Raw genomic sequence first — 56,664 nt, 5'->3', positions numbered from 1 at the left:
AGCAGGGGCTCACCGGCTTTTACCCGGTCGCCTTCCTGTACCAACAGCTCATCGACCCGTCCGCCCTGCGGCATTGACAGGCGTGAGCGACGGCAGGCCTTGATGGTGCCGGCGCGGCTATTGGCAGCGATCTGCTCAACGGGGCCGGGAGACAGTTCGGTCAGTCGGACGCTGACAGGGTCGGGGCGGTTGAGGAAAAAGAGGGCTGCGGCCACGAGGGCCAGTATCAGCAGGCTTGTGAACAGCGTCTTCATGCGGCTTCGCTCCTTGCTCTACCGGTGCAGTATAGGAGAGTGTGCTGGCCGCTGAGTTGATAAGGCTCAACCGCGCTGGCGCATATCCGTGCGATGCAGCTCAATGCCGCGATCACGGCAGCGGGCATAGTTGTCGCGGGTGGCGGCCAGTACCTCGGGGGTCTGGACCACAATTTCCACGATACGCTCGAAATCGAAGGCGGCGTCCGGCAGCTTGGCCGACAGATTCACGAACACCTGGCGGTGATCGGGCAGTTGCTCGCCCCAGCCGATTTCGATGGGGGATTCAGGAGTATTGCCCAGCAGGACATGGGGCACAAAGCTCTCGGGTCGTGCGCTCCAGAGTTGCTGGTCGAGGCGGCGGGCATCAGTTTCATGCTCGGTACTGATAAAGACCCTGAGGCCAAGCCCCAGGATCTTGTCACACAGCCGGCACAGAAAAGCGGCCCGGCTGTCCGGGTCGCTGTCTGGCAGGATGTAGTAGTCGGCGCGGGACACTTGGATCAGTGCTCGTGATCGTGTTCGTCCACTTCGACCTGCTCGGCCAGGTCCAGCAGGTACTGGCTCAGCAGAGGTACGCAGCGACCGGTTGCGCCTTTTTCCTTGCCACCGCTGTTCCAGGCAACGCCGGCAATGTCCAGATGTGCCCAACGGTACTCTTCGGTAAAGCGGGACAGGAAGCAGGCAGCGGTAATGGTACCGGCCGGACGACCCCCAATGTTGGCGATATCGGCGAAGTTGGAATCCAGCTGTTCCTGGAACTCGTCCCACAGCGGCAGCGGCCAGCCACGGTCAGATGCATAGTCACCGGAATCCATCAGCGCGCCGGCCAGTTCCTTGTCGTTGGACAGGATGCCGGTGGCATGGTGACCCAGTGCGATGATGCAGGCACCGGTCAGGGTGGCGATATCAACCATGGTTTCCGGCTCGTAGTTGCGGCCGGCATAGGTCAGCGCATCGCACAGCACTAGACGGCCTTCGGCGTCGGTGTTGAGGATTTCCACGGTCTTGCCGGACATGGTGGTGACCACGTCACCCGGCTTGGTGGCCTGGCTGCCCGGCATGTTCTCGGCGGCGGCAACGACACCGACCACGTTCAGCGGCAGCTGCATTTCAGCCACGGCTTCCATGGCACCAAAGACGCTGGCAGCACCGCACATGTCGAATTTCATTTCGTCCATGCCAGCGCCCGGCTTGAGGCTGATACCGCCGGTGTCGAAGGTGATGCCCTTGCCAACCAGTACATGCGGTTTTTCGCCGGTTTCACCACCGTTGTATTCCATCACGATCAGGCGTGAGGGCTGAGCACTGCCACGGCCCACGGCCAGCAGGCTGTTCATGCCCAGCTCGGCCATTTCGTCTTCGTCGAGAATCTTGGTGTGAATGTCGTCAAACTCTTCTGCCAGTGCTTCTGCGCGCTCGGCCAGGTAGGTCGGGGTGCAGATATTGCCCGGCAGGTTACCCAGTTCACGGGCGGTGCTGACCCCGTTGGCAATGGCAACACCATCCAGCAAGGCGCCTTCACCCAGCTCGGTGTCATCTTCGCTGAGCAGGATCTGGACATTTTCCAGCTTGATCGGGTCAGATTTTTTGCTCTTGGTTTCGTCGTACTGGTAAAACTCGGCAGAGACCCATTCCACCAGCTGGCGGGTAGCGCGGTACACATCGTCACGGTAGCTGGCGCAACCATCGAAGGCGAAAGCCACTGAACTGATGCCGGATTTTTTCAGGCTGGCGGTGATGCCCTTGAGCATTTTGCGGTAGTGACGGTCCTTGCGCTCCTTGGCGGTACCCAGACCAACCAGCAGTACACGGCGTGCCTGGACACCCGGTACCTTGAACAGCATCAGCTGCTCACCGGCCTTGCCGGAGATATCGCCGCTATTGACCAGTTCGGTCAGATAGCCGTTGGCAGCCTGGTCGACGGCAGCGGCAGAGGGGCAAAGCACACCCTCGGCTTCCAGAGCTACTACGAGGCATTCGGTTTCCAGTGCGGTAACACTGCCGTTAATAATCTCAAAATCCATGACGACTCCGTACAAGACCAAGACATTGCAAACTGATTGCGCGATAATGCGCCGACTCGAGGTCGACCCGCCACTGAGGGAGTGGTGGGGTGACGGCCGGGCGCGTCCTATCACGATTTGTACCGCGCACTATAAACCATTTCTCCGATTGGAAACCATGGCGGCGAAAGGGAATCTGTTTTGATCATCTTCCGATATCTGGCCCGTGAGGTGCTGGTCTCAACTACCGCGGTGACTGCGGTTCTGCTGCTGATTATCAGCAGTGCTCGCCTGATCAAGTATCTGGCGGAGGCGGCGACGGGCAAACTGGACGCCAGCTTTGTATTTCTGGTCATGTTCTGGCGTATACCGGGCTTTCTGGAGTTGCTGCTGCCGCTGGGCCTGTTTCTTGGCATCCTGCTGGCACTGGGGCGCCTGTATCTCGACAGCGAGATGGTTGTATTAAGAGCCTGCGGCATTAGCCAGCGGCGCTTGGTGTTGTATACCCTGGGGCCTGCATCGCTGGTGGCGGGGCTGGTGGCCCTGTTGTCGCTCTGGATAGCACCCATGGGCGCAGCCAAAACAGAAGCCATTCTGCAGGTGCAGGAGTCCCGCAGTGAGCTGGAAATGCTCACGCCGGGCCGTTTCCTGTCGCAGACCCGCGGGCGTCAGGTGACCTATGCCGAATCCTATGATGCCGAAGCCGACGAGCTGCGCGACGTATTTATTGCCCAGCGTGATGAGAACGGTCAGCCGGTTGTACTCATGGCCAGCCGTGCCCAGCGCCAGGATATTGCCAACTACGACGGCCGTTTTCTGGTACTGGAAGACGGTTACCGTTATGACGGTGAACCCGGATTGTCGGATTACAGCCGCACCGGCTATGACCGCTACGGTATTCGTTTGCCGGAAGCGGAGCTGGTAACCGAGATTACGGAGCTGGATGCACTCTCCACCCCGACTCTGATGCAGGCAGAAGACCCCTCCCATCAGGCCCGTCTGCACTGGCGCCTGTCCCTGCCCGTGTTGGCGTTCATTGTGACCCTGATTGCGGTGCCCATGAGCAAGACCAACCCGCGCCAGGGCCGTTTCGCCAAGTTGATCCCGTCGATTGTGGTGTACCTGCTGTATCTGTCGCTGCTGACCAGTACCCGTTCGGCAGTGGAAGAGGGCGAGCAGTCGGTCTGGCTGCTGTGGGTGATTCATGGTGGCTTCCTGCTGTTTGCCGCCAACCTGATTCTGGCAGAGCATTTCTGGATGCGGGTGCGTAACCGCCTGCCGTCACTGCCACGACTGCGCAGGAAGGAGGCGTGATGATGTTGCGACTGGATATGTATATCGGCCGCCACATTCTCGGCGCCATTCTCGCTGTGCTGCTGATCGTGGTCGGTCTGGACCTGGTTTCGGCCCTGCTGGATCAGCTCGAAGATGTGGATGACTATTATAGCTTTACCGACGTGCTGCAATTTCTGGGGCTGACGGTCCCGCGCCGACTCTATGAATACATTCCCCTGAGCAGCCTGGTGGGCTGCCTGATCGGTTTGGGTGTGCTGGCCAGTCACAGCGAATTGACCGTTATGCGTGCGGCAGGCTTTTCAACCGCACGTATTCTGCTGGCGGTGTTCAAGCCCGTGATGCTGCTGGCAGTGCTGGCACTGGTGCTGGGGCAGTATGTGGCCCCTTATGCCGAGCAGAAGGCCCAAAGCTTCCGTGCCCTGGCACAGTCCGGTGGCGGGGCTCTCAGCTCAAAGTACGGTATCTGGCATCGGGAAGGCCCGCTGTTTATTCATATCAACGCGGTGGAGCCGGGTGGCGTCGTCCACGGCGTAACGCGCTATCGCTTCAGTGAGGATAACCAGCTGGAGTCATCCAGTTTTGCCCGCATGGGCTGGTTTGAAAACGAACAGTGGCAGTTGCAGGATGTGCGGCTGACCCGTTTTACCGATGCCGGTACGCAGGCTGAAACGCTGCCCATCGAAAGCTGGGAAAGTGGCCTGACGCCGGAGCTGTTGTCGGTGATTGTGGTCGATCCGGTGGATCTGTCGATCAGCGGACTCTGGTCCTACTCGCAGTATCTGCAGGAGCAGGGCGTAAAGGCGGACAGCTATCTGCTGGCGTTCTGGGGCAAGGTACTGCAACCCTTCGCCATTCTGGCGCTGGTGCTGATCGGGGTGTCCTTCATTTTCGGGCCCTTGCGCAGTGTCACCGTGGGTCAGCGTATTATCGCCGGGGTGATATTTGGCCTGATCTTCAAGTTTGCCCAGGACCTGCTGGGGCCAGCCAGTACCGTATTCGGCTTCCCACCGTTTATAGCGGCATCGGTGCCAATTCTGATTTGCGGTCTGGCTGGTGTCTGGTTGTTGCGGCGGGCCGGCTGACCCGCTACATCAGAGCCCTTATTTGCCGGCTGTCTTGCCTTTGGCTGGCTTCTCTTTCTGCTCTTTCTTTGCCTTCTCCGGTTTCGGCAGTTGCACCATGCAGCTGCCGGACCAGCGGTCGTGCAGGCTCAGGCGTTCGTCCGTCAACAGCATCCACAAAAAGCCGATTCCGAAGAACCCCACCGAAGGGATGGCCAGCATGAAGCGGAGCAAGGCCTGGGTCCAGGTGATGCGATCACCCGTGAGGCTTTGTACGCGCAGGCGCCAGGCCAGCATGCCCAGGGTCTGACCGTTACGGGTCCAGAAAAAGCCGAAGAAGAGGAAGGTGGCGCAGAACAGAGCGGTTCTGAATAAAGCAACAGCTAGTGCAGGACTTGTCTCTCGATTGAGTGCCTCACCATCGTTCAGTGCAACGCTGATAGCGGCGATAACCATCAACAGTGCAACAATTAACAGGCCGTCGTAGACCATGGCCATCAAGCGCTTGATAAAAGACGCGGGCGTGGTGTTGGTGAATTCCTGTTTGAACGGGCGCTGCATGCTGTCGATTCCTCGATCCGGTAGGGATAGATGTTGGAGCCGGATTGTAGCACCTTGCGCTGGCCGGGCTAAGGCCCGGACAGCAGGGATGGCGAGAATCAGGTACGGGGCAGGCGGAACAGCGGGCGCAGCCAGGTGCCGACGAAGCTGCCAGCGAAGGCTGCTACCAGCCAGAGCCAGCCGTGCAGGCTGCCGGATGCGATGCCACCGAAGAAGGCGCCGATGTTACAGCCGAAAGCGATGGTGGCGCCATAGCCCAGCATCAGGCCGCCAATGATGGTGGCCAGCCACTGCATGACGGGCATCTTCCAGCTCAGGGACAAACGGCCGGCCAAAGCGGCCGCTACCACGGCGCCAAAGATTACGCCGATGTTCATCAGGCTGGCGCTGTCTTCAAGTACGCCACCCATCAAGGCGGTATCGCGACCGGGCATCATCCAGTAGCCCCAGAAGTCCACATCCAGTCCCAGATTCAGTGCCTCGGCAGCCTTCGCACCCCAGAGCGGGTAGGCCAGTGCAACAGCCCAGGGGCGGCCGATCAGTGCCAGGGTGGCAAAATTGAGTACTGCCAGTGCGATAGCACCCCAGATAAATGGCCAGGGGCCGCTTAGCAGACGTTTGCTCAGGGGCTGGTCTTTACCGGCGTCATCGGCTTCAACACTGCCGAACTTGCGCTTTTCGATCACACGGGTGAGCTGGGCAATGGCTGCAAATACCAGCAGGTTCAGGGCGATGGCGGGCACCACACCCAGGCTGCCGATCAGGTCTACCGGCGCCAGTGACGGTTGCGTAGTCCACCATTCATAGTCACGGGTGGCCCAGAGCGCACCTGCGGCAAAGCCGATCATACTGGGGATGGCACGAATCTGGCCGCCACCGGCATGGTAGAGGTTACCCGAGGCGCAGCCATTAGCGATCTGCATGCCAATGCCGAAGATAAAGGCACCAAAAATAACGGAGACACTCAGGGGGCGCACGAAGCCGAACACCTGTTGACCAAAGAGTTCACCGGCCGCCAGAGCCGGGAAAAACAGGCATACCGCAATGGCAAGCATCAGCATCTGGGCACGTACGGCGCGCCCTCGCCCCGTGGTTACCAGCGTGCGCCAGGCAGTCGTGAAACCAAAGGAGGCATGGTACAGGCTGATACCCAACGCAGCACCCAGCAGCATGACCAATCCATTGTGCGTGCTATAGCTGTCCATCAGGTAGATGAAAAATGCGGCCAGGGAGGCAGCGGCTACCGACAACGCCAGAGGCTGTCGAGCAAGCGGTGAAGAGGGGGTGGCTGTAAGCGTGGAAGCAGGCATGAGGTATCGCCGTAAAACTGGTTAAAGGATGCGCATTTTAACGCCTGCTAATATGCGCATCCAAGAATATAATCGAACCAGTTATATGTTTTGGTTATATGCCCTGAGACTTCAGGGCGCAGTTTTTACTGCTTGAAGGGGTCTACATATTCCTGCTTGTAACGCTCTGCCAGAGATTCAGCCGCCTGCATCTGGTCGGCGTTCAGCTTCAGCTTGAGGCGCGTTTCGATGGTGGCTGCGGTGGTGTTACCCAGCAGGGCTGCGTTGTGCATCCAGGCATAAGCCGCCACATCTGTATCCACGCTATCGTCCTGGCCATGGGCATTTGAGTAGAGGGTACCCATGAAGAACATGGCTTCCATGTGGCCTTTCTCGGCGGCTTTGCGGTACCAGGTTTCTGCTTCCGCGTAGTCCTGTTCCACGCCGGTGCCAAAGTTGTAACAGCGGCCGATATTATGCCAGGCTGCTACCACATTCTGATCAGCCGCCTTGCGGTACCATTCAATGGCCTTATCGCTGTCACGCTCAGCGCCATAACCGAATTCAAACATTTCACCGATACGGTTCTGTGCGTCGCCATCGCCGTTCTCGGCCAGCGGCATCAATTTATCGAATTCGATTTTGTAGGCACGGTTTTTCAGGGCGCGCAGGCTGTTCACGCTTTCCAGATGGCCTTGGCGAGCCCCCTGTTCATACAGGCGCTGTGCCTGTTCCAGGTCCTTGTCGACGCCCCAGCCGTTTTCATAAAGCTGACCCATCAGGTTCATGGCAGCCGGGTCCTGGGATTTCACCAGTGATTCCAGTTCAGAGCGCGCCTGGGAGTAGTCGCCATTGTCGATAGCGCGCTGTGCAGCATCGGTGCTGGCTGCGGCAGCTGTAGTGGTGTGCAGGGAAAACAGCAGCCCGGCCGCTGCAAGTAGTGCAGATTTGTTCATTGAAGCCATGCCTTCATCATCAGATTTGATGCGTTCAGGAAGTCGTAGTGAACGGCTTCCGCCGAGAAAACGTATTAAGATAGAAACAATAGTTGTACTGCTGGTTCAGGGAGAGCCATAATAGACCAATCCTCTAACCCCTATACAGGATCACCCTAACGTATAAGGTGATTCTAATGTTTTACATTGTACCCTAAAATGCCCCCCCAACGCATCCGGTGCCGGATGCTTCGATCCGCCTGTACGGGAACAAAACCATGCTGAATCGAATGACTATTCGCAACAAGCTCATTCTGGGATCAGTGCTGCCGTTGGTAGTTTTACTGTTGGTAGTCGTGACGGCAATGATGGCTTTGGATAAGGCCAACCAAAGCGCTGATAGCCTATACAGGGATCGTATAGTTCCGCTGGAACAACTGAAGAAGGTGGCCGACCTCTACGCTGTGAGTGTGATTGACGCTGTCAACAAGGTCGACCATGCCATGGTCAGTGCCGAAGACGCCCTTGCGGGGGTGCGCCAGGCCAAAATCGATATTAAACAGAACTGGGACAGTTACACCGCAACAAAATTGACTCAGGAGGAGGCACAGCTGGTCAAGGAAGCACAGCAGCTGTTTATACCGGCCGACAAGGCTGTGGATGATCTTATTAACGCTCTGTCGGGCATGTCGGGCCTCTCCAGTGGTGAGATGTATGCTTTCAATGGCCCCCTGTACGCCTCTATTGACCCGATTGGTGACAAGATTGGTGAACTGGTCAGCCTGCAGCTTTCGGAAGCCGATAGCATGGTTGCAGAGATGGCTCGTATTAATGCCCGCCAGCACAACCTGCAGCTGATAGCGTCATCTGTCACCATCATCCTGTTGGGGCTTCTGGGCTGGCGCATTTACCTGTCCATTCGGCGACCGCTGCATGAACTTCAGGAGTGCATGTCACAGGTGGCGGAGCATTCCGATCTGCGTGTGCGTGCCAATATCGAGGGCAAGCATGAGCTGGCGCAGATTGCCGGCGGTTTTAACCACATGCTTAACCAGATGCAGTTGCTGGTGGGCGAGATCTCCAATGCCACCTCGCAGTTGGCCGCTGCGGCTGAGGAGATGAGCAGTATCAGCAGTCACTCCAGCCAGGTTATCAATCGTCAGCGTGCTGAAGTTGAGCAGGTGGCAGCCGCCATGAATGAAATGGTTGCCACGGTGCGTGATGTGGCCGGTAGTGCCGAAAATGCGGATCTGGAAGCCAAGAATACTCTGGATGCCTCGGACCGTGGTGGTCAGGTGGTCAATCAGGCGGTTGCGGCTACCGGTGATCTGGTCGGTCAGGTGAGCCGTGTGGCTGAAGAAGTAGCCATCGTTGAAAAGGACAGCGAAGCCATTGGCAGTGTTATTGATGTGATCAACGGCATCGCCGAGCAAACCAACCTGCTGGCATTGAACGCGGCGATTGAAGCGGCACGTGCCGGAGAGCAAGGACGTGGGTTTGCCGTGGTCGCTGATGAGGTGCGCTCGCTGGCCCAGCGAACTCAGGAATCAACTGCCGAAATCCAGCAGGTAATTGGCCGTTTGCAGGGCGGGACTTCCAACACGGTTGTAGCCATGCAGGTCAGTCAGGAACAGGCGGTGAAAACCGGTTCCCAGGCGGAAGAGGCAGGTGTTGCCTTGCAGGAAATTGCCGAAGCCGTGCGTCGTATCAGTGATCTCAATACCCAGATCGCCAGTGCGTCTGAAGAGCAGAGCAGTGTGGCGGAGGAGATTAACCGTTCGCTGGTGGCAATCAATGATGGAGCTCAGGAATCTGCAACGGGTGCAACTCAGGCTGAAGAAGCCAGTCATGAGCTGTCGCGTCTGGCGAGCAGCCTGCAGGATATGGCAGCCCGGTTCCGGGTCTGATACTCGGAACCGGGGAGTTGCTCAGTCCTTGCGGTTGGGGCTGAGCAGCTCGATCATGTAACCGTCCGGGTCTTTGACAAAGGCCAGGATGGTGCCCGAGTTGCTGTTTTTCATCGGGCCGGCTTCACGAACAACTTCACCGCCACGGGCCTTGATGTCGTCACAGGCCTGGTAGACATCGTCCACCTCGATGGCAATATGGCCGTAACCGTTGCCCAGATCATACTCACCGGAATCCCAGTTGTGGGTCAGCTCCAGCACGGTGTTCTCGTTTTCATCCCCGTAACCCACGAAGGCCAGGGTGAACTTGCCTTCCGGATAATCCTTGCGGCGCAGCAGGCGCATACCCAATACATCGGTATAAAACGCCAGCGATTTTTCCAGGTCGGCAACCCGGTACATGGTGTGCAGCATGCGCATGATGAAAACCTCTAGTTTGAGTTCTGACAGATCCAGAGCAGTTAACAACCACTCTTAGGCTTTAGTTTAACGAAATCCGCTTGCGGCTTTTAGCCTACAATGGTTAATTGAGAGCATGAATAACAACAGCCAAGGGGGCTAGACAATGTTTCAGGACATGACCAAGCAGATGACTGAATCGATGGGACCCTTCCGTGAGTTGGTCAATATTCAGACCAAAATGCTGGAAGAACTGACCCGTCAGCAGATGGAGTGCACCAAGGCCTGCATCGATGCGACCATGCAGCAGACCAGCGAACTGCAGAAGTGCAAGACCCCCAACGACTTGCTCGAGCTGCAGCAGGCTTACGCCAAAGAGCTGGAGCAGACGCTTCGAGCGGCCAACGAACAGAACCTCAAGGCATTGACTGCTGCCCAGCAGGCTATGCAGCAGCTGACCCAGGAGTCGGTTGAGGCAATGACCGGCAAAAAGTAAAGTACACACCTGATGTTCATGATCGAAAAGCAGCCCTGGTGGCTGCTTTTTGTTTGTCGGAAGAGGAAACCCCATGCCGGGCAAAATCGGGCTGTTTTACGCCAGCACCACAGGTAATACGGAAAGCGTTGCGCAGCAGATAGAAAACCTTGCGGCCGAGCAGGTTCAGCTGCATGACATTGCGGCTCAGGGCGTAGCTGCAATGCAGGAATATGATGCCCTGATTATCGGTATCCCGACCTGGGACTTTGGTGAGCTGCAGGAAGACTGGGATGAGTACTGGCAGGTGTTCTGCGGTATCGATTTCAGTGGCAAGAAAGTGGCGTTGTTCGGGCTGGGTGATCAGCTGGGATACGGCGAATGGTTTCTGGATGCCATGGGCGCCGTCAATGACCAAGTGCTGGCAGCCGGTGGCGAAGTGCTGGTGCCCTGGCCGGTTGAGGGCTATGACTTTGAAGCGTCCAAGGCACTGACTGCCGATGGCAGCCATTTTGTTGGTCTGGCCCTGGACGAAGATTGTCAGCGCAGTGAAACCGAAGCCCGCCTGCAGCAGTGGGTACCTCAGGTGCTGGCTGCCTTGCTGGACTGACGATAGCGGCACAGCAGGAACCAGCACAGCCCCAGTGCCTGCACAGCGGTTCCTGCGGCCAAAGCAAAGCGGTAGGCTTCAGGCGGGTAGTGACCATTCGTATCTGCCTGCCAGAACCCCGCCAGCGCACCCATTCCCCACTGCAGCAGGAAAGCGGCCAGAAAAATCCCCAAATTCAGGCTGGTACTGATGCGGCCGCTGAGTGTGGCAGGAAACGCCTGACTCAAGCCGGCAAACATCAGCGTGCCAGAGGTGCCAAAGCAGCCGAACAGCACCCAGGCAGCCCAGGGCGCCTGATCGGGCTGTAGCTGAATCCAGAGCAGCGACCCCAGAAAAACCAGCATCCCGCAAAAACTCACCTGCATGGCTGTAATGCCGAATCTGGCCAGCTGGCTGGCAAGGCTGCCCAGCAACAGAAAGCCGGCAGCCATACTGGCGGCTGACAGCATCAGCATGTCGGCGCTGTCAGTGGCGGGTAGGCCGCTGACCTGGCGTAACCATTCTCCGGCCCATAATGACTGCACGGCCACAAACAGGGCCTGTGACAGCATGCTGGCGGGTGCCAGTTGATAAAAGGCAGGGGTGCGAATGACCTGCAAGACCTGGTGCAGGTCCTGACCAAAGGTTTGCGACGACCGTTGAAGCTGGCTGGCCGGGACCAGTTGCCGGGTCAGCAGAGCGACGGCAATACACAGGCCGGCGAGACCCATAAACAGGGTGCGCCAGTCGGTAAGTGCCAGTGCCCATTCCACAGGCACCGTTGCCGACAGGGCTCCCAGTCCTCCGAACATCAGTTGCAGCCCGTTGGTCATGGGTAACTGTTCAGGTTTCAGCCACAGCGTGTAGGTTTTGAAGGCCGCCATCAGGCAGGCCGACACCCCGATACCGATCAAGCCGCGCCCGATCCACAGCATCGTGGTTGATTCGGCCAGGCCAAAGATCAAACTGCCGGCGGCGGCGACGCATAGCAATGCACTGGCGATGGTTCGCGTCTGGTAGCGGTCCAGCAGAATGCCAAGGGGGAGCTGGCAAGCGGCAAACGTCAAAAAGTACGCGCTGGACACCAGTCCCAGTGTGGCTGCATCCAGCTGCAGGCTGGTCATGATATCGGGGGCAACAACCGCATTGATGACGCGGAACACATAAGAGAGCCAGTACCCCAGGGCAAAGGGCAACATCAGGCGCAGCAGTAGAGGCATTGAACTTTTTGTCCGAACAGGTGACTGAGGATCTTGGGTCGTTAGGATACTATACCGATGCAGGGTATTTTCGCCCTTAAAGGCTCAGTAACGATTGAATTTGTAGATTAGTTTTGCCTAATATTGGCGTTCTCAAACCATTACAAGGGACACTGTCATGAAAAAAATTGCAGCAATGGGACTGGCCGGTGCACTGGCCATGGCAAGCACGGTCGCGGTTGCCGTGAAACCGGAAGATGCGATTGACTACCGTCAGGGCGTATTCCAGGCGATCAAATGGCACTTCGGCACCATGGGTGCGATGGTCAAAGGGAAGATGGATTACGACGCTGATGACTTTACTCGTCGCGCCGAGATCGTTTCTCAGCTGAGCCATCTGCCCTGGGAAGGCTTTGTTGAGGGCTCCTACAGCGGTGATACCGATGCGCTGCCGGCCATTGCCGACAACTGGGACAAGTTTGAAGGCGGCTCCAACATGCTGATGGAAAAAACCGCTGCACTGGCTACAGCCGCCAAGACCGGTGATATGGACCAGATCCGCCCGGCTTTTGGTGAAGTGGGCAAAACCTGCAAGGGCTGCCACGACAACTTCAAGGACTGATGCTTTCAGCCTCGAATGTTTGCAGAGGGCGCCGGATGGCGCCCTTTTTTGTGGCCTCAGGTCAGGTTGAGCAGGCTCCAGATCGCTGCAGCAGCGATAGCGGCCAGTATCAGGCCACGTACCCAGGGGGTATTGCCCGCTTCGGTTGTGCCAGCAGGCAGCGGCTTGCGGCCGTGTAACATGCCCTGAATCAGCTTTTCACCGCGGACTCGCTGATGCCAGACAACGCCCAGCAAATGCAGCCCGATAGCGATCAGCAGGCCATCAAAGATCAGCTTGTGCCAGCGGGTGATCTCCACACTCAGATCGTAGCTGACCAGGTGAACCAGAGGGCCTTCGGTAAAGATTTCATCATTGGCGAACAGGCCGGTACCGGCCTGGGCCGCGCTCAGCAGCAATAAAGCCACGACCATCCAGCCGCCCAGCGGGTTGTGCCCTGCATAGTGGGGCTCTTCTCGGCGTGCCGCCTTAAGGCCATAGTTAACGGTATGTCCGGGGCTGCGGATAAACTCGGCAAAGCGCGCGTAATGGGTACCGGCGAAGCCCCAAAACAGGCGGAAGAGCACCAGGGTGAGAACGGTATAGCCGGCGTACATATGCCAGCTCATCCAGTTGCCGCCCTGTTCGCCGCTCCACCAGGCAAACAGGATACTGGCAGCCAGCAGCCAGTGAAAAATCCGGACATAGGGGTCCCAGACACGGGTTGAAAGGGTTGAATCGGGTTGTTGTGTCATGCGTATGTTCCGTTGCTTAAGTTCCATTTAACCAGAGGTGGCAGAAAATGCTGGCGCTATAGCCCAATAAAATGGCCCAGCTCCATTTGAGATGGCTCAAAAAGGTATAGGTTCCCTTGGCTTGTCCCATCAGGGCAACGCCTGCGGCGGAGCCGATGGATAACAGTGAGCCGCCAGTGCCAACGGCCAGGGTTGCCAGTAGCCACTGTTCCAGACTCATGCCCGGGTCCATATTCAATACGGCAAACATGATGGGAATATTATCGACCAGCGCCGAGAGCAGGCCGACCAGGCTGTTGGCCAAATTGGTTCCCATGCTGCCGTACAGCAGTTCAGACAGGTGCGTCAGGTAGCCCAGCGTTGCCAGTCCACCGACACAGAGTACGACACCGTAAAAGAACATCAGCGTATCCCAGGACTCGCGTTCCACGACCTTGAAAATATCGAAGCGGCGCACGACGCCGGTGTGATCACCGCGCAACATGCTGTGGCGGCTGCTGTTCTCGGCATGGTGATGGGTGATATGGCCCTGTTCACGATAGATTGGGTCGTGCAGGCTGAGAAAATAGCCATAGATCTTGAGGACGCCCAACCCGGTCATCATGCCCAGAACCGGTGGCAGGTGCAGCAGGCTGTGAACCAGTATGGACAGGATAATGGTGGCCAGGAACAACATCATAATGGTGACCCCGCCTTTCTTCATGCGCTGGTGGCGCTGCTCCCCGCCAGGGCGGGCGCGTTCAATCACGCTGGACATGATCAATGCCGGGATCAGCCAGTTCACCAGAGAAGGCAGGAACAGCTGCACAAATTCGACAAAGCGAACGTTACCCTGCTGCCACACCATCAGGGTCGTAATGTCGCCGAACGGGCTGAACGCGCCACCGGCGTTGGCGGCCACAACCACATTGATACAGCCGACCGAAATGAAATGCAGGTGATGCTGACCCACTGCCAGCACCACGGCCCCCATCAACAGTGCGGTTGAAAGATTGTCGGCAATGGGCGAGAGCAGAAAGGTCAGTGTGCCGGTGATCCAGTAGATTTGCCGAAGCGTGAATGATCGCGCCACCAGCCAGGTGCGCAGGGCTACGAACACACGCCGCTCTTCCAGCATATTCACGAAGGTCATGGCGGCGAGCAGAAACAGGAATAGCTCGGCATAGTCGAGAATGTAACGGCGCAGCTCAACCCCGGCAGTATAAGGCTCATCCGACTGATGATAGGCCAGGGCAACCAGAATCCAGATCAGACCGGCTGCCACAATCACCGGTTTGGATTTGCGCAATTCAAGGCGCTCTTCCAGCACAACGCAGATATACCCGAGCAGGAAGATCATCAAGGCCAGGTAACCATAGGCGCTGCCGGTCAGGTCCAGCAGTTGTGTTGCTTCCAGAGTGGAGGCCTGGGCCCGGGGAGTAGCCAACAGCAGAGGGAATAAAAGCAGCGCGGGCATCCAGTTCATGAGTATCTCCTGATATAGGGCCGCATTTTACCCCCTGAGGTTGACAAGTCGAGTGCTCAGAGCGGGACAATCATTCAAACAAGGCGCCTGATCAGTTAAGATACTCCTCTTTTTTATAGCCAACGAGTGTCCAAGTACCACGATGGAAATCAACCCGATTCTCAACAGTCTGAAAGAGTTCAGCGAGCGTACCCTGGCGCTGCGCACCTACCTGGATTACGACGGCAAGCGTGAGCGCCTGGAAGAGGTGGAGCGCGAGCTGGAAGATCCCAATGTCTGGAATGATCCGGACAATGCCCAGCAGCTGGGTAAGGAACGCGCCGGACTGGAGAATGTGGTCAAGACCATCGACGAGCTGGAAACCGGTATCAGCGATGCGGGCGACCTGCTGGACATGGCTGTCGAAGAAGATGACGAAGACACCGTTGCTGAAGTGGAGGCTGACGTCGAGCGTCTGCGTACCATGCTGGAGCAGCTGGAATTCCGTCGCATGTTCTCCGGTGAAGCCGACGCCAACAATGCCTTCCTGGATATCCAGGCCGGTTCGGGTGGCACCGAAGCTCAGGACTGGGCTGACATGATGCTGCGCATGTACCTGCGCTGGGGCGAAAGCAAGGGCTTCAAGACAGAGCTGCTGGAAGTCTCCGCGGGTGAAGTGGCCGGTATCAAATCCGCTACCATCCGTTTTGAGGGCGAGTACGCCTTCGGCTGGCTGCGGACCGAGACCGGTGTTCACCGTCTGGTACGTAAGTCGCCGTTCGACTCCGGTGGCCGTCGTCACACGTCCTTCTCTTCCGTCTTCGTGTCACCGGAGATTGATGACAATGTTGACATCGAAATCAATCCGGCCGATCTGCGTGTCGACGTATACCGCGCCTCCGGTGCCGGTGGTCAGCACGTTAACCGTACCGAATCTGCCGTGCGTATCACCCACGAGCCTTCCGGAATCGTGGTGCAGAGTCAGGCGGCGCGTTCGCAGCACCAGAACCGCGACACCTGTATGAAGCAGCTGCGTGCGAAGTTGTACGAAATGGAAATGCTCAAGCGTCGTGAAGCCGCTCAGGAAGTTGAAGACACCAAAGCCGATATCGGCTGGGGCAGCCAGATCCGCTCCTACGTGCTGGATGACCAGCGCATCAAGGACCTGCGTACCAACGTGCAGACGTCCAACTGTGATCGCGTTCTGGATGGCGATCTCGACCAGTTTATCGAAGCCAGCCTCAAGGCCGGTCTGTAAGTATTTGTTTTAAGGTAACCCCGATGTCAGACAACACAGTTCAGCAAGATGAAAACCGCCTGATTGCCGAGCGCCGCGAGAAGCTCGCCGCTCTGCGTCAGGACGGGAATGCCTTCCCCAATACGTTCCGCCGTGACAGCTACGCGGAAGACTTGCAGCAGGCCCATGGCGAGAAAACCAAGGAAGAGCTGGAAGAAGCCGGAATCCGTGTATCCGTTGCTGGCCGCGTGATGCTCAACCGTGGCGCTTTCATGGTGCTGCAGGATATGAGTGGCCGCATTCAGCTGTACGTGAACAAGCCTGCGCGCCCGTTCGCCAAATCTGTGGATCTGGGCGACATCATCGGTGTCAGCGGTGTGCTGCATAAATCCGGCAAGGGCGACCTCTACGTCGACATGGCCGAGTGTGAAATGCTGACCAAGAGCCTGCGTCCGCTCCCGGACAAGTTCAAGGGTCTGCAGGACATGGAGATGCGTTACCGTCAGCGTTACGTTGACCTGATCATGAACGATCAGTCACGTAAGGTGTTCGAGATGCGCTCCAAAATCGTTGCCGGCATCCGCAAATACCTGATCGACCGTCGTTTCATCGAAGCGGAAACGCCGATGCTGCACCCGATCCCCGGTGGCGCCACCGCACGCCCATTCGTGACGCACCACAACGCACTGGACCTGGACATGTACCTGCGTATCGCGCCGGAGCTGTACCTGAAGCGTCTCGTCGTGGGTGGCTTCGAGCGCGTCTTCGAGATCAACCGCAACTTCCGTAATGAGGGGCTTTCCACCCGTCATAACCCGGAATTCACCATGATCGAGTTCTACCAGGCCTATGCGGATTACAAGGATCTGATGGACCTGACCGAAGACATGCTGCGCACTGTCGCTGAAGACGTGTTGGGTACCACGCTGGTGACCAATACCGTTCGCAACGAAGAGGGCGAAGTGCTGGAAACCTTCGAATACGACATGGGTAAGCCGTTTACCCGCATGAGCGTGTTCGACTCCATCCTGCACTACAACCCGGATATCACCGCTGAAGCCCTGGCCGATGAAACCGCTGCGCGTCAGATCGCCCAGCGCATGGACATCGACGTCAAGGACGGCTGGGGTCTGGGCAAGGTACAGATCGAAATCTTCGAGAAGACCGTTGAACACCGCCTGCAGCAGCCGACCTTCATCACTGAATACCCGACTGAAGTCAGCCCGCTGGCGCGTCGCAGCGACCACAACCCGCATGTGACCGACCGCTTCGAGTTCTTCGTGGGCGGCCGCGAGCTGGCCAACGGCTTCTCGGAGCTGAATGACGCTGAAGACCAGGCTGAGCGCTTCCGCAAGCAGGTGGAAGAGAAGGATGCCGGTGATGATGAAGCCATGCACTTCGACGACGACTACGTTCAGGCACTGGAATACGGCCTGCCGCCGACGGCCGGTGAAGGTATCGGTATCGACCGTCTGGTGATGCTGTTCACCGACTCACCGTCGATCCGTGATGTGCTGCTGTTCCCGGCCATGCGCCCGCGCGGCTGATCGCGACTCGTCAATCGGAGTTATCCACAAGGGCCACTTAACGTGGCCCTTTTGCTATGCAAGATATCGGAGAGAAGCCAATGGCACTGGATAAGGCACCCACCTGGCAACCCTGGTTGCAGCCTGAATTTGATCAGCCCTACATGCAGTCACTCAAGGCATTTCTACAGGCCGAGAAAGACGCGCACAAGGTGATTTTCCCGCACTCTTCCAACTGGTTTCATGCCCTGGAGGCAACGCCGCTGGATCAGGTGAAAGTGGTGATTATCGGGCAAGACCCTTACCACCAGCCGGGGCAGGCACATGGTCTCTGTTTCTCGGTAAAACCGGGCGTGCGCGTACCGCCGTCACTGGTGAATATCTACAAGGAACTGAATACGGACCTGGGCATTACACCCGCCAGTCATGGCTTTCTGGAAAGCTGGGCGCAGCAGGGAGTGCTTCTTCTCAATGCCGTGCTGACAGTGGAACAAAGCAACGCCAATGCGCATCAGGGCAAGGGCTGGGAGCAGTTCACCGATCGTGTTATTCAGCTGGTAAACGAACAGTGTGAGCACGTGGTATTCATGCTCTGGGGCAGTTATGCACAGAAGAAGGGGGCGCGTATCGACCAGAGCCGTCACCTGGTGCTGAAATCACCGCATCCTTCCCCTCTGTCGGCACACCGAGGCTTCTTCGGTTGTCGCCATTTCAGCCAGGCTAACCAGTGGTTGCAGGAACAGGGACGTGAAGCGATCAATTGGCAGTTGCCGGAAGAGGTTTAACGCGGCGAGCAGAGCGAGGCCGGCGTGAAACCGGCCTCTACTGGATCAACGACGGCGCGGCAGCATCGCCTTGATGTCACGGTTCAGCGGCAGGCTGAAGTCGTGAGCGGCCAGAATGATATTGTCTTCGGTGCGTACCAGGCGAACGGTCAGGTAGACGTTGTTGCCACCCAGTGCGTAAGTACCCAGCAGTACGGCCTGGGCATCATGTGATTGTACCAGGCTGTGCAGCTTGCGAGACAGGATCAGTTCGCCTGTCTGTTCCTTTACAAACAGGCTTTCACGCATCTTCACTTCAATCACAGGCACCTTGTTGCTCGCCAATGAGCTGGTGAACTGTTCAGACAAAATGCGTCCGAGCGTGGATGACTGCTGCAGATTATCAATATCGGCAAAGGTTGCCACCAGCAGCGGCGCATCACCATGCAGGCCCGTTGCGTTGTCCATCAGCGCTTCAGCCGCTTCCTGAACTTCTGCAATCAAATCAACTTCCGGGTCTGTTGAGCTGGAGGTCGGCTTGAGTGAGCAGCCGGAGCTGACCAGTACCATCAGGGCCATCAGTCCGGTTGCGAACCATTTGTATGTCATGTTGAGCATGTTTCCTCCCTGATTACCACTCGCTGGTAACGTTGACCGGCTTGGCTTTCTTCTCAGCCTTCACTTTGTAGTGGTCGTTGTCACCGGGGTTGATGTAGTAAATGCTGGAGTTCGAGTACGTCACCTGAGTACCTTCGATGACCTGAGTGGTGATAACCACTTCCTCGCTGGTTTCGCTGGTGATGTTACCGCTGAACAGGTCAGCCGCGCCTGCTGCCGGCAACAGTGCCAGGGCCGGTTCCGTCCAGTTATTGAAAGGTACTGTGGCGACCGCAATGCCGGCAGCCAGAGCTGTATAAGTGCCCATAGGCGCGCGAATGCCTTCGCGATCCTTGTGTTCGACGACCTGGACCTTGTAGCTGATCGTCGCTGCCATGGACGATGTTGTCTTGACGGTTGCGCCAGCGGTAACCAGCTGGCTGGTCAGCAGAGTGTCGAACGCTGTATTGAACGGCGTTGTTTCATCAGACGGCTTGATATATAGAGGCTTGTTGCCCAGTTTGTTGACCAGCATTTCGGCCTGGTGCTGAGCGAGAACATCCCAGTGATGAGCAGCCTGCATTTTCTGCTGTTCACTGATCGGATAAGTAGTGGCGATAGGCGCTTGCGAAGTGTTGGTAGTAAAGCAGCCTGCAAGTAGGGTGCTTCCAACACCCAGGAGACAAAGCTTGCGAAGCATGGCAGATTCCTTTGTGTTTGTTTGTTCCGTGGCAGTTTGGGTGCGAGAGCACACCTTTCCATCATCCTGCGGCCTGATGACATGTCTCAGTCAAGCGGCCGCAGGGAGAGAATACCAGAATTAAACACAAGGGTAGGGGGCCTGAGTCAAAAAGGAAGCAGGCCCAATGACTTAGCGCTTGCTTTCGAACAGGCGAGGGTCAAGTTCGTAGGGAAGCTGAGACAGTTTCAGGGAGGGGCCCTCGGTGGACTCCAGATGAATCGTCTGCTGTTCAGCCTGGTCCTTGATGATCACTGCCAGAACTCGGTAGAGGTTGTCTCCGGCTTTGGCTGCACGCACAATTTTGCCCACGCTGGGCTTGGCTTCGCTGGCCAGTTCAGTGCCGGGCAGGATAGGCTGGCTGGATTCCACTTCGGCCAGATACATGGGACGTTTGAGCTGGCCGCGATGCTGCAGGCGAGTAACAATCTCCTGGCCGGTATAGCAGCCCTTGGTGAAGCTGACCCCTTCAAATACCTGCAGGTTCACCATCTGCGGTATAAAGGCTTCGCGGGTGGCCGGGAACAGCTCGGGAATTGCGGCTTCGACGCCTGCCAGCTCCCAGTCGTTGCGAGTGGCCAGTGGTGCTTCTGACTGCAGGGCGTCCAGGGTGGCTTCCAGCTGGTCAGCCGGCAGCCAGATCTCACTGATGCTCTGGCTCAGGTTGCAGCTGGCGCCTGTCTGCGGTGTGTATGTCTGGCTCAAGCGCTGGCTGTCAGGCCCGATCAGGCCGATACCCAAAAGCTCGGTTTCCAGCTCTGCTTCTGCCTTGGAAAAAATGATGTATTTTTTCAGCAGGGTAAGCGCGTCCTCAGCCATATCGGTACGAATACGCAGCCAGTAACGCTCTTCACCGGCGGCAATTACTTCATACAGGCTGTGCATATGGCCTTTAATGTTGCAGTGGGCACCGGGTAGCTGGCCTTCACGGTCAACCCCGGCAAGGTCGCAGCTGAGCTGACCCTGCAGGAATTTGTGTGCATCGGGGCCGGTAATGCTGATAATGCTGTAATCGGTCAATGCGACACTGCGGTTGGGGCTATCACTGGCCGGAACTGCCGTGACCAGGTCTGTGCTCATTTCCACACCGGGGCGGTTAAGCCATTGTTGCCAGCTTGCATGCATAACTGCGTGATCTCCTTTGCCACTGATGCTCTCAGTGTAAACCAGAAGCGGGGCCTGATCAGCCCGTACTTAAAAGGGTTATTCCGGGATGTTGGCGTGTCCGAGGGTGCGACCCATGGTAACGCTGCTGCCTGCCGTAAGGGATTCTTGCCAGCTGACAGCATCGGCGCCGAATAACAGAATAACGGTTGAGCCCAATTTGAAGCGGCCCATTTCCGCACCCTTTTCCAGCGTGACAGGCGTTTGTTCGAAGTTGCGATCAAGGACGACTGGGCGTTTGCTGGCGGGTGCGACCTGACCATTCCAGACCGTTTCAATACCGGCCACAATCATGGCGCCGACCAGCACCATGGCCATGGGGCCGTATTCGGTATCAAAAATGGCGACCAGGCGTTCGTTGCGGGCAAACAGGTTATCCACACCCGCTGCCGTTACCTGATTCACTGAATAGAGGTCTCCTGGCACATAGATGGTTTCGCGCAAGGTGCCTGTCACCGGCATATGCACCCGATGATAATCCCGAGGCGACAGGTATACGGTGGCAAAGCTGCCGTTGATGAAAGGTGCTGCGCGTTCAGGGCTGCCGCCCAGCAGGGTGCTGAGCCCGTAACTGCGTCCCTTGGCCTGGAAAATACGGCCATGTTCAATGGGGCCGAGCTGGCTGATGGCGCCATCGGCGGGTGAGAGTATGGCGTCGGTTTCGCTGTCCAGCGGTCGGGCGTCGGGCTTGAGCGCACGGGTGAAGAAGGCGTTGAAGTGTTCATAGGCTTCAGGGTTTGGCTCCTGAGCCTGGCTCATATCGACGCGGTAGCGTTTACGGAACCAGTTGATAAACAGGTTCTTGACCCAGGTCGTGCGGCATTCGGCCAGGCGACCAACCAGTCGCGACAGCAGGTGTTGAGGCAGCAGGTGTTGCAGCAGAATAAACAAGGCGTCTTTCAAGGTGTTACTCGCTTTATCAGTTGAATCAGTCGGCTTCTACGGGCAGATCGGGTCGGTTGCCCCACTCAAACCAGGAGCCGTCATAGCAGGTCAGGTTTTTGCAGCCTGCCCAGGTACCTGCCAGCCAGGTCAGGCCTGAGCGGCGGTGGGTCTGGCAGTGCGTCACCATGGCCTGGTCAGGATTTAGCCCACGTGCATTCAATAACTGCAGGATTTCATCCTGTGACTTCAGCAGGGGAATATCGCCATCCTGCAGCAGATCGGTCCATTCCAGGTGACGTGCCCCGGGAATGTGCCCTCCGTGCTGGGCATTGACCACTTTCTCGCCCGAATATTCGGCTGCTGTACGTGCATCCCAGACCTGTAATTTGCCCTCGTTAATGCCCGCCAGTACCTTTTGAGCATCCAGACGCAAGGGTATTTGCATCCGGGCTGTAAAATTCGAGGGTGTTGCCTGCCGGGCCTGCTGCTCAAGAGGGAGGCCTGCGGCTTGCCAGGCTGCCAGCTGGCCGTCGAGCACGCTGACACTGCGGTGACCGATGCAGTGTAAGGTCCAGGCCAGACGTCCTGCCCAGGGGCCTTTCTGGTCATCGTAGGCTACGACCTGAGTATCAGCGGTCAAACCCAACTCAGAGAACAGCTGGCTCAACTGTTCGGGTGTTGGAATGAGGTTGGGGACAGGGCCTTCGCCGCGCAGCAGGCGTTTTGCATCCATGTGCACAGCCCCCGGAACATGACCGGCAGCGAAGGTATCAGCACTGGACAGATCCAGTATCAGCAGGTTGTCGGCGTTCAAATGGGACTGCAGCTCGGCAGCTGAAATGACCAATGGCAGCATGGCGGGTTCCGTTTCAATGTTTGGCATGATCTTATCTGAGCGGGCGCCTGAGGCAAAGTTATCCCGGCAGATGTTTCAGGCGCAGCGTAGCGGCGGCACAGAGCTGGCGGAACTGCTCATACTGGAACGCTGATAAGGTTGCATGTGCCGGCAGATCGTCGGCATAGATCAGTGCCAGCGGTTTGTCGTCCCGAAAAACGGACATCAGCAGGCAATCGTGGTCGCCCAGTGCCGTGGTAAAACTCTCCGGCAGCATGGGGGCCAGGGTGCTGCGCTTTTGTGTGTCCAGCCAGATGCCTGCTGGCTTTTCACTCAGGCGCTTGAACAGGCTGGGGACTTCAAGGCTGAGGCTAAGCTCCGCCATCGGGTGTCCTTTGGGCAGGCCCAGATTGCGCAGGCTTTCTGCCTGGGTGCCCTTGATCACCATCAGGTTGAGTCGGGCCAGGCCAAGACCCTGGTGTAACCCCTGAATAAGGGCCTGCAGAATCTGGGCTGGCTTGGTGTAGCCGTCAAAGCCGTTCTGGAAGCGTTCCAGCACCTGTTGGTAGATATGCGGATGCAGGTGTTCGGTGACCGGAGGTGCCGGCTTATCGACTTGATCCTGCTCTGGCTTGGGCGGCTTGGGCTTGACCGGTCTGGGCGCTGTTTTCGCGAGGCGGGCAATCTCTTTTTCGCTCAGTACGCCCAGGTGATGGGGCGATGAAGGAATAAAAAGCATCTCGGTAGCCGGGCTCAGGGTACCGGGTACATGAAACTGGCGTGAGGCTTCAGCGCAGTTGGTGTGCAGCAGCCCCAGTATCTGGTTGGCATCACTGCTCAGGTAGTCGGCCATCACATCGAACAGGCGCGCCGCCTTTTTACTGTGCCAGCCACGCGTGGTGGTGAGTGCCAGCCAATTGCCCAGCTTGACCGGGAAGAAGCGCTGCTGTGCCAGCTGGTTTATATCGCGTTGCTCCAGTTGGCCCAGACGCGGGTCCTTGACGGCGCGTCGGTGCAGCTGATTCAGGTCATGATGGCTGGGGGAGGTGCCGTGATCCAGCGCTTCACAGGTCAGTTCCGGCAGGTCCCAGCGCTGTGCGAGTTCGGCGCCCAATTCCTGTGCGGTACAGCCAAACAGATCCTGCTCGGCGAGGACAACATCAATGCCATCTTCCAGTACACGTTTCTGATACAGGTGCTTGTGCAGCGGGGCATGCAACCAGAGCATCCAGTGCACAAAGCCATACAGCAGGGCGGCCAGACGTACCTCTTCTACAAAGGGAAGGCCGCGCTGACGGCACAGTTCCGCGGCCTGCAGGGAGGCGTGCTGGCTGTCGGCAATGGCGCGGAAGTACATTTTCTGCTGCACGCTGGTCGGGTTGACCTTGAGGGTTTCCAGCTGACGGCACAGTTGCTCCAGTGGCTCCAGCCCCAGTGAACCAACCGCATGCTCGATGCCGGTAACGGTCGAGCCCTTGGCGCGGTGTTTCTGCTGAGCCAGACGCGTGACGTGCAGGCACAAGACCGGGTCCTGGCGTACCAGTTGGGTCAGTTGTTGCAGAGTCGTATTGTCGTTATTGAGCAAGCGGCGCAGGCGCGCCTGTACACTGACCCTGACCGGAAGAGACCGGGGTTCCAGATAATCAGCCCAGGCTTCCAGGCCAAACAGGTCGGCACTGGCATCAGCGGGCTGTTGTGCCGGGTCCGAGGGTGTGCTGCTCATTCGTTAACGACTGTCCTGCATGGAGTTCAGAATCTGTTGGAAACTGGCGAAACGCTGTTCACTGATGCTGCCATCTTCCAGTGCGGACAGGAAGGCACAACCCGGCTCCTGATCATGACGGCAGTCACGGAAACGGCAATGACCCTGGAGTTCGGCCAGTTCACGGAAACCGTGCAGCACCTGCTCTTCAGTCATGTGCCAGAGCGCAAATTCGCGGATTCCCGGCGAGTCGATCAGGTCGCCCCCGTCCGGGAAATGGAACAGTCGTGCGGTCGTGGTGGTATGACGGCCCTTGCGGCTCTGCTCGGACAGGGCGCCTGTTTTGAGATCGGCGCCAGGCAGCAGGCTGTTGATCAACGAGGACTTGCCGACACCGGACTGGCCCACGAAGACACTGATATGGCCGGCCAGCATCGCCTTGAGCTCATCAAGCCCGTGGCTGCTGGAGGTGGAGGCGGTCAGGGTGCGATAGCCCAGCTCCTGGTACTGTGACAGCAGGGGCTGCAGGCGTTCACGGTTGTCGTCGTTGAGCAGATCGGCCTTGTTCAAAAGCAGGACAGGCTCAATGCCACTGGCCTCGGCTGCGACCAGGTAGCGGTCGATCAGGTTGGCGTGGGCATAGGGCTCAACCGCGATCACGATGACAATGTAATCGATGTTGGCGGCGACCGGCTTGAGTTCACCCTGATTGTTGGGGCGCAGCAGTTCGCTGTGGCGATCCAGTGCCGCTACCACTACGCCACTGTCGGGCGAGCGGCGCCAGATGACGCGGTCGCCGGTGACCAGTTGGCCCAAATGCGTTCGCATATGGCAGCGCTGGATTTCACCGCGCTGTTCGCCTTCCAGCACTTCGACATCTACCTGGCGGCCGAAATGAGAGATGATCAGACCCTGCTGTTCCGGGCCAAGGTCACTGCCTTCAAGCTGGTCCTCGATAAGGGCGTCACGTTTTTCGGCGCGGGCGGCCCGCTCCTGCTGAATTTTGTTGATGCGCCAGGCCTGGCGTCGATTTACCTTGCGTTTTCCCATTCCGGAGGCTTTGCTCATTCACTGCTGGGGTAGTTGACGTGCTAAGGTATTCCAAACCGAACCAAATTGACAGTTTTGCCGACGGAGAAGCGTGGATGGCGATCAAGGACAACCTGATCTGGGTCGATCTCGAAATGACAGGTCTCAACCCGGATACAGACCGGATTATCGAAATGGCGGCCATTGTAACGGACAGCGATCTTAATCTGATTGCTGAAGGGCCGGTCATTGCGGTACATCAGGCCGATACAGTGCTGTCGCACATGGGCGAATGGTGTACGCGACAGCACGGTCAGTCCGGTCTGACGGATCGGGTCCGTGCCAGCAAAATCTCTGAAACTGAAGCAGAACAGCAGATGCTGGCGTTCCTGCGTCAGCACAGTGAGAAGGGTGTGTCACCCATGTGTGGCAACAGCATCGGTCAGGACCGCCGTTTCCTCTGGCGCTACATGCCGGAACTGGAAGCCTTTTTCCACTATCGCAATCTGGATGTGAGCAGCATCAAGGAGCTGGCCAAGCGCTGGAAGCCTGAGGTGATGGATGGTTTCCGCAAGCAGGGTACCCATCTGGCACTGGATGATATCCGCGAGTCCATCGAGGAGCTGCGACACTACCGCCGTCACTTCTTCCGCCTCTGATTTACTTTGGCATCCGGCGTGCGCCGGGATGGGCCAGTATGGGCAAGGCAGCAGACGGCTCCTTGTCACTACTGGCCTCCTGTCTTTCAGCCAGTTGCGCCAGCGCCCAGTCGATATGCTCCCTTACCAGTTCACTGGCGTCAGTGCGCCTGGCGCGCAGAGCGTCGATGATCGCTTTGCCACCTCGGCTGTTTCCCAATGCGACGGCCAGGTTGCGCTGCAAGCCTTCATAGCCGGTACGGCGAATCGCCGACCCTTCGGTTCGCTTCAGAAAGGTCGGCTCATCCCATAGAAACAGCTCCAGCAGATCGGCCTGCTCAAGGCCATGGCGAGGCTGGAAATCCGTTTCATCGCTGCGTTTGGCAAAGCGGTTCCAGGGGCAGATCAGCTGACAGTCATCACAGCCGAAAATGCGATTGCCCATCAGGGGGCGAAGCTCCGGCGGAATCGCGGCCTTGCTCTCAATGGTCAGGTAGGAAATACAGCGGCGCGCATCAAGCACGCCCGGCTCGGGAAAGGCTTTGGTGGGGCAAATATCGATACAGGCACTGCAGCGGCCACAGTGTGATTCGGTTTCGGGTGGGTCGATCGGCAGCGGCAGATCGATAAACAGCTCTCCCAGCAGGAACCAGGAGCCCGCACTGCGATTGAGCAGCAGGGTGTGCTTGCCGATCCAGCCAAGCCCAGCATTTCGCGCCAGCGGTCGTTCCAGTACCGGTGCACTGTCCACGAAAGGACGGAAGCGTACTTCCCGGTCGCCCAGCTGTTTCTCCAGCCATTGTCCCAGCTGCTTGAGGCGCTTGCGCATGGTCTTGTGATAGTCACGCCCCAGGGTATAGCGCGCGATGTAAGCCTTGTCGGGATTGCGCAACACGCCCGTAACCGGTGCGCCTTCTGGCAGGCAGTTCATGCGCAGCATGATGATGCGCTGGGTGCCGGGAACCAGCAGTGTCGGATCCAGGCGTTTGTCGATATTCTGGTTCAGGTAATCCATGCTGCCCTGGTAACCCTGTTCCAGCCAGTGCTGCAGGTGTTCGGCTTCCGCACTGGCATCGGGCAGGGTGACGGCACAATCGGCAAAGCCAAGTCGCAGAGCCTCCTGCTTCAGCTCGGCTTTTAGATGCTCCAGTTGTGTTGCACTGAATTCGGGCATAGTGTCCAGAGGCGTTAGATGTCCGGGTGTTGAAAGTCTCGGGAACCGGATGTGTATTGGCCAGTCCATCTTCTATAATGAACTGATAACAAAGGAGAAAGCCATGACGAGCAGAGCCGATCTACCCGCTGCATTATACACGGCAGAGCAGTGCCGTGCGCTTGATCGCACCGCAATAGAGCAGTTTGGCGTACCTGGCTTTCGCCTGATGCAGCGTGCCGGGCATGCGGCATTTGTGGAACTGCAAAGCCGCTGGCCGCATGTGAAAAGGCTCACGATTGCCTGTGGTGCAGGCAATAACGGCGGTGACGGTCTGATCATAGCAGGGCTGGCGCGCCAGCAGGGCCTGGAAGTGCAGGTGCTGGTGGTACAGGACGATTATGCTGCTCGTCTGCAGGGAGAGGCCCTGGCGGCCTGGCAATGGGCCGAGGCCGTTGGTATTGAGCTGGAGCGCTGGCAGCCTGAGCAGGAGCTGACAGGTGAGGTTCTGGTGGATGCGCTGCTGGGTACGGGGCTGAACGGCCCTGTGCGCGGAGACTGTGCCAAGTTGATTCGCCAGTTCAATCGCAGCCCGCGGCCCGTCATGGCTGTGGATATTCCCTCAGGCCTCTGCAGTGATACCGGGCAGGTATTGGGCATTGCGGTTAAGGCCGAGCGCACGGTGACGTTTATCGGCCTCAAGCAGGGGCTGATGACCCATGAGGGCGTGGATCATTGTGGCGAGCTGCTGTTTGATGCCTTGATGGTGCCAGAAGAAGTGTACGAAGAGGTGCCCATGAGTGCCTTTCGTACCGATCGTGATGATCTGGCAAAGCTGCTGCCGCCCCGCAAGCGCTCCTCACACAAGGGGCTGTTCGGCCATGTCATGATTATCGGTGGTGACTATGGCATGGGCGGTGCGGCCCTGATGGCGGCTGAGGCGGCTGCCCGCAGTGGTGCGGGGCTGGTGTCCCTGGCAACGCGCCCCGAGCATGTGGCCGCAGCCCTGACCCGTGCGCCTGAGGTGATGGCGGCCGGGGTCAACTCGGGGCAGGATGTACAGCCGCTGCTGCAGAAACCCGATGTGCTGGTGGTGGGTCCAGGGCTTGGGCAAAGTGCCTGGGCGGACCAGTTGTTGCAGCAGGCGTTGAATACCGGACTGCCGCTGGTGCTGGATGCGGATGCGCTCAATCTGCTGCGCACGCGTCTTGGGAGCCATGCCGGCAAGCATGACTGGGTGTTGACGCCTCACCCCGGGGAGGCAGCGCGCTTGCTGGGTTGCCAGACCGAGGATGTTCAGGCTGACCGCTTTGCGGCTGTACGTGAACTTCAGGCCATGTTGGGAGGCACCGTCGTGCTCAAGGGAGCCGGCAGCCTCACCTTCGACGGCGATATGGTGCATCTGTGCAGTGCCGGTAATCCCGGTATGGCCTGCGGTGGCATGGGGGATGTGCTCTCCGGTATCATAGGTGCCTTGCGGGCACAGCGCCTGAGTACGGTCGATGCCGCCCGAGCGGGGGTGTTTGCCCATGCCAATGCTGCCGATCTCTGTGCAGCAGAGCAGGGGGAAAGGGGCTTGCTGGCGACCGATCTGGTCGCGCGCGTGCGACGGGTTCTTAACGGGATTGGATGACGAAAGGGTAGTCTGAATGAAACAGGTGCTCGCTGATGAGCAGGCCATGGCTGCGTTTGGTGCCGCACTGGCGGCCAGTGTAACCGAGGGTGGTGTGATCTTTCTGCGCGGTGATCTTGGCATGGGGAAAACAACCCTGAGCCGGGGTGTGCTGCGGGGTTGTGGTCATACAGGTTCGGTTAAAAGTCCTACCTATACGCTGGTCGAACCCTATGACACCCCGTCTGGCCCGGTATTTCATTTCGACCTTTACCGTCTGTCCGACCCGGAAGAGCTGGAGTATCTGGGCATACGCGATTATTTTACTGAACAGGCGCTATGTCTGATTGAGTGGCCCGACAAGGGGGATGGTGTGTTGCCGAGCCCGGATCTGGAGATTCAGATCGAACTGTCGGGCACCGGCCGCTCGCTGTTATTGACGCCGGTCACTCAAAAAGGACAGGCCATGGTCGATAACCTTAGTAATACAACCACTGAATTGGCGGGTGATGACTAAACTGCTGCGTGCTTTCACAGTATTGATGCTGCTCTGCGTGCCGGTGTTGAGCCTGGCAGGCCAGGAGGTGCGCAACGTGCGTGCCTGGCTGGCGCCGGACAATACTCGGCTGGTATTTGATTTGAGTGGCCCGGTGGAGCACAAGCTGTTCACTCTCAATGGTCCGGATCGCGTGGTTATCGATATCGATGACACCCGGCTCAAGGCCTCATTGAAGGGGCTGGGGCTTGAGAAAAGCCCTATTGGCGACATTCGCTACAGCCATCGTGATGAGGGTCTCAGGGTTGTACTGGACCTCAAGGATAAGGTACGTCCCAAGAGCTTTGACCTGGCGCCCAATGACCAGTACGGCCATCGTCTGGTGGTGGATCTGGCGATGCAGGCCAAGGCGACCGTCACCAAAACCGTGGTGCCCGTGCCGGGCGAAGGCGGCAAGCGGGACATTGTTGTCATGATCGATGCCGGTCATGGAGGTGAAGATCCGGGGGCAATAGGGCCTGGTGGTGTGCGGGAAAAAGATGTGGTGATGGCCATCGCCCGCAAGCTCAAATCGATGGTCGATGCCAAAAAGGGTTATCGTGCTGTCTTGACCCGTACCGGGGATTACTACATCAGTTTGCGCGGCCGTACCAGTAAGGCACGCAAAAGTAACGCTGACCTGTTTGTTTCCATCCACGCGGACGCCTTCAAGGATGCCCGAGCCCGTGGCGCATCCGTGTGGGTGCTTTCCGGCCGGGGTGCAACCTCTGAAATGGGCCGTTGGCTGGCACGCCGGGAAAACAGTACCGACCTGATCGGTGGTGTGGGCAGTTTGAGCCTGGATGACAAGGACGATGTGCTGGCCAGTGTGCTGCTGGATATGTCGATGAATGCCAGTCGCAAGGACAGTCATCAAGTGGCGTCTCGCATCCATGGCAATATGGCCAGCTTCGCCCGCATGCACAAGAAACACGTAGAGCAAGCCGGCTTTGTGGTACTCAAATCGCCGGATATTCCCTCGATTCTGGTGGAGACCGGATTTATCTCCAACCCGGGCGAGGCGCGCAAGCTGAAAACCTCGTCCTACCAGAAGCAGATGGCAGAAGCGATCTTTCGCGGTATTACCGACCACTTCTGGAGCAAGCCGCCGGCTGCAACCTATGTCGCCTGGCAAAAGCAGAATGGTAAGCGTGATGCCGGGCCGCGGCTGTATAAGGTTGTGTCCGGTGATACCCTGTCCGTCATTGCCCAGCGTAACGGTGTCTCTCTCAAGCAGTTGCGCCGGGCCAACAAACTCAGCAATGACCGCATTCGAGTCGGTCAGGTGCTGCGCATCCCCGCAGGCTAACGTTTAATCAGGATTTTATGGCTGCAATTCACCTGCTTTCGCCGCAACTGGCTAACCAGATTGCGGCGGGCGAAGTTGTTGAACGTCCCGCATCAGTGGTCAAGGAGTTGCTTGAGAACAGCCTCGATTCGGGTGCGGATCGAATCGAGCTGGATATCGAGCAGGGCGGCGTCAAGCTGATCCGTCTGCGTGATAATGGTTCAGGTATCGAAAAAGACGACCTGCCGCTGGCGCTGAGTCGCCACGCCACTTCCAAAATTCTCCAGCTGGAGGATCTTGAGGCGGTGGGCAGTCTGGGATTTCGCGGTGAAGCCCTGGCCAGTATCAGCTCCGTGTCCCGTTTTACGCTGACATCACGTACCTCAACCCAGGATGCGGCCTGGTCCGTCTCGGCCCAGGGACGTGACATGTCCACGGAAGTGGTGCCGGCGGCCCATCCGGCGGGCACAACGGTGGAGATGCGTGATCTCTTCTTCAATACACCGGCACGGCGCAAATTCCTGAAGACGGAGAAAACCGAGTTTCGTCATCTTGAAGAAGTGGTGAAGCGGCTGGCGCTGAGCCGCTATGATGTAGGCTTTGGTTTGCGCCATAACGCCAAGGTGGTGCATCAGCTGCGTCCGGCGGATACCGAGATCGCTCGTGAGCAGCGCCTGGGGCAGTTGCTGGGCAAGGCATTTGTGGAGCAGTCCGTGGCGCTGGATGTAGTAGCCGAGGCTTCGGGGCTGAGGCTCTGGGGCTGGATGGGGCTACCGACGTTTTCCCGTTCCTTGCCGGACCAGCAGTATTTCTTTGTAAACGGTCGCGTGATCCGTGACAAGGTCGTCACCCATGCGGTGCGTCAGGCCTATCAGGATGTGCTCTTCCATGGTCGTCATCCGGCCTATGTGCTCTATCTGGAGCTGGACCCGGCGCTGGTGGATGTGAACGTTCACCCGACCAAGCACGAGGTCCGCTTCCGCGAAAGTCGTCTGGTGCATGACTTTATCTTCCGCACTCTGTTCCGTGTGATTGCCGACCTGCGCCCTCAGGATCAGGCGCCGGCTCAGGCTGAGCCCGCTGGTTCTGATACAGGGATGGCGCAGGAGACGTTGCAGCCACCGCAGGCGGGAGCGGATCTCTCATCCCTGCGCCAGCGCCCCATGGGGTTCGATTATGGTGGTGGTCAGCGCGGAGCTGGTAATGCTCCGGATACTGCATCCCAGGTAAACGATCAGATCCGGGCCTATGGTGCCCTGCATCAGCCTGCCGGGACGGCGCCGTCTTCGGCCATGCCGGCTGTGGGAGCTATTGCCATGCCGGCGGAACAGGAAGGCGAGGCTCCGCCGCTTGGTTATGCGCTGGCACAGCTGCACGGGATCTACATTCTGGCGCAGAATGCCGAGGGGCTGGTACTGGTCGATATGCATGCGGCGCACGAGCGCATTGTCTACGAACGCATGAAGCAGTCCTTTGAGCAGGATCGAATTCGCAGCCAGCCATTGCTGGTACCGGTTAACCTCTCGGTCAGTGCCCGCGAAGCGGATATCGCCGAGGAGCTTCCGCAGGAGTTTCATCGCCTCGGGTTCCGGCTGGAGCGCATGGCGGAAGAATCCCTGGTGATCCGGGAAGTGCCGGTGGCACTGGCAAAAGCCAATGTGGAACAGCTGGTGCGAGATGTGCTGGGCGATATGCTGCAATTCGGTACCAGTGATCGCATTGAAGCACACCTGAACGAGCTGTTGGCGACCATGGCCTGCCATGGTGCAGTTCGGGCCAATCGGCAGCTGACCGTACCTGAAATGAATGGCCTGCTGCGCGATATGGAGCAGACCGAGCGAAGCGGTCAATGTAACCATGGCCGACCCACCTGGACCCAGCTCAACCTGGCCCAGCTGGATAAACTGTTTTTACGAGGACAATAATGCTGACAAGCAAGGGGCAAAAGCCGAAGGTGATCTTTGTGATGGGGCCGACGGCCTCGGGCAAGACCGATCTGGCCATGCAGCTGTGCGACCGACTGCCCTGTGAATTGATCAGTGTGGACTCGGCTATGGTTTTCAAGGAGATGGATATAGGCACGGCCAAGCCTTCTGCGGAAGAATTGGCGGCCTATCCGCACCGTCTGGTAGATTTTCTTGATCCGGCTGAAGCCTATTCGGCCGCCCAGTTCCGTGAAGATGCCCTGGCTGCAATTGATGAGATTCAGGCTGCTGATCACATTCCGGTACTGGTCGGCGGAACCATGTTGTATTTCAACGCTCTTAAGCAGGGGCTGGCCAAACTGCCGGAAGCTGACCCGGAGCTGCGTCAGCGTATTGAAGCGGAAGCGGCTGAAAAGGGCTGGCCCGCGATTCATGCGCGCCTGGCTCAGGTTGACCCTGAAGGCGCCGAGCGCTTGAAGCCGAATGATGCGCAGCGATTACAGCGTGCGCTGGAAGTGTTTGAGCTGACCGGTCGCCCCATCAGTGACCATTGGCGTGAACAGGATGAGATTGAACTGCCGTTCGAGATTGTTCCCATTGCCCTGGCACCGGATGATCGTTCCGTCCTGCATGAGCGTATAGAGTTGCGTTTTGATCTCATGCTGAAGGCCGGGTTTGAGGATGAAGTGAGGGCGCTGTGGCAGCGGGGTGACCTGCATGCCGGCATGCCCTCGATTCGCTGCGTCGGCTATCGCCAGATGTGGTCCTGGTTTGCCGGTGAATACGATCGTGAAACCATGCGACAGAAGGGGATTGTGGCAACCCGGCAGTTGGCAAAACGTCAGTTAACCTGGTTGCGAGGTTGGGATGGGGTTAACTGGTTGCCAACCGGAGACAGTAATTTGCTGGTGCGCGCCTTGAAACTGGTCGACCCTGCCGTTATATAATGAATTCGGGTATGATCGCGCGCAAACTCTGTTTGCATCATGCAGGTGCATGACGCCGAGTCGGCATAACCGTATACATACAACTACACTTATAAATTGATTTCCATTTTGGAAGGAGTTTGCAATGTCAAAAGGGCAGTCTCTACAAGACCCTTACCTGAACGTCCTGCGCAAGGAGCGCATACCGGTATCCATCTTTTTGGTGAACGGTATCAAGCTGCAGGGCCAGATCGAATCCTTTGATCAGTTCGTGATCCTGCTGAAGAACACTGTCAGTCAGATGGTGTACAAGCATGCCATTTCAACAGTAGTGCCTGCGCGCCCGGTGAAACTGCCGGTGGCCGACGACAAGCCTGCTGAATGAGGTATTAATTGTTTTTTGAGCGTCCCGAATCGGGCGAGCGCGCGATCCTCGTCCATATCGATTTTTCCAGTGAAGAAGATCGCGAAAACCCCCGAGAACTCGAAGAGTTAGCCCTCTCCGCCGGCGCCGATCCGGTCGAATTTCTGACCGGGTCGCGTGCCGACCCCAGCCCCAAGTTCTTTTTGGGTAAAGGCAAGGTTGATGAACTGGTTGATCTGGTGCGGATGCACGAGGCCGAACTGGTTATCTTCAACCATGCCCTGAGCCCGGGTCAGGAGCGCAACCTGGAGCGTGAACTCAAGTGTCGGGTATTGGACCGTACGGGTTTGATACTGGATATTTTTGCTCAGCGCGCGCGTACCCATGAGGGTAAGCTGCAGGTGGAATTGGCCCAGCTTGAGCATATGTCGACCCGTCTGGTCCGTGGCTGGACCCACCTTGAACGACAGAAAGGTGGTATCGGTCTGCGTGGTCCGGGTGAAACCCAGCTGGAAACCGACCGACGCCTGCTGCGCGCACGCATCAAGGCGATCCTCAAGCGTCTTGAGAAAGTCCGCAAGCAGCGTGACCAGGGGCGTCGTGCTCGTCAGCGCGCCGAGATCCCCACGGTTTCACTGGTGGGGTATACCAACGCGGGCAAATCGACGTTGTTCAACCGCATGACCACATCCGAGGTTTATGCGGCTGATCAGCTGTTTGCCACCCTGGATCCCACCCTGCGCAAGATTGAGCTGGCGGACGTAGGGCAGGCGATTCTGGCCGATACCGTTGGTTTTATCCGTCACCTGCCGCACAAGCTGGTCGAAGCCTTCCGTGCAACCCTTCAGGAAACCACGGATGCAAGCCTTTTGCTGCATGTCATCGATTGCTACGATGAGGAGCGTCGCGAGCATATTGAGCAGGTTGATGCAGTGCTGGAAGAGATCGGCGCAGCCGAAGTTCCCGTATTGCAGGTATACAACAAGATCGATCAGCTCGAAGATGCCGAGCCGCGCATCGATCGCGACGAGGACGGTGTGCCCTGGCGTGTTTGGGTGTCGGCTGTCAGCGGTGAAGGTATTGATCTGCTGCTTGAAGCCATCAGTGAGCGACTGGGCGAGGAGATGTTCCATGAGGTGCTGGATCTGACTCCGGCAGATGGCAACTTCCGTGCCCAGCTCTATGCTCAAGGTGGTGTGGTAAAAGAAGCGGTGGACGAGCAGGGGCATATTCAGCTGGAAGTGCGTCTGCAAATGAAGGATTTCAAGCGGCTTTTGAGTCGTCTGGGGTTGAAACAGGAACAATACGTGCCGCAGGCGGTCGATTAACGGGACCGTTGCGGTCATAATCGCAGCATCAATAACAGGTAACTCAGCGGTTTAATACGGAGAACACTATGGCCTGGAATGAGCCCGGCGGGAATGGTGACAACCATGACCCCTGGAGCGGCGGTAGCAACCGCGGCAAACGTGGCGGTGGCAACGATCAGGGACCGCCCGATCTAGACGAGGCAATGCGCAAGCTGCAGGACCGCCTTGGCGGCATCTTCGGTGGCGGCAAGAAGCGCGGCGGCTTCGGCGGCGGTGGTGGCAAGGGTGGCAGCAGCGGCTTTTTTGTCGTGCTGATCGTCCTGGCTGCACTGTTCTGGGCCGGTATGGGCTTCTACACGGTTGACCAGCAGGAGCGTGGTATCGTGCTGCGCCTGGGTAAGTATCATGACACGGTACAGCCCGGTCTGCAGTGGAACCCGCCGTTGATCGATGAAGTGCAGAAGGTGAATACCACACGTCTGCGTACCTATGATCACCGTTCACTGATGCTGACGGCCGATGAAAACATCGTTGATGTGGACATGACCGTGCAGTACGTGGTGTCTGATCCGGCACAGTTTACGCTCAAGGTGCGTGACCCCAGCGACAGTCTGGCGCAGTCCTCCGAGTCTGCCCTGCGTCATGTGGTCGGTACCTCTGACATGCACGGTATCCTGACAGAAGGGCGTGACACGCTCGCACTGCAGGTGCAGGCACGTTTGCAGAGCTACATGGATAACTACACCACTGGTCTGACGATTTCCAAGGTCAACATCAAGAACGCTCAGGCGCCGCGACAGGTGCAGGATGCATTCGATGACGTGATCAAGGCGCGTGAGGACGAGCAGCGTGCCAAGAACGAAGCCGAGGCCTATGCCAACGGCATCGTGCCTGAGGCCCGTGGTCGTGCCCAGCGTCTGCTGGAAGAGTCCAACGCATACCGTGAAGAAGTGGTCGCCAAGGCAACGGGTGAAGCCAGCCGTTTCAAGGCGCTTCTGGGCGAGTACCAGAAGGCTCCTCGGGTTACTCGTGAGCGTCTGTACATTGACACCATGCAGGATGTAATGGGTCGTACCGGCAAGGTGATGGTTGATGTGGAAGGCGGCAACAACATGATGTATCTGCCTCTGGATCGTCTGACATCTCAGCAGCCGCTGACAGGTGGCAGCAATACGACCAACCGCAACATTCGCCTGGATGATGAAACCGTGCGCCAGATTACCGATCAGGTACTGGAAGAGTCACGCAAGCGCACGCAGTCCACTTCTGGTCTGAGGGAGGGACGCTAATGAAACCTACTTCCATGTTCGGACTGATCGCGCTGCTGCTGGTAGTGATGATCGGCTCCAAATCCGTCTATATCGTCAAGGAAACCGAGCGTGCCATCAAACTGCGCTTCGGTGAGGTTGTGGAAGCGGATATCCAGCCGGGTCTGCACTTCAAGATTCCGTTTGTGAACACCGTGCGCAAGTTCGAGGGTCGAACCATGACTCTGGACGCGCGTCCCCAGGCGTTCCTGACGCTGGAGAAGAAGCGTTTGATCGTGGACTCTTTCATCAAGTGGCGTATCGACAATGTCGAGAAGTACTACACCGCCACATCGGGTGATGAGTTCCGTGCGGCTGACCTGCTGTCGACACGTATCGAAACCAGCCTGCGTAACCAGTTTGGTGAGCGTACGCTGACCGAAGTGGTATCCGGTGCGCGTGAAGAGGTGATGGGTGATGTTATCCGTGCCTTGAGCGATCTGGCGCAGTCAGAGTTGGGTATCGAAGTCATCGATGTGCGTGTGAAGCGTATCGACCTGCCGCAGGAAGTCTCTTCTTCTGTGTACGAGCGTATGCGTACCGAGCGTCTGCGTTTGGCACGTGAGCTGCGTGCACGTGGTAAGGAACTTGCCGAAGGTATTCGTGCGGATGCGGATCGTCAGCGCACCGTTATCCTGGCTGATGCCTTCCGTGAAGCTGAGACCATTCGTGGTGAGGGTGATGCGCAGGCAGCTGCAATCTACTCTGAGGCCTTCCAGCAGGACCCTGAGTTCTACGCGTTCTATCGTAGCCTTAAGGCCTATCGTGAGTCCTTTTCCAGTGGCGGCGACCTGTTTGTTCTGGATCCGGATAGCGAGTTCTTCCGTTACCTGAACAGCTCTCAGGGCATGACCGTTCCACAATAGTCGAACAGACTACTGCTCAAATCGGGTGCCTATGGCACCCGATTTCGTGATAGGATTAATTAACCGGGTCTGCGCCCGGTTTTTTTGTGAATTACAGACCACATGACAGCGGAGTAACGCATGGCATTGGCAGATCGCTGGTTGCTGCCCGACGGAATTATGGAGCTGCTGCCGCCACAGGCACGGCAGGTTGAGTTAATGCGCCGGAAGGTCCTGGACCTTTACCATCGCTGGGGTTACGAGCTGGTGATGCCGCCCATCGCGGAGCATCTCGAATCCCTGCTGACGGGTGTGGGTCATGATCTTGACCTGAACACCTTCAAGGTAACTGATCAGGTTAGCGGGCATACCTTGGGTGTGCGCGCCGATATGACACCTCAGGTGGCGCGCATTGATGCTCACCGTCTGCGCACGGAAGGCCCCAGCCGCCTGTGTTACTGCGGTTCAGTTCTGCACACACATCCTGCCAATATGCTGGCATCGCGCAACCCGCTGCAGTTGGGTGCCGAGCTTTATGGCCATGCCGGTTCCGACAGCGATGTCGAAGTCATCAGCATGATGCTGGAAACCCTGCGTGAAGTGGGTCTGGAGGCTACGATCAGCCTCGACCTGGGCCATGTGGGTATTTTCAGTCGTTTGATGGAGCTGTGCCAACTGACAGCTGAGCAGCAGGCCGATTATCAGGATATGCTGCAACGCAAGGCGCTGCCTGAGGTTGATCGCTTCGTCGCAGGTATTGACAGCGGTTCCGAGCAGACCCGTGAGTGGCTGCGTGAGCTGCCGCGCCTGAACGGCTCAGAGGCCGTGCTAGAGCGTGCAGGGCAGCTGTTTGGCCACGATGCCGCCTTGGCCGAAGCGATTCGCTATCTGGGTGATCTGGCGGCACGTGTTCAGGCGCGCTACCCGGAGGTCGAAGCCTATTTTGACCTCAGCGAGCTGCGTGGCTATCACTACCATACTGGTGTGGTGTTTGCGGCCTATACCCCGGAATATGGTCAGGCGCTGGCCAAGGGCGGTCGTTACGACAATATCGGTGAAGATTTCGGGCGTGCGCGCCCGGCGACAGGCTTCAGTGCTGATCTGAAAACCCTGTTGGATCTGGCCGGGTGCCTGGAGTTGCCGTCTGAATCGGTAATTTTTGCACCTGCAGGTGATGCTGAAGGGCTTCAGGCGGCTATCGCTGCGTTGCGCAGTGCAGGCGAGCGCGTTGTACAGCAGCTCGACGGTGAAACGATTTCTAACGGGCAGACTGGTCGGCATTTGGTTGCCGAGGCTGGTGCCTGGGTCGTCAAAGACCTCTAAGCGTTTTTTTTGAACTTTAAGAGTATTCGAGACAGCAATGGGTAAAAACGTCGTTGTTCTGGGCACCCAGTGGGGTGATGAAGGCAAGGGTAAGATCGTTGATCTGCTGACCGAGCAGGTTGCCGCCGTGGTCCGCTTCCAGGGTGGCCATAACGCAGGCCATACGCTGGTCATTGATGGTGAGAAGACCGTTCTGCACCTGATTCCCTCCGGCATTCTGCGTCAGAATGTTCTGTGCCTGATCGGTAATGGTGTGGTGCTGTCCCCGGACGCGCTGCTGAAAGAAATTGCCGAGCTGGAAGAGAAGGGTGTCCCGGTTCGTGACCGCCTCAAGCTGAGCCCGGCCTGTCCGCTGATCCTGGCGAGCCATGTTGCTCTGGACCAGGCCCGTGAACTGGCGCGCGGTAATGCCAAGATCGGTACAACCGGTCGCGGCATCGGTCCTGCCTATGAAGACAAGGTTGCACGCCGTGGTCTGCGCCTGGGTGATATGGCGGACCCCGAGCGTTTTGCAGCCAAGCTGAAGGATGTGCTGGAATATCATAACTTCATGCTGCAGAACTACTACAAAGTCGACGCCATCGACTTCCAGCAGACCTATGACAGCTGCATGGAAATGGCCAAGACACTGGTGCCGATGATCACTGACGTGACTGCCAAACTGCACGAGCTGCGCAAGCAGGGTGCAAGCATCATGTTTGAAGGTGCTCAGGGGTCTCTGCTGGATATCGACCACGGTACTTACCCGTTCGTAACCTCCTCCAACACAACGGCAGGTGGTACGTCCACCGGCAGTGGTTTTGGTCCGCTCTACCTAGACTACATTCTGGGCATCACCAAGGCTTACACAACGCGTGTAGGCGGCGGTCCTTTCCCGACCGAGCTGCATTGTGATGTGGGTCAGCGTCTGGCTGAGCGTGGTCACGAGTTCGGTGCGACTACAGGTCGTGCGCGTCGTTGTGGCTGGTTCGATGCCGTAGCACTCAAGCATGCGATACAGATCAACTCCGTTTCCGGTATCTGCCTGACCAAGCTGGATGTACTGGATGGTCTTGAGCAGATCAATATCTGTGTTGGCTACCAGGATGAAAACGGTAATCCGGTCAGCTCTCTGAGCGGCAGTGAAGACTACGAAGTCATCAAGCCGATCTACGAAGAAGTGGCTGGCTGGACTGATTCAACGGTGGGTGTTAAGTCTATCGATGAGCTGCCGGCCAATGCGCGCGCTTACATCACGCGTCTGGAGGAGCTGATTGAAGCGCCGATTGATATCATCTCGACCGGTCCGGATCGTAACGAAACGATTGTTCTGCGTGACCCGATGAGTGTCTGATTCCGGAACGCTGGATACAAAAAAAACCGCATCTTTCGATGCGGTTTTTTTATGCCCGGCCTGCAGGGCAGGCCGAAACGGAAGTGATTAACGCAGGCCTTCAGCTGTAGCAGGGTGTAGCGTGCGCAGCAGGGCCTTGAGCAGTTTGGCGTTACTGGTGATCAGATTGCCGCGCTCGTTGTACTGGTTGCCACCGGAGAAGTCGGATACCAGGCCGCCGGCTTCACGGATCAGCAGCAGGCCGGCTGAGAGCTCGGTGCTGTTGAGGCCGATCTGGTAAAAGCCGTCCAGGCGACCCGCTGCGGTGTAGGCCAGGCTCAATACCGGGGAGCCGCTGTTATGCAGGGTCGCGCCAACCTGCATGATTTCCTGCATCATGCGGGTGTGGGATTCGATCCAGGGCTTGTCGCTGCTGCGGGCATGGTAACCGGTGCCAATGATGGCGCCTTCAAGGCTGGTACGGTTGCTCACGCGCAGGCGTTTGCCGTTCAGCTGGGCACCCTTGCCGCGGCTGGCGGTGAACTCTTCGCCGAACATGGGGTTAAGAACCACGCAGTGTTCGGCGCGGCCGTTAACAAAACCGGTGATGCTGAGGGCAAACATCGGCAGGGCGTTGGAGAAGTTGGTCAGGCTGTCAATCGGGCTGACGTGCCATTCGCATTCACCGGGGCCTTCACCGATCGGGGCGTGGTGGCCGCTGTATTCGCCGATCAGGCTGTGATGCGGGTAAGCCTTCTGGATCTGAGTCACGATGGTGCCTTCTGCCTGCTGGCAGAGGTCACTGATGAACTTGGCCACATCGGCCTGTTCGGATTTGATCAAATCAAGGCGTTCCAAAGCGCGAGAGACCTGTTCACCTGCGGTGCGGGCAGCTCGCAGGGCAATATTAACCATTGGTTGCATCAGTGTTGGTGTCCAGTTTCAGAGTTGGCAAAGTCATATTGTAGCTTAGTACGGTGCTGCGCTGAACAGGTGGTCTTCAACTCGTCAATGATCTGTTAGAATACCCGCCTTTTAGCGGCGTATCTGAGATGTCTGATCACATTCGCATTGTACTGGTGAACACAACCCATCCGGGTAATATTGGTGGCGTGGCACGTGCCATGAAGAACATGGGGCTGAATGATCTCTGTTTGGTGAGCCCCAAGTGTTTTCCCCATCCGGATGCGGATGCGCGTGCCTCGGGTGCGACCGACGTGCTGGAGCAGGCGCAGGTTGTGGATAACCTCGATGAAGCGCTTGCCGACTGCGAACTGGTATTCGGCACCAGTGCGCGTGAGCGGCATATCCCCTGGCCGCTGGTTAATCCGCGCGAGCTGGCGGCGATTGCAGCACCCCTCAAGGGCAAGGCGCGAGTGGCGATTCTGTTCGGGCGCGAAGACCGTGGTTTGACCAATGAAGAATTGCAGCGTTGCCACCACCACGTGCATATTCCTGCGGTTGAAACGTTCAGCTCGCTGAATATTGCCGCTGCGGTGCAGGTCATTACTTACGAGCTGCGTATGGCTGAAGTGGCAGAAGAGCAGGCGGCGCGCCCGCAGTGGGGCACGGACTGGGATATTGAGCTGGCCCCTCAGCGAGAGCTGGAGCTGATGTTCGAGCATCTGGAGCGTACGCTGGTGAAGATTGATTTCCTCGATCCTGATAACCCTCGCCAGCTGATGCCGCGTCTGCGCCGGCTGTTGCAGCGAGCAGTGCCGGATAAGGTAGAAGTGAATGTGCTCAGGGGTATTTTGACCGCCATGGAGAAACAGGTCGCGCAGCCACAGCGAGGAGAGGGCGATGATTGAGCAAATGAAAGAAGACATACGTTCGGTATTTCACCGCGACCCGGCTGCCCGCAATGCTTTTGAAGTACTGACGGCCTATCCGGGGCTGCATGCCATCTGGTCGCACCGGGTGGCCAATGCCCTCTGGCGCCGTAACTTCAAATGGCTGGCCCGTATGGTATCCAACCTGGGGCGCTGGCTGACCGGGATAGAGATACATCCGGGCGCGACCATTGGTCGACGCTTTTTCATCGACCACGGTATGGGCGTGGTGATCGGTGAAACGGCCGAAATTGGTGATGATGTCACCCTGTATCACGGCGTTACCCTGGGTGGAACCAGCTGGAACAAGGGTAAGCGCCATCCGACCCTGGGCAATAATGTGGTTTGTGGTGCCGGTGCCAAGGTGTTGGGTCCGATCAATATAGGTGCAGGCGCCCGTGTTGGTTCCAATGCGGTGGTTACCCGGGATGTGCCCGAGGATGCCACGGTGGTGGGTATTCCGGGGCGTATCATCAAGCGTCAGCCGGAAGAGGAAAGCCCGGAAGAACTCAAGCGACGCCAGATGGCCGATAAGGTCGGCTTTGATGCCTATGCTGTAACCAAAGAGGTGTCTGATCCGGTGGCGCATGCCATTCGCTGCCTGCTGGATCATATGCAGGCGATGGATCACAAGGTTGACGGCATGGGTAAGGCGCTGTGTGAGCTTAAGCCCGAGTACTGCGATGAGCAGCTGCCGGAGCTGAAAAGTGAGGATTTTGAAGCGGCTGTAGATGATTGCAGTGGCATGCCGGGGCAATCCGATACGGAAGCGCCGGGCGAACAGGTTAAGGAAAAGACCGACTAAAATAGTCGGGTTAATAGTTGACTGGTTTACTGGGGAATTGCATAATGACCTCATGCTGTAAAGCGTGAATACGAGGATTGTTATGCGATTGACCACCAAGGGTCGCTACGCTGTGACCGCGATGCTGGACTTGGCCCTGCATGAAGGCAAGGGTCCGATTAGTCTGGCCGACATTTCCGAGCGGCAGGGGATTTCACTCTCCTACCTGGAGCAGCTTTTTGCCAAGCTGCGCCGCAATGAGTTGGTGCGCAGTGTGCGAGGCCCCGGCGGGGGTTATCAGCTCAAGCGCGAGCAGGGGCAGATCAATGTGGCCGAGGTCATTGATGCGGTCAACGAATCTGTCGATGCGACGGGATGTCAGCATAATGGCGGTTGCCAGGGCGGGGAAGTCTGTCTGACCCACCACCTTTGGTGTGACCTGAGTGACCAGATTCACGGTTTTTTGAGTAGCATCAGCCTGGCTGATCTGGTGGCCCGTCGCGACGTACAACAGGTTGCGGACCGTCAGCAGCGCCAGGTCGATCAACTGATTGCCAGCAGCACCAAACAACCAGCGCGTAACAAAGCAGCTGTGTGAGAGTTTTTGGAGAGACACGATGAAACTGCCGATCTATCTTGATTATGCCGCTACCACGCCGGTTGACCCGCGTGTGGCAGAGAAAATGACCGCTTGCCTGACTCTGGATGGCAACTTCGGTAACCCGGCATCTCGTTCTCACCTGTTCGGCTGGAAGGCCGAAGAGGCGGTGGAGAGTGCCCGCCGTCAGGTGGCCGATACGCTGGGCGCTGACCCGCGTGAAATTGTCTGGACATCCGGCGCGACCGAATCCGACAACCTGGCGATCAAGGGTGTGGCGCGTTTCTACAGCAAGAAAGGCAAGCACATTATTACATCCAAGATCGAGCATAAGGCCGTTCTGGATCCCTGCCGCCAGCTGGAGCGTGAAGGTTTCGAGGTGACCTACCTTGAGCCGAACAGCGATGGCATCATCGCGCCGCACCAGGTGTCTGAAGCGCTGCGCGACGACACCATTCTGGTATCGCTGATGCACGTGAACAACGAAATCGGCACCGTGACTGATATTGCCGCCATCGGTGAAATCACCCGTGCCAAGGGTGTTCTGTTCCATGTGGATGCGGCGCAGAGCGTAGGCAAACTGCCGATCGACCTGAAAGAGATGAAGGTTGATCTCATGTCGGTCTGTGCGCACAAGATTTATGGCCCCAAGGGTGTCGGTGCTCTCTACGTACGCCGCAAGCCGCGTGTACGTCTGGAAGCGTTGATCCATGGTGGCGGTCATGAGCGTGGCATGCGCTCGGGTACACTGCCGACCCACCAGATCGTGGGTATGGGTGAGGCTTTCCGTATTGCAACTGAAGATATGGAAGCCGAGCAGGCACGCCTAGAAACCTTGCGTCAGCGTCTGTGGAATGGCGTCAAGGATATGGAAGAGGTGCACATCAACGGTTCTACCGAACAGTATGTGCCGGGCGTTCTGAACATCAGCTTTGCCTTCGTTGAAGGTGAATCGTTGCTGATGTCCATCAAGGATCTGGCGGTGTCTTCCGGTTCCGCTTGTACATCTGCAAGCCTGGAACCGTCCTATGTGCTGCGTGCACTGGGCTTGAACGATGAGCTGGCGCACAGCTCGATTCGTTTTTCGCTGGGCCGTTTTACCACCGAAGAAGAGGTGGATTACGCCGTCGCACAGGTACGCACCGCAGTGGAGAAACTGCGTGAGTTGTCACCTCTGTGGGACATGTTTAAAGACGGCGTGGACCTGACCAAGGTCGAGTGGGTCCACCACTAAGGTCCGCAAGTAGAATAATTGGAGACTAGTCATGGCTTACAGTGAACAGGTAATTGATCATTACGAAAACCCGCGTAACGTCGGTAAGATGGACGCGGAAGACCCGCATGTCGGCACCGGTATGGTGGGTGCGCCCGCCTGTGGTGATGTCATGCGCCTGCAGATCAAGGTTAATGATGAGGGTGTCATCGAAGATGCGCGCTTCAAAACCTACGGCTGCGGTTCTGCCATCGCATCCAGCTCCCTGGTGACTGAATGGGTCAAGGGTATGACGCTGGATCAGGCGAGCGAGTTGAAAAACGCGACTATCGCTGAAGAACTGGCGCTGCCGCCGGTGAAAATTCACTGCTCGGTACTGGCTGAAGATGCCATCAAGGCCGCAGTGGACGACTACCGTAAGAAGCAGGATAAGTAATATACCGCAACGGGGAGCCTGGCTCCCCGTGAATGGGGTTTCTATGGCAATAAGCATGACACAGGCTGCGATCGATCACGTATCACGTTATCTGGAATCGCGTGGCCACGGTGAAGGTATTCGTCTCGGGGTAAGAACATCTGGTTGCTCGGGTATGGCCTACGTACTCGAGTTCGTTGACCAGAGCGAGTCGGAAGACGAGATCTTCGAATTTGGGGGCGTGAAAGTTGTGATCGACCCCAAGAGTCTGGCTTACCTGGACGGGACCGAGCTGGATTTTGTGCGTGAAGGGCTTAACGAAGGGTTTCAGTTCAACAACCCGAATGTCCGCAGCGAATGTGGCTGTGGTGAGAGCTTCAACGTCTGACCCGTTCGGGTGAATGAGGTCGGTATGGATATTACACGCAATTATTTTGAATTCCTGGGGCTGCCGGTTGGCTTTGATGTTGACCAGTCCCAGCTGTCCGAGCGTTACCGCTCACTGCAGCAGCAGCTGCACCCGGACCGCCATTCGCATCAGTCCGACCGCGAACAGCGTCTGGCCGTGCAGTACAGCACCTATCTGAATGAAGCGCTGGCGACACTCAAGTCCCCCCTCAAGCGCGCCCAGTACCTGCTTTCCCTGAAGGGGATCGATACCCTGTCCGATTCTCGCTCCCAGCTGGACCCCATGTTTTTAATGGAGCAGATGGAGTTGCGCGAGCGCGTTGCCGAAGCTGCCGATCACGCTGATCCCGAAGCCGAGCTTGAAGCGCTGGACCAGCAGGTTACCAAGGCTCTGAAACAGCTGCAGGCCGAATTTGCCCAGGCCTGGGCTGATGCCGCGCTGGAGCAGGCAGAGCAGGCGGTCCGCAAAATGCAATTTATGGTGAAGCTGCAGTCTGAAGTGGAAGCGCTGGAAGACAGACTGTTCGACGACTAACGGAATTTATATGGCACTGCTGCAAATAGCTGAACCCGGACAGAGTCCGGAGCCCCATGCCCGCAAACTGGCGGTGGGGATCGACCTGGGGACGACTAACTCGCTGGTAGCCACTGTGCGCAGCAGCGAAGCGGTTACCCTGCCGGATGCGCAGGGCAGTCATCTGCTGCCATCCGTGGTGCATTACACATCTGCCGGAGCCAGCGCCGTGGGTGCCGAGGCTCAGTCAGAAGCCATTCAGGACCCCTACAACACTATCAGTTCCGTTAAACGCCTCATGGGGCGTGGTGCTGAAGATGTTAAAGGCCTGGGTGAAACGCTGCCGTATCGCCTGACCGCTTCCGAGTCTGGCATGCCTTATCTGCAGACGGCTGCCGGAGACAAGAGCCCGGTGGAAGTGTCGGCCGATATTCTGGGTGCACTGAAGCAGCGCGCTGTTGACTCCCTTGGCGGTGAGCTGGAAGGCGTGGTCATTACGGTTCCTGCCTACTTTGATGATGCTCAGCGCCAGGCAACCAAAGATGCTGCCCAGTTGGCAGGTCTCAAAGTGTTGCGCCTGTTGAATGAACCGACGGCCGCTGCGGTGGCTTACGGCCTGGATCAGCAGGATGAAGGCGTCATCGCCGTTTATGATCTGGGTGGCGGTACCTTTGATATTTCGATTCTTCGCCTCAATAAGGGCGTGTTCGAAGTGCTTTCCACCGGCGGCGATACCGCGCTGGGTGGTGATGACTTTGACCGCCTGCTGGCGGAGCAGCTGCTGCAGGCGTCGGGTCTGGGCAACGCACTGAATGCCTCCTCCGCGCGTTCACTGACGGCGATGGCCCGGCGTATCAAGGAAGGGTTGAGTGCCAGCGACTCGGTGGTTGAGTCCATTGAGCTTGATGGCCGCAGCTTCAATGTTGAAGTGACACGCGAGCAGTTTGACGCGCTTATCGATCCGCTGGTCAAACGTACGTTGCGTACCTGTCGTCGCACCCTCAAGGATGCCGGCGTTGACGTTGATGAAGTGGTCGAAGTCGTTATGGTTGGCGGTTCGACTCGAGTGCCGCGTGTGCGCGAAGCCGTCGGTGAGTTCTTTGGCCGCCAGCCGCATATCGATATCGACCCGGACCGGGTTGTGGCTATTGGTGCGGCATTACAGGCTGATGTGCTGGTGGGCAACAAGCCGGACAGCGACATGCTGTTGCTGGACGTGATCCCGCTGTCTCTGGGTCTGGAAACCATGGGTGGCCTGGTGGAAAAGATTATCCACCGTAATACGGCCATTCCGGTGGCGCGTGCACAGGAATTTACCACCTACCAGGATGGCCAGACAGCCATGGCGATCCATGCTGTCCAGGGCGAACGTGAGCTGGTTCAGGATTGCCGTTCTTTGGCGCGTTTTGTCCTGCGTGACATCCCGCCGATGGCAGCAGGCGCTGCCAAGATCCGTGTGACCTTCCAGGTCGATGCAGATGGCCTGTTGAGTGTGTCGGCGGAAGAGTTGTCCACAGGGGCTGTCAGCAGCATTCAGGTCAAACCGTCCTATGGTTTGAGCGATGACGAAATCGCCCGCATGCTGAAAGAATCATACAGCCATGCTGAAGATGATCTGGAAGCGCGTAACCTGCGTGAGCAGCAGGTTGAAGCTGAGCGTATTATTGCCGCCTTGCGCGGGGCCATGGCCTCGGATGGTGACCTGCTGAGCGCCGATGAGGTTGCTCACCTGGAGCAGGCGATTGCCAAGCTGGCAGCATTGCTTGAGCAGGCTGATTATCGCCAGATTGAAGCGGGTATTGAAGAGTTGGCCAAGGCCAGCGACTTCTTTGCTTCGCGCCGTATGGACCAGAGCATCTCCCAGGCGTTGTCGGGTCATGCCATTGATGAAATTGAAAAGGAGACACACTGATGCCTCAAGTTATCTTTCTGCCGCATGAAGAGCTGTGCCCTGAGGGTAAGGTGATCGAGGCGGAAGCAGGGGTATCCATCTGTGATGTCGCTCTGCAGCACGGTGTCGAGATCGAGCACGCGTGCGAGAAGTCCTGCGCCTGCACCACTTGTCACGTGGTGGTGCGTGAGGGCTATGATTCCTTGAACGAAGCCGACGAGCTGGAAGATGACATGCTCGATAAGGCCTGGGGCCTGGAGCCCGAGTCCCGTTTGAGCTGTCAGGCACTGGTCGGAGATGAAGACCTGGTGGTGGAAATACCCAAGTACACCATCAACCAGGTATCGGAAAATCACTGAGGAGTGATGACATGGGCTTGAAATGGGTCGATGTAAACGACATCGCAATTGAACTGGCGGATACCTACCCGGAGCAGGACCCGCTCAAGATCAGCTTTCCAGACCTGTACACCAAGGTAATGGAGCTGGAAGAGTTCGATGACGATCCGGACCACTGCGGCGAGAAGATTCTGGAGGCCATTCAGATGGCCTGGATCGACGAGGCCGACTGAGTCCTGCGAAAAAGCCCGCCCAGCGGGCTTTTTCATTGCTGGTTGCCGGCTGTTCAGTGCAGGACGGTTTGCGTATAATGCTGCGCTTTATTGACCTATGTACTATAGATTGGGGTATTAAATCATGGCAGTTGAACGCACTCTTTCCATCATCAAGCCTGACGCTGTTGCCAAAAACGTGATCGGTGAAATCGAATCCCGTTTTGAAAAAGCCGGCCTGAAAATTGTTGAAATGCAGATGAAGCAGCTGAGCCAGGCTGACGCTGAAGGTTTCTACGCTGAGCACAAAGAACGTCCTTTCTTTGCTGATCTGGTTGCTTTCATGACCTCTGGTCCTGTTGTTGTACAGGTTCTGGAAGGTGAAAACGCTATCGCTCTGAACCGTGATCTGATGGGTGCAACTAACCCGCAGGAAGCTGCTGAAGGCACTATCCGTCGTGACTTCGCTGAGTCCATCGATGCGAATGCTGTACACGGCTCTGACTCTCCTGCCTCTGCTGAGCGTGAAATCGCTTACTTCTTCGGCGCCTGATTGCCGTCCCGGGTCGCCCCGCGGGGCGGCCTAACCCGTAACATGAGTGAACTCGACATGTCCGACTCCGCTACCAAGATCAACCTCCTGGGGCTGTCGCCTGCAAAATTGATAGCCTTTTTTGAACAGCAGGGTGAGAAGAAATTCCGTGCCACCCAGGTGCTCAAGTGGCTGCATCAGCAGGGTGCTTCCAGCTTCGATGAGATGACCAACATCAGTAAGGCCATGCGCGCCAAACTGGCTGAGGTTGCGGAAATCCGTGAGCCTGAAATCCTGCTCGACAAGACCTCCCGTGACGGTACCCGCAAGTGGGTTATCCGCATGGATGGCGGCTCGGCGATCGAGATGGTGTTGATACCTGACGGTGACCGCCGCACTCTGTGTGTGTCTTCCCAGGTAGGCTGTTCACTTGACTGCAGTTTTTGTTCTACCGGCAAACAAGGCTTCAACCGTAACCTGTCGACGGCAGAGATTATTGCCCAGTTGCGTGTTGCCATCCGCTCCTGTGGCCCCTTTGAGCCGTCCAAGCGTCATGTCACCAATGTGGTGATGATGGGCATGGGCGAGCCCTTGATGAATTTTGAAAACGTTGTCGATGCCACTCAGTTGATGATGGATGACAACGCCTATGGTTTGTCCAAGCGTCGTGTGACCCTGAGTACAGCCGGTGTTGTTCCGGCCCTGGATAAATTGAGCCAGGTCAGTGATGTGTCACTGGCGATTTCATTGCACGCGCCCAATAATGAGCTGCGCGACCAGCTGGTACCCATCAACAAGCGCTACCCGATTGAGGAGCTGATTGCGGCCAGTAACCGCTATCTTGAGAGCCTTCCTGACAAGCGTGCGGCGACTGTCGAATACACACTGATTGATGGTGTAAATGATCAGCCGGAACATGCCCGCGAGCTGGCGAAACTGCTGAAGCAGCTGCCCTGCAAGCTGAACCTGATTCCGTTCAACCCTTTCCCGAACTCGGGTTATCGCCGTCCCAGTGAACAGGCTATTCAGCGTTTCAAGGATATCCTGGTGCGTGCGTCCATTATTACCACGGTACGACGTACGCGCGGTGACGATGTAGATGCGGCCTGTGGCCAGCTGGTTGGGCAGGTAGAGGACCGCACCCGCCGTAGCCAAAAATACATTCCTGTGGTACAAGAAGAGCCTGCTCAAGGGAAGATGTCACAGGTATAAGGGGGATGTGTGAAAGGGTCCGGTTTGGTTGTACTGCTTGCAACGGCGGTGCTGTTGTCCGGTTGCGCCTCAAACACTGCCAATACGGCAGCGGGGCGTAGTACCGAAGAGACCCTGGAGGCCTATACGAATTTAGGTGTTCAGTATCTGCAAGCAGGAAACACGGTCAGTGCAAAGCTATCCCTTCAACGTGCGCTAAATCTTAACAGCAACCACGCGCCTGCTTTAAGTGCATTGGCACTCACGTTCCAGGCGGAACAGGAGTTTGGTCTTGCTGAAAAGTATTTCTTACTAGCATTGGAAGCTGATCCTGACTCTGCTCGTGTCCATAATAATTATGGTGCTTTTTTATATTCGCAGGAGCGGTATGAAGCTGCTTGTTCGCAGCTGCGTCGGGCAACAACGGATCCATTTTACAGCGGTCGAGCTCAAGCGCTTGAAAATTTGGGCCGATGTAATGAGTTTATCGGAAACAAGAGTAAAGCTGCGGAGTCGTACAAGCGAGCGCTTGCAATAAATGGAAACAGGCCAGTATCACTGGTAAATTTGGGCTTGATTGAAATAGAGAACGGCGAAATAGCATCAGCATCAAGAAGGTTCGGTCGTTTTCTTGAATTGGTCGAGGCAAACCGTACCGATCATACCGCTGCCAGCCTTTGGCTGGGTATTCAGCTGGCCCGCGTCGAACGCAACACCTCCAAGGCATCGACCTACGCCCTCATTCTAAAAAACACCTATCCTAACTCGGCGGAATACCGACGTTATGAGGAGAGTACACAGTGAGTGAGCTTGACCCGACTGTCACGACTCCGCTGGCATTTCCTGGTGAACAGCTCAGGGAAGCGCGTGAACGTCATGGCATCAGTATTGATCAGGTTTGTAACCAGCTGCACCTGCATGCGGCAACTGTAGCAGCAATTGAAGCCTCTGATATCGACCGACTCAAGGATCCGGTTTTTACCCGCGGGTATATCCGTGCCTATGCCAATTACCTGAAACTGGACCCGAAGCCGTTTGTGGATGCCTACAACCAGGCAACAGGGCAGCAGACAACGTCTGCTGACGTCAAAGCTATTGGCACCGTATCGATGGTGCCCGGTCGTCGTCAGGGCCATCCGGTACTCAAGATCGGTAGCTGGCTGTTTTTGCTTGCGCTGATCGCGGTATTTGTCTGGTGGTGGCAGGCGCAGTATGGCGTTAATGATAATGCCGGTTTGTCATCTCTGGACGAGCCCGTATCTGTTGAAACGACGGATGGCAATACACTGGTACTGCCGTCAGTCGAAGAAGAGGAAGCGCCACTGCCGGAGGTTGAGCCTCTGGCGCCTGAGGCTTCCGGTACAGAGACAACCGATACGCTGTCGAATCAGGATGATCAGTCCGCAGAGGGCATGACGGATACAGCTGCAGGCTCTTCTGAGCAGGCTGCTTTAGAGCCTGAAGTGGATACAGCCAGCGCAGAGGCAGCTAACGAGGAAACTGCTGCGGGTGATGTTGAGAGTCCGGTACAGGCTGCTGTGGAGCCAGAAGTGTCCCAGGGTTTGGTGATTTCGCTGGTGGATGATTGCTGGCTGGATATCAAGGCGTCCAATGGCCGCTCGCTTTACTCAGGAGTCGCCAAGGCCGGTACCACACTGGAGCTTGAGGGTGAAGAGCCTCTGGCTGTTGTGGTCGGTCGTGTCAGCGCAGTAGAAGAATTCAGCTATGCGGGTCGTACTATTGATCTGGCCGCGCGTTCTCGTGAAGGCGTCGCTCGCCTGTCACTCCCGCTGTAAGAATATTCGCATTTCAGTTAACAGGAACAACACGTTTTGAGCAAGATTAAAGCCATTCGCGGTATGAATGACATCCTGCCGGATCAAACACCGGTCTGGCAGTACCTGGAAAACACGGTCAAGACGGTTCTCGGTGGCTATGGCTACTCCGAAATTCGCATGCCGATCGTTGAGCAAACCGATCTGTTCAAGCGTTCAATCGGCGAAGTAACGGATATCGTTGAAAAGGAGATGTATACCTTCGACGATCGTAACGGTGAAAGCCTGACCTTGCGCCCAGAGGGTACAGCCTGCTGCGTACGTGCAGGTGAAGAGCATGGCATGCTTTACAACCAGGCCCAGCGTCTCTGGTACCAGGGTCCCATGTTCCGTTATGAAAAACCGCAGAAAGGCCGTTACCGCCAGTTTCATCAGGTGGGTGTTGAGGCCTTCGGAATGGCGGGGCCTGATATCGATGCCGAGCTGATCCTTATTTCAGCAGCGCTCTGGCGTGAGCTGGGCATGAGTGATGCGGTCGTTCTGCAGTTGAACTCACTGGGCAGCAACCAGGCCCGTGCCGAGTACAAGGATGCGCTGGTTGCTTATCTGAACCAGCACTTCGATAGACTGGATGAAGACAGTCAACGTCGACTGGAAAGCAATCCGCTGCGTATCCTTGACAGCAAAAACGAACAGACCCGTGAAATTCTGGAAAACGCGCCGGTTCTGAGCGAGTACCTGGATGAAGAATCCCGTCAGGATTTTGAACAGTTGTGCGCCGTGCTGGATGCGGCCGGTATCCGTTATGAGGTGAACCCTTATCTGGTGCGCGGTCTGGATTACTACTGCAAGACCGTTTTCGAATGGGTTACCGATAAACTCGGTGCTCAGGGTACGGTATGCGCCGGCGGTCGTTATGACGGTCTGGTCAAGCAGCTGGGTGGCAAGCCTACGCCGGCGGTTGGTTTCGCCATGGGTATTGAGCGCCTGATTTTGTTGCTGGAAACCCTCGAGGTTGTGCCGGCAACTGTACGCCAGACGTTTGATCTATATCTGGCAGCTGAACACAAGGGTATTCAGTCTGATGTGATGTTGCTGGCCGAGCGCCTGCGTCGCGAAGTTCCCGGTTTGCGTGTGCGTGTTCACTGTGCCGGGCTGAAGAATATCGCCAACAAGGCCAAGCAGACCGGTGCGCCGGCGATTGCCTTGCTGCGGTCAGATGCGGACAAGGGGGCTTTGCTTTCCCTGTGGCATGATGAAGAGACTGCGTACGACCTGTCACCAGAGCAGCTGGTTGCAGAGTTGACCCGCATCTTTGCCTGATCGGGTGCGTCCCATTACAAGAGTTAGGAGTTAATCGTGGCAGAACTGCGAACGGAAGAAGAACAGATCAACGCACTCAAAAACTGGTGGAACGAAAATGGCAAGTCACTGGTGCTGGGTGTTGCCGCGGCTATTGCGCTGGTAGTGGGCTGGCAGGCATGGCAGACACGTCAGGAGCAGCAGGCCGCAGCCGCATCCGTCCTGTACCAGAACCTGTCTGAAGCAGTTCAGCTTGCCAGTGTACAGGCAGATGACAGCCAGTACGCCACAGCGAAGCATTTGGCCGAACAGCTGAAGCAGGAGCATGAAGGAACCGCCTATGCGCGTTTTGCCGCGCTCGCGCTTGCGGCAGCTGCGGTTCGCCAGGAAGACTATGCTCAGGCGAGCACCGAGCTGGACTGGGCAATTGCGGCTGCCGATGAGACTGATGATATCTCGCGCGTTGCAACCCTGCGCAAGGCTGCATTGCTGCAGCAACAGTCTGAAGAGCAGGCGGCGGTTACGTTGCTGAAGTCTCTTGATGCCGGCACCTTTGAAGCCGAGCGTCAGGAATTGCTGGGCGACGTGCTCAAGGCTCAGGGTCAGAATGAGCAGGCGTTTGCAGCCTATGAAGCGGCACTGGAAGCAGCGGGTGGCGAACAGCTGCGTCCGTTGTTGAAAATGAAACGTGATGATCTGGTGGGAGCTAGCTCATGAAACCGGGACTCAAGCGTCTGGCGCTGGTGACAGGGATCAGTATTGCATTGTCCGGATGTGGCATGTTCAGTTCGGAAACACCGGTCGACGCACCGTCGCCGCTGGTCGAGTTTGAAGCCGAGCAGAGCCTGGTCGAGCTTTGGAGTGTCGATGTCGGTGGAGATCTGGGTGAGCTTTATCACCAGTTCCGACCTTCGATTTCCGATGGGCGTATCTTCGCTACCAGCGCCGAAGGTGATCTGGTCGCAGCGAACGTGGATAGCGGTGAGGTGATCTGGCGTCAGGAGCTGGATACCGATGTGATTGGTGGCGTGGGTGCCGGCAACGGTCTGGTACTGTTCAGTACGCTGGAAGGTGAAGTGATTGCGCTTTCCGCAGACGATGGTAGCGAGCGCTGGCGTTTCCAGGCGGGGTCAGAAGTGACCGCGCAGCCGCAGATGAATGCTGAGCTGGTGGTGATACAGCAGCTGGATGGGAAGCTGGTTGCACTGGATGTGGATACGGGTGAAAAGCGCTGGAGCTATGACAGCCAGATTCCGCGTCTTAGTCTGCGCGGTACCAGTGCCCCGATTGTGGCGGCTGACCTGACGCTGGCGGCATTTGCCAATGGCAAAATGGTTGCTGTGGATAACGCCAATGGTCGCCAGGTATGGGAGCAGCGCATCTCACTGGCGGAAGGGCGTTCTGAACTGGAGCGTATCGTTGATATCGATGCTCAGCCGCTGGTCTATAACCGCCTGGTATACACAGCCTCTTACCAGGGCCGTCTTGCCGCAATCAGTCCAGGCAACGGCCAGATTGTCTGGGCGCGTGACCTTTCCAGCTACCGTGGCCTGGCCGGAGGCTTTGGCAACATTTACGCCGTTACGGATAACAGCAGCGTTCAGGCATTTGATGCACGCAGCAATGCCAGTGTCTGGCAGCAGGATGATCTGCTGCACCGTGGCCTGACTTCGCCTGTAGCACTGGGTAACTCAATTCTGGTTGGTGACAGCGAAGGCTATCTGCATGCTCTGTCACAGGTGGATGGCCATTTGACGGCACGTTACCGTGTAGACTCCTCCGGACTGCAGGGTGATCTGCTGGTACGGGACGATGTGCTCTACGCGTTGAGTAATGATGGCCGTCTGGTTGCGCTGAAACTACAATAACCGTGATCTTTATTAATTTCCGGCGGCCTCTGCATTGGCAGGGTGCCGCCGTGTTGTTTTCAGGTAAAACATTATGCTGCCCGTAATTGCTTTGGTAGGTCGTCCCAATGTGGGTAAATCGACCCTTTTTAATCGTCTGACCCGCTCGCGTGATGCGCTGGTCGCTGACCTGCCGGGGCTGACTCGAGATCGTAAGTACGGTGAGGGCCGTCTTGGCAACTGTGACTATATCGTCATCGATACGGGTGGTATCTCTGGGGATGAAGACGGCATCGATCAGCGCATGGCGGAGCAGTCGCTGCAGGCGATTGATGAAGCCAACATCGTTCTGTTCCTGGTAGACGGTCGTGCCGGCCTGAACCCGGCGGATGAGATGATTGCCAATCATCTGCGTCGTCAGGAAAAAGAGTGCTGGCTGGTCGTGAACAAGACCGATGGCATCGATCCTGATGTGGCCATGGCGGACTTCTATGCCCTCGGTATTGGTCAACCGGTACCGATTGCCGCTTCCCATGGCCGTAATGTCACCATGTTGATGGATGAAGTCCTGGCGCCGTTTATCGTTGAAGAAGATGAAGAGGCGGAAGGCGAGCAGGAGCACGATGACAGCATCCGCATCGCTATTGTTGGTCGCCCCAATGTCGGCAAGTCCACCTTGGTCAACCGCATGCTGGGTGAAGACCGTGTTGTTGTGTACGACCAGGCCGGAACCACCCGTGACAGCATCTATATTCCTTATGAGCGTGATGGCCAGGATTACACCCTGATTGATACGGCGGGTGTCCGCCGGCGCAAGAATATCAAGGAAGCAGTGGAGAAGTTTTCCATTGTAAAGACGCTGCAGGCGATAAAGGATGCCAATGTTGTTGTCAGCGTTATTGATGCGCGTGAAGGGGTCACCGAGCAGGACCTGAGCATGCTGGGTTTTGTCATTGACTCCGGTCGAGCCCTGGTAGTCACCCTTAATAAATGGGATGGCATGACGGCGGAAGATCGCGAGCATGTTAAAACGCAGGTCGAGCGTCGTCTTGAATTTGCCGGTTTTGCACGCTTTCACTTCATTTCTGCGCTGCATGGTACCGGGGTGGGGAATCTCTATGACTCCATTAATGAAGCCTACGACTGTGCAATGGCCAAGTGGTCAACCAATCAGTTGACCAAGCTGCTGGAAGATGTGGTGGCCGACCATCAGCCGCCAGCGGTGAATAACCGTCGTATTAAGCTGCGTTATGCGCACCAGGGTGGATCCAATCCGCCGATTATCGTGGTGCATGGTAACCAGACCAACGCACTGCCGGGCTCCTATAAGCGTTACCTGGAAAACCGTTTCATCAAGTACCTGAAGATAAAAGGTACGCCGATCCGGTTTGAATTCCGCACCAGCGATAACCCCTTTGCCGGTAAGAAGAACACCCTGACACCACGTCAGCTGGCGAAGAAAGAACGTAGCCGTCAGCACGTCAAGGATTTGAAGCACAGAGCCAAGAAAAAGGCACGCGGCAAGTAATCATCACAACGGGCACCCATGGGTGCCCGTTGTCGTTTCTGTTCTACTCTTCTATATGTGTATAGGCTGAGATCATTTGAGCGGGACTCCTTGGTTGCCTTTTGAAGCCCTTTCACCTTTTTGAAATTAATTTACACAAAACAGTTGACGCCCCATCTCATGTCTGTAGAATTCGCCTCCTCGCTTGAGACGACAGGGTTCACGCAACACTGAACGGCTCGAGAGAGAAGGAGATAAGCTCTTGAAATCACTTAGATTTATGATGTAGAATTTGCCTCCTTGGTTTTAACCGCTTCGTTGTTTGAGTGCTTCGGCACTGAAACAAAAAACGAAAAAACGGTTGACACCGAATGAGGATGCGGTAAGATACGCGCCTCGCTTGAGACAACAGGTTCTGCCACACGGCAGGTTGCTCAAGCCCGCTCTTTAACAAATTGATCAGGTAATATGTGTGGGCGCTTGTCAGGATTGAGCACACAAAGCTTAATCAAGGCAAG

Annotated in this window: 58 protein-coding genes (1 of these 58 only partly in view); 39 read left to right on the top strand and 19 right to left on the bottom strand. The window is 57.2% G+C overall.

Features of this window, described 5'->3' with window-relative positions:
* The 3 genes from BW956_RS13750 to BW956_RS13740 form a co-directional block, all read right to left on the bottom strand.
* Window positions 1-254, bottom strand: the beginning of a protein-coding gene (locus BW956_RS13750) for an efflux RND transporter periplasmic adaptor subunit (RefSeq protein ID WP_076463243.1). Its footprint begins 880 nt before the window's first position; 254 of the gene's 1,134 nt are visible here — the first part of the coding sequence; it begins with the start codon at window positions 252-254; its stop codon lies beyond the left edge, outside the window.
* Between the two features lie 66 nt (window positions 255-320).
* Window positions 321-752 carry a DNA polymerase III subunit chi gene (locus BW956_RS13745; RefSeq protein WP_076463242.1) on the bottom strand — a complete coding sequence of 144 codons (432 nt, stop codon included), beginning with the start codon at window positions 750-752 and terminating at the stop codon, window positions 321-323.
* A 5-nt stretch (window positions 753-757) separates the two neighbouring features.
* A complete protein-coding gene (locus BW956_RS13740) occupies window positions 758-2,281 on the bottom strand; it encodes a leucyl aminopeptidase (protein WP_076463241.1) in 1,524 nt (507 codons plus the stop codon).
* 180 nt (window positions 2,282-2,461) lie between these two features.
* Here BW956_RS13740 and lptF point away from each other — a divergent pair, with 180 nt between their 5' ends.
* Window positions 2,462-3,574, top strand: coding sequence for an LPS export ABC transporter permease LptF (gene lptF, locus BW956_RS13735; protein WP_076463240.1), 1,113 nt, complete (start codon window positions 2,462-2,464; stop codon window positions 3,572-3,574).
* The gene (lptG, locus tag BW956_RS13730; RefSeq protein WP_139327191.1) at window positions 3,574-4,638 is read left to right on the top strand and encodes an LPS export ABC transporter permease LptG; all 1,065 of its coding nucleotides are present in this window, start codon (window positions 3,574-3,576) and stop codon (window positions 4,636-4,638) included. The genes lptF and lptG overlap by 1 nt, the downstream gene beginning before the upstream one ends.
* Before the next feature lie 18 nt (window positions 4,639-4,656).
* Here the strand turns inward: lptG and BW956_RS13725 are convergent, their stop codons facing one another.
* From BW956_RS13725 to BW956_RS13715, 3 genes are all read right to left on the bottom strand, one after another.
* On the bottom strand, window positions 4,657-5,178 hold the full coding sequence (locus BW956_RS13725; RefSeq protein WP_076463239.1) for an RDD family protein: 522 nt from the start codon (window positions 5,176-5,178) through the stop codon (window positions 4,657-4,659).
* A 98-nt stretch (window positions 5,179-5,276) separates the two neighbouring features.
* Window positions 5,277-6,488 (bottom strand): YeeE/YedE family protein, encoded by a 1,212-nt coding sequence (locus BW956_RS13720; RefSeq protein WP_076463238.1) that lies wholly within the window; start codon window positions 6,486-6,488, stop codon window positions 5,277-5,279.
* 125 nt (window positions 6,489-6,613) lie between these two features.
* Window positions 6,614-7,423 (bottom strand): tetratricopeptide repeat protein, encoded by an 810-nt coding sequence (locus BW956_RS13715; RefSeq protein ID WP_076463237.1) that lies wholly within the window; start codon window positions 7,421-7,423, stop codon window positions 6,614-6,616.
* Between the two features lie 257 nt (window positions 7,424-7,680).
* On the opposite strand from BW956_RS13715, the gene BW956_RS13710 reads away from it, so the two are divergent.
* A complete protein-coding gene (locus BW956_RS13710) occupies window positions 7,681-9,309 on the top strand; it encodes a methyl-accepting chemotaxis protein (RefSeq protein ID WP_076463236.1) in 1,629 nt (542 codons plus the stop codon).
* Between the two features lie 21 nt (window positions 9,310-9,330).
* Here BW956_RS13710 and gloA read toward each other — a convergent pair whose 3' ends face one another.
* On the bottom strand, window positions 9,331-9,729 hold the full coding sequence (gene gloA / locus BW956_RS13705) for a lactoylglutathione lyase (RefSeq protein WP_010322541.1): 399 nt from the start codon (window positions 9,727-9,729) through the stop codon (window positions 9,331-9,333).
* Between the two features lie 145 nt (window positions 9,730-9,874).
* On the opposite strand from gloA, the gene BW956_RS13700 reads away from it, so the two are divergent.
* Window positions 9,875-10,204: a phasin family protein gene (locus tag BW956_RS13700; RefSeq protein WP_010322540.1), complete on the top strand. Its 330-nt coding sequence runs from the start codon at window positions 9,875-9,877 to the stop codon at window positions 10,202-10,204.
* A 73-nt stretch (window positions 10,205-10,277) separates the two neighbouring features.
* Entirely contained in the window at window positions 10,278-10,793 is a 516-nt protein-coding gene (locus BW956_RS13695) for a flavodoxin (protein ID WP_076463235.1), read from the top strand.
* On the opposite strand, the gene BW956_RS13690 is transcribed toward BW956_RS13695, so the two are convergent.
* Window positions 10,766-11,992: an MFS transporter gene (locus BW956_RS13690; RefSeq protein WP_076463234.1), complete on the bottom strand. Its 1,227-nt coding sequence runs from the start codon at window positions 11,990-11,992 to the stop codon at window positions 10,766-10,768. The genes BW956_RS13695 and BW956_RS13690 overlap by 28 nt on opposite strands.
* 157 nt (window positions 11,993-12,149) lie before the next feature.
* Between BW956_RS13690 and BW956_RS13685 the strand changes: the two genes are divergently transcribed.
* Complete coding sequence (locus tag BW956_RS13685; protein ID WP_010322537.1) at window positions 12,150-12,593, top strand: c-type cytochrome; 444 nt, start codon at window positions 12,150-12,152, stop codon at window positions 12,591-12,593.
* Between the two features lie 56 nt (window positions 12,594-12,649).
* On the opposite strand, the gene BW956_RS13680 is transcribed toward BW956_RS13685, so the two are convergent.
* Together BW956_RS13680 and nhaD are read right to left on the bottom strand one after the other, a co-directional pair.
* Window positions 12,650-13,327, bottom strand: coding sequence for a cytochrome b/b6 domain-containing protein (locus BW956_RS13680; RefSeq protein ID WP_076463233.1), 678 nt, complete (start codon window positions 13,325-13,327; stop codon window positions 12,650-12,652).
* Window positions 13,328-13,343: 16 nt separating this feature from the next.
* The gene (gene nhaD, locus BW956_RS13675; RefSeq protein ID WP_076463232.1) at window positions 13,344-14,792 is read right to left on the bottom strand and encodes a sodium:proton antiporter NhaD; all 1,449 of its coding nucleotides are present in this window, start codon (window positions 14,790-14,792) and stop codon (window positions 13,344-13,346) included.
* Between the two features lie 142 nt (window positions 14,793-14,934).
* Between nhaD and prfB the strand changes: the two genes are divergently transcribed.
* From prfB to ung, 3 genes are all read left to right on the top strand, one after another.
* Window positions 14,935-16,029 (top strand): peptide chain release factor 2, encoded by a 1,095-nt coding sequence (prfB, locus tag BW956_RS13670; RefSeq protein ID WP_076463231.1) that lies wholly within the window; start codon window positions 14,935-14,937, stop codon window positions 16,027-16,029.
* A 23-nt stretch (window positions 16,030-16,052) separates the two neighbouring features.
* Window positions 16,053-17,555: a lysine--tRNA ligase gene (gene lysS, locus BW956_RS13665; RefSeq protein WP_076463230.1), complete on the top strand. Its 1,503-nt coding sequence runs from the start codon at window positions 16,053-16,055 to the stop codon at window positions 17,553-17,555.
* Window positions 17,556-17,635: 80 nt separating this feature from the next.
* Window positions 17,636-18,319, top strand: a complete 684-nt coding sequence (ung, locus tag BW956_RS13660) for a uracil-DNA glycosylase (protein ID WP_076463229.1) — start codon at window positions 17,636-17,638, stop codon at window positions 18,317-18,319.
* Between the two features lie 45 nt (window positions 18,320-18,364).
* On the opposite strand, the gene BW956_RS13655 is transcribed toward ung, so the two are convergent.
* The 7 genes from BW956_RS13655 to rsgA form a co-directional block, all read right to left on the bottom strand.
* The gene (locus BW956_RS13655; RefSeq protein WP_010322531.1) at window positions 18,365-18,916 is read right to left on the bottom strand and encodes a FlgO family outer membrane protein; all 552 of its coding nucleotides are present in this window, start codon (window positions 18,914-18,916) and stop codon (window positions 18,365-18,367) included.
* A gap of 13 nt (window positions 18,917-18,929) precedes the next feature.
* Entirely contained in the window at window positions 18,930-19,595 is a 666-nt protein-coding gene (locus tag BW956_RS13650) for a hypothetical protein (RefSeq protein ID WP_076463228.1), read from the bottom strand.
* A gap of 171 nt (window positions 19,596-19,766) precedes the next feature.
* Complete coding sequence (ygfZ, locus tag BW956_RS13645) at window positions 19,767-20,759, bottom strand: CAF17-like 4Fe-4S cluster assembly/insertion protein YgfZ (protein WP_083703074.1); 993 nt, start codon at window positions 20,757-20,759, stop codon at window positions 19,767-19,769.
* Between the two features lie 78 nt (window positions 20,760-20,837).
* The gene (gene asd / locus BW956_RS13640) at window positions 20,838-21,701 is read right to left on the bottom strand and encodes an archaetidylserine decarboxylase (protein ID WP_076463227.1); all 864 of its coding nucleotides are present in this window, start codon (window positions 21,699-21,701) and stop codon (window positions 20,838-20,840) included.
* Window positions 21,702-21,726: 25 nt separating this feature from the next.
* Entirely contained in the window at window positions 21,727-22,566 is an 840-nt protein-coding gene (locus tag BW956_RS13635) for a sulfurtransferase (RefSeq protein ID WP_076463226.1), read from the bottom strand.
* Between the two features lie 31 nt (window positions 22,567-22,597).
* Window positions 22,598-24,241 (bottom strand): HDOD domain-containing protein, encoded by a 1,644-nt coding sequence (locus BW956_RS13630; RefSeq protein ID WP_076463225.1) that lies wholly within the window; start codon window positions 24,239-24,241, stop codon window positions 22,598-22,600.
* Between the two features lie 3 nt (window positions 24,242-24,244).
* On the bottom strand, window positions 24,245-25,270 hold the full coding sequence (gene rsgA, locus BW956_RS13625; protein ID WP_076463224.1) for a small ribosomal subunit biogenesis GTPase RsgA: 1,026 nt from the start codon (window positions 25,268-25,270) through the stop codon (window positions 24,245-24,247).
* Between the two features lie 95 nt (window positions 25,271-25,365).
* Here rsgA and orn point away from each other — a divergent pair, with 95 nt between their 5' ends.
* A complete protein-coding gene (gene orn / locus BW956_RS13620; protein ID WP_010322524.1) occupies window positions 25,366-25,908 on the top strand; it encodes an oligoribonuclease in 543 nt (180 codons plus the stop codon).
* Between the two features lies 1 nt (window position 25,909).
* Here the strand turns inward: orn and queG are convergent, their stop codons facing one another.
* Window positions 25,910-27,061, bottom strand: a complete 1,152-nt coding sequence (queG, locus tag BW956_RS13615; protein WP_076463223.1) for a tRNA epoxyqueuosine(34) reductase QueG — start codon at window positions 27,059-27,061, stop codon at window positions 25,910-25,912.
* Between the two features lie 103 nt (window positions 27,062-27,164).
* Here queG and BW956_RS13610 point away from each other — a divergent pair, with 103 nt between their 5' ends.
* From BW956_RS13610 to BW956_RS13560, 11 genes are all read left to right on the top strand, one after another.
* Window positions 27,165-28,673, top strand: coding sequence for a bifunctional ADP-dependent NAD(P)H-hydrate dehydratase/NAD(P)H-hydrate epimerase (locus BW956_RS13610; RefSeq protein ID WP_076463646.1), 1,509 nt, complete (start codon window positions 27,165-27,167; stop codon window positions 28,671-28,673).
* Window positions 28,674-28,689: 16 nt separating this feature from the next.
* The gene (tsaE, locus tag BW956_RS13605; RefSeq protein WP_076463222.1) at window positions 28,690-29,169 is read left to right on the top strand and encodes a tRNA (adenosine(37)-N6)-threonylcarbamoyltransferase complex ATPase subunit type 1 TsaE; all 480 of its coding nucleotides are present in this window, start codon (window positions 28,690-28,692) and stop codon (window positions 29,167-29,169) included.
* A complete protein-coding gene (locus tag BW956_RS13600; protein WP_010322520.1) occupies window positions 29,162-30,496 on the top strand; it encodes an N-acetylmuramoyl-L-alanine amidase in 1,335 nt (444 codons plus the stop codon). The genes tsaE and BW956_RS13600 overlap by 8 nt, the downstream gene beginning before the upstream one ends.
* Window positions 30,497-30,513: 17 nt before the next feature.
* Window positions 30,514-32,400, top strand: coding sequence for a DNA mismatch repair endonuclease MutL (gene mutL / locus BW956_RS13595; RefSeq protein WP_076463221.1), 1,887 nt, complete (start codon window positions 30,514-30,516; stop codon window positions 32,398-32,400).
* Window positions 32,400-33,347: a tRNA (adenosine(37)-N6)-dimethylallyltransferase MiaA gene (gene miaA, locus BW956_RS13590; protein WP_076463220.1), complete on the top strand. Its 948-nt coding sequence runs from the start codon at window positions 32,400-32,402 to the stop codon at window positions 33,345-33,347. The genes mutL and miaA overlap by 1 nt, the downstream gene beginning before the upstream one ends.
* Before the next feature lie 124 nt (window positions 33,348-33,471).
* A complete protein-coding gene (gene hfq, locus BW956_RS13585) occupies window positions 33,472-33,711 on the top strand; it encodes an RNA chaperone Hfq (RefSeq protein ID WP_010322517.1) in 240 nt (79 codons plus the stop codon).
* 8 nt (window positions 33,712-33,719) lie between these two features.
* On the top strand, window positions 33,720-35,018 hold the full coding sequence (hflX, locus tag BW956_RS13580) for a ribosome rescue GTPase HflX (RefSeq protein WP_076463219.1): 1,299 nt from the start codon (window positions 33,720-33,722) through the stop codon (window positions 35,016-35,018).
* A 68-nt stretch (window positions 35,019-35,086) separates the two neighbouring features.
* Window positions 35,087-36,289, top strand: a complete 1,203-nt coding sequence (gene hflK / locus BW956_RS13575; protein WP_076463218.1) for an FtsH protease activity modulator HflK — start codon at window positions 35,087-35,089, stop codon at window positions 36,287-36,289.
* The gene (hflC, locus tag BW956_RS13570) at window positions 36,289-37,173 is read left to right on the top strand and encodes a protease modulator HflC (protein ID WP_076463217.1); all 885 of its coding nucleotides are present in this window, start codon (window positions 36,289-36,291) and stop codon (window positions 37,171-37,173) included. The genes hflK and hflC overlap by 1 nt, the downstream gene beginning before the upstream one ends.
* A 120-nt stretch (window positions 37,174-37,293) precedes the next feature.
* Window positions 37,294-38,475, top strand: coding sequence for an ATP phosphoribosyltransferase regulatory subunit (locus BW956_RS13565; RefSeq protein WP_076463216.1), 1,182 nt, complete (start codon window positions 37,294-37,296; stop codon window positions 38,473-38,475).
* 37 nt (window positions 38,476-38,512) lie between these two features.
* Entirely contained in the window at window positions 38,513-39,808 is a 1,296-nt protein-coding gene (locus BW956_RS13560) for an adenylosuccinate synthase (protein WP_076463215.1), read from the top strand.
* An 87-nt stretch (window positions 39,809-39,895) separates the two neighbouring features.
* On the opposite strand, the gene BW956_RS13555 is transcribed toward BW956_RS13560, so the two are convergent.
* The gene (locus BW956_RS13555; protein WP_029511017.1) at window positions 39,896-40,711 is read right to left on the bottom strand and encodes an inositol monophosphatase family protein; all 816 of its coding nucleotides are present in this window, start codon (window positions 40,709-40,711) and stop codon (window positions 39,896-39,898) included.
* Window positions 40,712-40,839: 128 nt separating this feature from the next.
* Here BW956_RS13555 and BW956_RS13550 point away from each other — a divergent pair, with 128 nt between their 5' ends.
* The 18 genes from BW956_RS13550 to der all read left to right on the top strand — a co-directional run bounded on the left by BW956_RS13550 (window position 40,840) and on the right by der (window position 56,167).
* The gene (locus BW956_RS13550) at window positions 40,840-41,598 is read left to right on the top strand and encodes an RNA methyltransferase (protein ID WP_076463214.1); all 759 of its coding nucleotides are present in this window, start codon (window positions 40,840-40,842) and stop codon (window positions 41,596-41,598) included.
* Window positions 41,591-42,424: a serine O-acetyltransferase gene (cysE, locus tag BW956_RS13545; RefSeq protein ID WP_076463213.1), complete on the top strand. Its 834-nt coding sequence runs from the start codon at window positions 41,591-41,593 to the stop codon at window positions 42,422-42,424. Before BW956_RS13550 ends, cysE begins: the two co-directional genes overlap by 8 nt.
* Before the next feature lie 82 nt (window positions 42,425-42,506).
* Entirely contained in the window at window positions 42,507-43,001 is a 495-nt protein-coding gene (iscR, locus tag BW956_RS13540; protein WP_010322507.1) for a Fe-S cluster assembly transcriptional regulator IscR, read from the top strand.
* A gap of 19 nt (window positions 43,002-43,020) precedes the next feature.
* The gene (locus BW956_RS13535; protein WP_076463212.1) at window positions 43,021-44,235 is read left to right on the top strand and encodes an IscS subfamily cysteine desulfurase; all 1,215 of its coding nucleotides are present in this window, start codon (window positions 43,021-43,023) and stop codon (window positions 44,233-44,235) included.
* Between the two features lie 31 nt (window positions 44,236-44,266).
* Window positions 44,267-44,650, top strand: coding sequence for a Fe-S cluster assembly scaffold IscU (gene iscU / locus BW956_RS13530; protein WP_010322505.1), 384 nt, complete (start codon window positions 44,267-44,269; stop codon window positions 44,648-44,650).
* 43 nt (window positions 44,651-44,693) lie between these two features.
* Window positions 44,694-45,017 (top strand): iron-sulfur cluster assembly protein IscA, encoded by a 324-nt coding sequence (gene iscA, locus BW956_RS13525; RefSeq protein WP_076463211.1) that lies wholly within the window; start codon window positions 44,694-44,696, stop codon window positions 45,015-45,017.
* A 24-nt stretch (window positions 45,018-45,041) separates the two neighbouring features.
* Complete coding sequence (hscB, locus tag BW956_RS13520; RefSeq protein ID WP_076463210.1) at window positions 45,042-45,572, top strand: Fe-S protein assembly co-chaperone HscB; 531 nt, start codon at window positions 45,042-45,044, stop codon at window positions 45,570-45,572.
* Between the two features lie 10 nt (window positions 45,573-45,582).
* Window positions 45,583-47,463, top strand: coding sequence for a Fe-S protein assembly chaperone HscA (gene hscA, locus BW956_RS13515; RefSeq protein WP_076463209.1), 1,881 nt, complete (start codon window positions 45,583-45,585; stop codon window positions 47,461-47,463).
* Window positions 47,463-47,801, top strand: a complete 339-nt coding sequence (fdx, locus tag BW956_RS13510) for an ISC system 2Fe-2S type ferredoxin (protein WP_010322501.1) — start codon at window positions 47,463-47,465, stop codon at window positions 47,799-47,801. The genes hscA and fdx overlap by 1 nt, the downstream gene beginning before the upstream one ends.
* Before the next feature lie 11 nt (window positions 47,802-47,812).
* Entirely contained in the window at window positions 47,813-48,013 is a 201-nt protein-coding gene (gene iscX / locus BW956_RS13505) for a Fe-S cluster assembly protein IscX (RefSeq protein ID WP_175612016.1), read from the top strand.
* 124 nt (window positions 48,014-48,137) lie between these two features.
* The gene (gene ndk / locus BW956_RS13500) at window positions 48,138-48,545 is read left to right on the top strand and encodes a nucleoside-diphosphate kinase (RefSeq protein WP_076463208.1); all 408 of its coding nucleotides are present in this window, start codon (window positions 48,138-48,140) and stop codon (window positions 48,543-48,545) included.
* Window positions 48,546-48,602: 57 nt separating this feature from the next.
* Window positions 48,603-49,736 (top strand): dual-specificity RNA methyltransferase RlmN, encoded by a 1,134-nt coding sequence (gene rlmN, locus BW956_RS13495; protein WP_076463207.1) that lies wholly within the window; start codon window positions 48,603-48,605, stop codon window positions 49,734-49,736.
* A 9-nt stretch (window positions 49,737-49,745) separates the two neighbouring features.
* A complete protein-coding gene (pilW, locus tag BW956_RS13490) occupies window positions 49,746-50,519 on the top strand; it encodes a type IV pilus biogenesis/stability protein PilW (protein WP_010322497.1) in 774 nt (257 codons plus the stop codon).
* A complete protein-coding gene (locus BW956_RS13485) occupies window positions 50,516-51,511 on the top strand; it encodes a RodZ domain-containing protein (protein WP_076463206.1) in 996 nt (331 codons plus the stop codon). The genes pilW and BW956_RS13485 overlap by 4 nt, the downstream gene beginning before the upstream one ends.
* A gap of 63 nt (window positions 51,512-51,574) precedes the next feature.
* Entirely contained in the window at window positions 51,575-52,813 is a 1,239-nt protein-coding gene (gene hisS, locus BW956_RS13480; RefSeq protein WP_217695137.1) for a histidine--tRNA ligase, read from the top strand.
* A gap of 36 nt (window positions 52,814-52,849) precedes the next feature.
* Complete coding sequence (locus tag BW956_RS13475; protein WP_076463204.1) at window positions 52,850-53,509, top strand: YfgM family protein; 660 nt, start codon at window positions 52,850-52,852, stop codon at window positions 53,507-53,509.
* Complete coding sequence (gene bamB, locus BW956_RS13470) at window positions 53,506-54,660, top strand: outer membrane protein assembly factor BamB (protein WP_076463203.1); 1,155 nt, start codon at window positions 53,506-53,508, stop codon at window positions 54,658-54,660. The genes BW956_RS13475 and bamB overlap by 4 nt, the downstream gene beginning before the upstream one ends.
* A 73-nt stretch (window positions 54,661-54,733) precedes the next feature.
* On the top strand, window positions 54,734-56,167 hold the full coding sequence (der, locus tag BW956_RS13465) for a ribosome biogenesis GTPase Der (RefSeq protein WP_076463202.1): 1,434 nt from the start codon (window positions 54,734-54,736) through the stop codon (window positions 56,165-56,167).
* The last annotated feature ends 497 nt before the right edge of the window (window positions 56,168-56,664 follow it).

Source organism: Marinobacterium stanieri (assembly GCF_900155945.1).
Classification (GTDB): domain Bacteria; phylum Pseudomonadota; class Gammaproteobacteria; order Pseudomonadales; family Balneatricaceae; genus Marinobacterium; species Marinobacterium stanieri.
Note: the sequence above shows the minus strand (reverse complement) of the source record. Positions and strands in the feature narration are given on the sequence as shown.

Coding starts and splice junctions, on each gene's coding strand:
- BW956_RS13740 (WP_076463241.1), bottom strand. CDS start 2,281: ATGGATTTTGAGATTATTAACGGCAGTGTTACCGCACTGGAAACCGAA.
- lptG (WP_139327191.1), top strand. CDS start 3,574: ATGATGTTGCGACTGGATATGTATATCGGCCGCCACATTCTCGGCGCC.
- BW956_RS13725 (WP_076463239.1), bottom strand. CDS start 5,178: ATGCAGCGCCCGTTCAAACAGGAATTCACCAACACCACGCCCGCGTCT.
- BW956_RS13720 (WP_076463238.1), bottom strand. CDS start 6,488: ATGCCTGCTTCCACGCTTACAGCCACCCCCTCTTCACCGCTTGCTCGA.
- BW956_RS13715 (WP_076463237.1), bottom strand. CDS start 7,423: ATGAACAAATCTGCACTACTTGCAGCGGCCGGGCTGCTGTTTTCCCTG.
- BW956_RS13710 (WP_076463236.1), top strand. CDS start 7,681: ATGCTGAATCGAATGACTATTCGCAACAAGCTCATTCTGGGATCAGTG.
- gloA (WP_010322541.1), bottom strand. CDS start 9,729: ATGCGCATGCTGCACACCATGTACCGGGTTGCCGACCTGGAAAAATCG.
- BW956_RS13700 (WP_010322540.1), top strand. CDS start 9,875: ATGTTTCAGGACATGACCAAGCAGATGACTGAATCGATGGGACCCTTC.
- BW956_RS13695 (WP_076463235.1), top strand. CDS start 10,278: ATGCCGGGCAAAATCGGGCTGTTTTACGCCAGCACCACAGGTAATACG.
- BW956_RS13690 (WP_076463234.1), bottom strand. CDS start 11,992: ATGCCTCTACTGCTGCGCCTGATGTTGCCCTTTGCCCTGGGGTACTGG.
- BW956_RS13685 (WP_010322537.1), top strand. CDS start 12,150: ATGAAAAAAATTGCAGCAATGGGACTGGCCGGTGCACTGGCCATGGCA.
- BW956_RS13680 (WP_076463233.1), bottom strand. CDS start 13,327: ATGACACAACAACCCGATTCAACCCTTTCAACCCGTGTCTGGGACCCC.
- nhaD (WP_076463232.1), bottom strand. CDS start 14,792: ATGAACTGGATGCCCGCGCTGCTTTTATTCCCTCTGCTGTTGGCTACT.
- prfB (WP_076463231.1), top strand. CDS start 14,935: ATGGAAATCAACCCGATTCTCAACAGTCTGAAAGAGTTCAGCGAGCGT.
- lysS (WP_076463230.1), top strand. CDS start 16,053: ATGTCAGACAACACAGTTCAGCAAGATGAAAACCGCCTGATTGCCGAG.
- ung (WP_076463229.1), top strand. CDS start 17,636: ATGGCACTGGATAAGGCACCCACCTGGCAACCCTGGTTGCAGCCTGAA.
- BW956_RS13655 (WP_010322531.1), bottom strand. CDS start 18,916: ATGCTCAACATGACATACAAATGGTTCGCAACCGGACTGATGGCCCTG.
- BW956_RS13650 (WP_076463228.1), bottom strand. CDS start 19,595: ATGCTTCGCAAGCTTTGTCTCCTGGGTGTTGGAAGCACCCTACTTGCA.
- ygfZ (WP_083703074.1), bottom strand. CDS start 20,759: ATGCATGCAAGCTGGCAACAATGGCTTAACCGCCCCGGTGTGGAAATG.
- BW956_RS13635 (WP_076463226.1), bottom strand. CDS start 22,566: ATGCCAAACATTGAAACGGAACCCGCCATGCTGCCATTGGTCATTTCA.
- BW956_RS13630 (WP_076463225.1), bottom strand. CDS start 24,241: ATGAGCAGCACACCCTCGGACCCGGCACAACAGCCCGCTGATGCCAGT.
- rsgA (WP_076463224.1), bottom strand. CDS start 25,270: ATGGGAAAACGCAAGGTAAATCGACGCCAGGCCTGGCGCATCAACAAA.
- orn (WP_010322524.1), top strand. CDS start 25,366: ATGGCGATCAAGGACAACCTGATCTGGGTCGATCTCGAAATGACAGGT.
- queG (WP_076463223.1), bottom strand. CDS start 27,061: ATGCCCGAATTCAGTGCAACACAACTGGAGCATCTAAAAGCCGAGCTG.
- BW956_RS13610 (WP_076463646.1), top strand. CDS start 27,165: ATGACGAGCAGAGCCGATCTACCCGCTGCATTATACACGGCAGAGCAG.
- tsaE (WP_076463222.1), top strand. CDS start 28,690: ATGAAACAGGTGCTCGCTGATGAGCAGGCCATGGCTGCGTTTGGTGCC.
- BW956_RS13600 (WP_010322520.1), top strand. CDS start 29,162: ATGACTAAACTGCTGCGTGCTTTCACAGTATTGATGCTGCTCTGCGTG.
- mutL (WP_076463221.1), top strand. CDS start 30,514: ATGGCTGCAATTCACCTGCTTTCGCCGCAACTGGCTAACCAGATTGCG.
- miaA (WP_076463220.1), top strand. CDS start 32,400: ATGCTGACAAGCAAGGGGCAAAAGCCGAAGGTGATCTTTGTGATGGGG.
- hfq (WP_010322517.1), top strand. CDS start 33,472: ATGTCAAAAGGGCAGTCTCTACAAGACCCTTACCTGAACGTCCTGCGC.
- hflK (WP_076463218.1), top strand. CDS start 35,087: ATGGCCTGGAATGAGCCCGGCGGGAATGGTGACAACCATGACCCCTGG.
- hflC (WP_076463217.1), top strand. CDS start 36,289: ATGAAACCTACTTCCATGTTCGGACTGATCGCGCTGCTGCTGGTAGTG.
- BW956_RS13565 (WP_076463216.1), top strand. CDS start 37,294: ATGGCATTGGCAGATCGCTGGTTGCTGCCCGACGGAATTATGGAGCTG.
- BW956_RS13560 (WP_076463215.1), top strand. CDS start 38,513: ATGGGTAAAAACGTCGTTGTTCTGGGCACCCAGTGGGGTGATGAAGGC.
- BW956_RS13555 (WP_029511017.1), bottom strand. CDS start 40,711: ATGCAACCAATGGTTAATATTGCCCTGCGAGCTGCCCGCACCGCAGGT.
- BW956_RS13550 (WP_076463214.1), top strand. CDS start 40,840: ATGTCTGATCACATTCGCATTGTACTGGTGAACACAACCCATCCGGGT.
- cysE (WP_076463213.1), top strand. CDS start 41,591: ATGATTGAGCAAATGAAAGAAGACATACGTTCGGTATTTCACCGCGAC.
- iscR (WP_010322507.1), top strand. CDS start 42,507: ATGCGATTGACCACCAAGGGTCGCTACGCTGTGACCGCGATGCTGGAC.
- BW956_RS13535 (WP_076463212.1), top strand. CDS start 43,021: ATGAAACTGCCGATCTATCTTGATTATGCCGCTACCACGCCGGTTGAC.
- iscU (WP_010322505.1), top strand. CDS start 44,267: ATGGCTTACAGTGAACAGGTAATTGATCATTACGAAAACCCGCGTAAC.
- iscA (WP_076463211.1), top strand. CDS start 44,694: ATGGCAATAAGCATGACACAGGCTGCGATCGATCACGTATCACGTTAT.
- hscB (WP_076463210.1), top strand. CDS start 45,042: ATGGATATTACACGCAATTATTTTGAATTCCTGGGGCTGCCGGTTGGC.
- hscA (WP_076463209.1), top strand. CDS start 45,583: ATGGCACTGCTGCAAATAGCTGAACCCGGACAGAGTCCGGAGCCCCAT.
- fdx (WP_010322501.1), top strand. CDS start 47,463: ATGCCTCAAGTTATCTTTCTGCCGCATGAAGAGCTGTGCCCTGAGGGT.
- iscX (WP_175612016.1), top strand. CDS start 47,813: ATGGGCTTGAAATGGGTCGATGTAAACGACATCGCAATTGAACTGGCG.
- ndk (WP_076463208.1), top strand. CDS start 48,138: ATGGCAGTTGAACGCACTCTTTCCATCATCAAGCCTGACGCTGTTGCC.
- rlmN (WP_076463207.1), top strand. CDS start 48,603: ATGTCCGACTCCGCTACCAAGATCAACCTCCTGGGGCTGTCGCCTGCA.
- hisS (WP_217695137.1), top strand. CDS start 51,575: ATGAATGACATCCTGCCGGATCAAACACCGGTCTGGCAGTACCTGGAA.
- bamB (WP_076463203.1), top strand. CDS start 53,506: ATGAAACCGGGACTCAAGCGTCTGGCGCTGGTGACAGGGATCAGTATT.
- der (WP_076463202.1), top strand. CDS start 54,734: ATGCTGCCCGTAATTGCTTTGGTAGGTCGTCCCAATGTGGGTAAATCG.